Raw genomic sequence first — 57,671 nt, forward strand, 5'->3', positions numbered from 1 at the left:
CAGATACTGAAGTGCGCCGCGCGGCCACCGGCGCCCTTGGCCTGGCTTCGGACGCGCAAGTCTTGCCGGCGCTGCGCCAGGCCCTCCGGGATCCGGCCTGGGCGGTGCGCGAAGAAGCCGCCACTACCCTGGGCAAGGTCGGTCACGCCGCTGCCGGCCCGGCCCTGGTCGAGGCGCTGGCCGATGATTATTGGCAAGTGCGGTTGCGGGCGACCCGCAGCCTCGGGCGTTTGCGGTATGCCCCGGCGTTGGCGGCCTTGATCGAGACCTTGGGCCACCGCATCAGCAATCTGCGCAAGGAGGCGGCCCTGGCCCTGGGGGAGTTGAACGATCGCGGTGCGATCCCGGCGTTGCAGGCGGCCCGGGATGATGGCGACCCGGAGGTGCGCAAGGCCGTGCGTATTGCCTTGGGGCAGTTGCAATGAGCCCGTTGGCGATTGGCAATTGCCGGGACAAGGGACAATTGAGGCTCGACTGGCCCGATGGTCGTGAGCAACGGCTGGACCACGCTGAGCTGCGTCGCCGATGCCCATGCTCCCAGTGTCGGGCGTTTCGTCTGCGAGGGTTGGCGGTTCAGGTTGATCCGCGGGTTCGGGTGGTCGGGGTCAATGCCCAGGGGTATGGGGTGCAATTGGTGTTCAGTGATGGGCATGAGCGGGGGATTTTTCCTTGGGCTTATCTGGCGGGGTTGTAGTCTCTCTGTAGATTCCTTGTGGGAGCGAGCTTGCTCGCGAAGGCGGCGTTATGGCTGACCGGGATTTTGTTGATCGGGTACATATCCATTACTGCGGTAACGGCCACTTAGGGTTCCGCCCTGACGGCGGCTCACTTTTGAGAAGCCCGGGAGCCGGCCCAGTCAAAAGTAAGCAAAACGCTTCTGCCCCACCACTTGGCACCTCGCCTAGGCTCGGTGTGCCCTCACTCCGGCATTGCTCCGTGGGCCGCCGCGAAGGGCCATCCATGGCCCAGCGCGGCTATCCCGGCATCCATGCCGGGATGCCCACTCCACAATGCCTGCGTTCGGCCAGCGTGGTTAACGGGGCGCCCGAGATCAACGTCCACCCCGAGGCGGCCTGATAGCCGACCTGGTTCTCCTGGTCGTACACCCGTCAGATCTGTGGGAGCAAAGCTTGCTCGCGAGGCGGCCTTACAGCCAACCTATCTCTCCGGCCATACCCCGATCCAACTGTGGGAGCGAGCTTGCTCGCGATAGCGGTGGGTCAGCTTGCATGGATATCGAGTGTGCTGATGCTTTCGCGAGCAAGCTCGCTCCCACAGGAAAATGCTGTTCACTTGGAAAAGTGTTGATACCTGTGGCCAGAGAATGCTCCCGCTGCGCAGCGGCCCCGAGCTGTGAACTGACTGGCGGCGCTTGTCAGAAAAATCCTTAAAGAGTACAAATGTACTCCATGACGACTCTCACTCCCCGCCGTACCGCCATCCTGACTTTCATCCGCGAACGCATCGCCGATCAGGGCCAGCCTCCCAGCCTCGCTGAAATCAGCGAGGCGTTCGGTTTTGCCTCTCGCAGTGTGGCGCGCAAGCATGTGCTGGCGCTGACCGAAGCCGGTTTCATTGAGGTCAATCCGCACCAGGCCCGGGGCATTCGCTTGCTGAACCAGCCACCACGACCCGAGCTGCTGGACGTGCCGGTGTTGGGGCGAGTGGCTGCCGGGTTGCCGATCGGCGCCGATGCCGAGGTCCACAGTCGCCTGATGCTGGACCCGGCGATTTTTACCAAGGCGCCGGATTACCTGCTGCGGGTCCAGGGTGATTCGATGATCGAGGACGGCATTCTCGACGGTGACCTGGTGGGCGTGCAGCGCACACCCCAGGCCTCCAACGGCCAGATTGTCGTGGCGCGCCTGGATGGCGAGGTCACCATCAAGCGCTTCGAGCGCATTGGCGAGCGGGTGCGTTTGTTGCCGCGCAACCCGGCCTACCAGCCGATCATCGTCGAGGCCGACCAGGACCTGGCGATAGAAGGGGTGTTCTGTGGCTTGGTGAGGCAAGGCTGATGGGCGCTGTCGTTGCGCTGGACACGCTGTTCAACGGCGGCCAGGTCTGGAAGGGCCGGCCTGCGCCGCCAGCCGCCAGCCCGCAACCCACCGGTCATGCGGCATTGGACGCGGCGTTGCCCAGTGGTGGCTGGCCGGAGTCGGCGTTGACGGAACTGCTCATCGCCGCGCCGGGCGTGGGTGAGTTGCAACTGGTGTGGCCGACCCTGGCGCGGCTGGCGGCGGCGGGGGAGCGGATCGTGCTGGTGGCGCCACCGTTTGTGCCCTATCCCCAGGCCTGGCAGAACGCCGGCGTCGACCTGCGCCAGTTGTCGGTGATCCGCGCCGATGAGCGCGATGCCCTGTGGGCCACCGAACAATGCTTGCGTTCGGGCAGTTGTGGCGCGGTCCTGTGCTGGCCCCGCCAGGCGGATGACCGGGCCTTGCGCCGCTTGCAAGTGGCAGCGGAAACCGGCCAGACCCTGGCGTTCGCCTGGCGCTCGATCCAGGAGGCCATCAACCCGTCGCCGGCGGCGCTGCGCATCGCCATCGATACCCGGCCGGCGCAATTGCGCGTGCTCAAGTGCCGCGGCGGGTTGGCTCGTTCGGCGCCGATTGCCTTTGCCATGCTCGCCCCACAAACCGGGCATTGAGGTTGCGATGCGCTGGGTCTGTATTCTCTTCCCGCAATTGGCGCTGGACGCCGCACTGCGTCAGCGCCCCGATCCCGACCAGCCCCTGGCATTGCTGACTGGTCCGGCCCAGCGTCGGGTGCTGCAAGCGGTGAATGCGCCGGCACGAGCCCTGGGTTTGCGGCCTGGCCAGACCATGACCGCCGCCCAGGCCTTGAGCAAAGGCTTTGCCACCGCCGAATACGACGCGGCGCAAATCGAACACTGGCAACAGTTCCTGGCGGCCTGGGCCTACCGTTTCAGCTCCCAGGTCAGCGTGCATTACCCGCGCACGTTGCTGTTCGAGATCGAGTCGAGCCTGGGCCTGTTTGGCCCCTGGCCGGTGTTCGAGGCGCGCTTGCGGGCCGAGCTGACCGAGCTGGGCTTTCGTCATCGCATCGTCGCCGCTCCCAATCCGGTGGCGGCGCGGGTGTTGGCCAATGCCTATGATGCCCTGGTGGTGCCCGACGCCGAGACCTTGCAACAGTGCCTGGGAGACATGCCCGTGGAGCGGATCGGTCTGGAACCCGACGTCGCCACGGCGCTGTCGCGCATGGGCCTGCGCCGCCTGAGCCAGGTCCAGGCCTTGCCCCGGCAGACCCTGGCTCGGCGCTTCGAGGCCCAGGTGCTCAAGCACCTCGACGCGCTGACGGGCAGTCGCACCCTGGCGCTGTCGTTCTACCTGCCGCCAGACCGTTTCGATGTGCGCATCGAACTCAACTACGACGTTCAGTCCCATCAGGCGCTGCTGTTTCCGTTGCGCCGGCTGACCGGTGACTTGTCGGCCTTCCTGTGCGGACGCGACAGTGGCGTGCAGCGCTTCGACCTGCACCTGGAGCACGCCGGTTTGCCGGACACGCTGATCAAGGTCGGCTTGCTCAGCGCCGAACGGGATCCTGCGATGCTCTTCGAACTGGCCCGCGGTCGCTTGGAACAGGTGCAGGTCGCGGCCCCGGTGCGGGGTTTTCGCTTGTGTGCCGAGGACCTGCCGAGTTTCGTGCCCCAGCGCCTGGAGCTGTTCGACGAGCGCCCGCAACAGTCCCTGCCCTGGGAGCAACTGCGCGAACGGCTGCGGGCGCGGCTGGGAGATGACGCGGTGCAGGGCCTGGGGTTTCGCGATGACCATCGACCTGAATGCGCCTGGCAAATGACGCCGCAACCGCGGCCCCAGGCCTGTCCGGTACGCGCTGGCGTGCAACGTCCCGGCTGGCTGCTGAATGAGGCCCAGGTGCTGCAGGACAGCCAGGCGCGAATCCTCATGGGCCCGGAACGCATCGAGACCGGCTGGTGGGACGGCGCCGACGTACGCCGTGACTACTACCTGATCGAAACCCGCAGCGGACAACGTGGCTGGGCCTATCAACCGGTGGGCGAGGGCGGGCCGTTGTGGCTGCAGGGCTGGTTCGCATGAGCGTTGAGTATGCCGAGCTGCATTGCCTGTCGAACTTCAGCTTCCAGCGCGGCGCCTCCAGTGCCCTGGAGCTGTGTCGTCGGGCCAGGCAAGAGGGCTACCAGGCCCTGGCGATCACCGACGAATGCACCTTGGCCGGAATCGTCCGGGCCTGGCAGGCGGCCAAGGAACTGGAGCTGCAACTGATCGTCGGCAGCGAAATCCAGATCGAGAACGGCCCGAAACTGGTGTTGCTGGTGGAAGACCTGGAAGGCTATCAAGCCTTGTGCCGGCTGATCACCCGCGCCCGGCGTCGCAGCGAGAAGGGCCACTATCGCATCGTGCGAGAGGACTTCGACCAGCCCTTGCCGGGGCTGCTGGCGTTGTGGATAGCCGAGGGCAACGACGCTGAGGAACACGGGCGTTGGCTCCAGCCGATCTTTGCCGGGCGCCTGTGGCTGACGGTCCAGTTGCATTGCGCACAGGACGACCGCCGCCGGTTGGCAGACTCGTTGGCGCTGGCCGAGCGCTTGAATCTTCCCGCCGTGGCCAGTGGCGATGTGCACATGCACGTGCGCGGCCGTCGTGCCTTGCAGGACACCATGACCGCCATCCGCCACCACGTCACGGTGGCCGAGGCTGGCCAGCGCCTGCACCCCAACGGCGAGCGCCACTTGCGCAGCCGCAAGGCTCTGGCCGATCTCTACCCGCGGGCCTTGCTCGACGAAACCCTGAACATCGCCCGGCGTTGCACCTTCGATCTTGGCCAACTGCGTTACCAATACCCCCGCGAGCTGGTGCCCGAGGGGCATGATCCGGCGTCCTGGCTGCGGGAACTGACCGAGCGTGGCATGCGCGAGCGGTGGAAGGATGGCGTGACAGACAAAGTGCGGGCACAGATCGACAAGGAGCTGAGCCTGATCGCCGAGTTGGGTTATGACAGCTATTTCCTCACCGTACAGGACATCGTCAGCTTCGCCCGCAGCCGCCATATCCTTTGCCAGGGGCGTGGTTCGGCGGCCAACTCGGCGGTGTGCTACGCCTTGGGCATCACCGAAATCGATCCCAGCCTTACCAGCCTGTTGTTTGAACGCTTCCTGTCCCGGGAGCGCAATGAGCCGCCGGACATTGACGTCGACTTTGAACATGAGCGTCGCGAGGAAGTGCTGCAGTACGTGTTCCAGCGCTACGGTCGTCATCGTGCGGCATTGACGGCGGTGGTCAGCAGTTACCACGGCGCCGGGGCGGTGCGCGATGTGGCCAAGGCCCTGGGCCTGCCGCCGGACCAGATCAACGCCCTGGCCGATTGCTGTGGCCGCTGGAGCGACGAGGCGCCGCCAGTGGAGCGCTTGCGTGAAGGTGGCTTCGACCCGGACAGCCCGGTGTTGCGCCGGGTCCTGAGCCTGACCCAGCAATTGATCGGTTTTCCCCGGCATCTGTCCCAGCACCCGGGTGGCTTCGTGATTTCCGAGCAGCCCCTGGACACCCTGGTGCCGGTGGAAAACGCCGCCATGGCCGAACGCACCATCATCCAGTGGGACAAGGACGACCTGGACGCGGTCGGGTTGCTCAAGGTGGACATCCTGGCCCTGGGCATGCTCAGTGCGATTCGGCGCTGTTTCGACCTGATCGAGCGCTATCGGGGCCAGCGCTACGCCCTGGCGTCGCTGCCCAAGGATGATCGGGCGACCTACGAAATGATCAGCCGCGCCGACACCATCGGTGTGTTCCAGATCGAGTCCCGGGCGCAGATGTCGATGTTGCCTCGGCTGAGACCCAAGACCTTCTACGATTTGGTCATCGAAGTGGCGATCGTGCGGCCCGGGCCGATCCAGGGAGGGATGGTGCATCCGTACCTGCGCCGCAGAAACAAAGAAGAGGCGGTGACTTATCCCTCTGAAGCGTTGAAGGAAGTGCTCAACCGCACCCTGGGTGTTCCCCTGTTCCAGGAACAGGTCATGCAGATCGCCATCGTCGCGGCCGATTACACCCCGGGTGAAGCAGACCAATTGCGTCGCTCCATGGCGGCCTGGAAACGTCACGGTGGGTTGGAGCCCCATCGGGAACGCCTGGCGCAGGGGATGAAGAAAAACGGCTACACCGCTGAGTTTGCCGCGCAAATCTTCGAACAGATCAAAGGCTTCGGCAATTACGGTTTCCCGGAATCCCACGCCGCCAGTTTCGCTTTGCTGACCTACGCCAGCAGTTGGCTCAAATGCCACGAACCGGCGGCGTTCGCCTGTGCCCTGATCAACAGCTGGCCCATGGGGTTCTACAGCCCGGACCAGATCCTCCAGGATGCCCGCCGGCATCAACTGTCGATCCGCCCGGTGGACGTACGCGCCAGCGATTGGGATTGCAGCCTCGAGCCCATGGACGGTCGACAACCGGCGATCCGCATGGGGCTGTGCATGGTCAAGGGCTTTCGCGAAGAGGATGCCCGCCGTATCGAAGCGGCCCGCCGGCATCGGCCCTTCAGCGATGTGGCCGACTTGGGCGAGCGCGCGCAGCTCGATGCCCGGGCCCAGGCGCAATTGGCCGATGCGGGGGCCTTGCAGGGCTTGGCCGGTGATCGCCATCGTGCCCGCTGGGAAGTGGCTGGGGTGCAGAAGCAACTGGGCTTGTTCGCCGGTTTGCCCTGCCAGGAGGAACCGTCCGTGGCCCTGCCAAAACCTACGCTGGGGGAAAACCTGTTTGCCGATTACACCACGCTCGGCACGACACTGGGCCCTCATCCTCTGGCCCTGCTGCGTCCCGAACTGCGCGCCCGGCGCTGTCGCAGCTCACGGGAACTGCAAGAGGTGGAACATGGCCGCAATGTCAGCGTCGCCGGGCTGGTCACCGGTCGCCAGCGCCCGGGTACGGCCAGCGGTGTGACCTTCGTTACCCTGGAAGATGAATTCGGCAACCTCAACGTGGTGGTCTGGCGCGACTTGGCCGAGCGCCAGCGCAAGACCTTGGTGGGCTCGCAATTGCTCAAGGTCGACGGGCGCTGGGAAAGCGTCGGCGAGGTCCGCCACCTGATCGCCGGGCGCCTGAGCGACCTGACCGAGTTGTTGGCGGGCATCCAGGTGCATAGCCGTGATTTCCGCTAGACAACACTACCCTGTGGCGAGGGAGCTTGCTCCCGCTCGGCGGTATGTAGGAGCTGACGAGTGAAACGAGGCTGCGATCTTTCCCCAGCCACTTGAATCTCAAGCGAAAGATCAAGATCAAAAGATCGCAGGCTTCGCCAGCTCCTACAGAGCCCAGCGGGAGCAATCTCTGGCCACAGGAAGCATGTCCCTAGTCCAGACAGGTCGTCGTTCATGACCTCCCCATGAAACCAAACGCCAACCCAGCGCTCGAAGCTCTGATCGCAAGGGATTTGTGTATGCCGACTCCCAGCAGGCATTTTGAGGTTCAGAATCGACCATGCAGTTTCTATCCCAAAATCACGGGTGCCCTGGATGGGGCGGTGAAATGGCCGGGCGTATCCGGGCGTTCGATTGGAGCCGGACCGAGTTGGGCGCCATCGAGCACTGGTCCGCCAGCCTGCGCAGCGCCGTCCAGTTGTTGCTGGCTTCGCCCCTGCCGATGGTGATGTTGTGGGGCCGCCAGGGCTTCATGATCTACAACGATGCCTATGCCGAGTTTGCCGGTGGCCGCCATCCTTACCTGCTGGGGTGCGCAGTGGAGTTGGGTTGGCCGGAGGTCGCCGAATTCAATCGGCATGTGCTGGACGTCTGCCTGGCCGGCGGCACCTTGTCCTACCGCAGCAAAGAGTTGGTCCTGTTGCGCGATGGCAAGCCTGAAGATGTGTGGATGGACCTCTATTACAGCCCGGTGCCCGATGACGACCAGTCCCCGGCGGGCGTGCTGGCGATTGTGGTGGAAACCACCGAGCTCGTGTTGACCGAGCGTGCCCGGCAAGAGGCCGAACGCAGTTACCGAGCCGTCAATGAACGCATCCAGTTGGCCCTCTCGGCCGGACCATTGCTGGGATCGTTCGTCTGGGACATCCAGGCCGACACACTGTCGGGCGATGAGCGTTTCGCCCGTACCTTCAACTACCCGCCAGACTGTTCGTTGGACGCACTGCCCATCGAAATTGCCCGCCAGCGCATCCACGCCGATGACCTCGACGAGGTCAACCAGCGGGTCGAACTGACCGTGCGTACGGGCATCCCCTACAGCGCTGAATATCGGGTGCGCCGCATAGGCGGTGATTACCTGTGGGTGCTGGCCAGCGGTCGCTGCGAATTCGATGCCACGGGCAAGCCCCTGCGTTTTCCAGGTGTGCTGATTGACATCAATGAACGCAAGACAGCCGAAGCGTCGCTGCTCAAATTCACCCGCGACCTGGAACAGCGGGTCGCCGACGAGGTGCAGGCGCGGCTGGCGGCAGAAGAGCAGTTGCGTCAATCGCAAAAGCTCGAGGCCATTGGCGGTCTCACGGGTGGCGTGGCCCATGACTTCAACAACCTGCTGCAAGTGATTGCCGGCAATCTGCACTTGCTGGCCCGCCACGAGCGGGGCAACGTCAACGTGCAACGACGGGTGAGTGCCTCCATCGAAGCCGTGGAGCGAGGGGCCAAGTTGTCATCGCAACTGCTGGCTTTTGCCCGGCGCCAGCCATTGTCACCGGCGGTCTACAACCCACGACGCATCTACGATGGCATGGGTGAACTGCTGCAACGGGCCTTGGGCGAAACCATCCAGATTGAAGTGAGCCTGCCCCTGGAACCCTGGTGCATCCACGTTGATCGCAATCAACTGGAAAACGCCCTGTTGAACCTGGCGATCAATGCTCGCGATGCCATGGGCGGCGAGGGCATCATCCGCCTGATCGGGGAGAACATCGGGCTCGATGAAGCGTTCTGTGCCGGCAAGGGGATCTCGGCCGGCGACTATGTCCGGCTGTCGGTGATCGACTGCGGTGCCGGCATGCCGCCCGAGATCCTGAAGCAGGTGTTCGAACCATTTTTCACCACCAAGACCGATGGCCAGGGCACCGGGCTTGGATTGAGCATGGTGTTCGGGTTCGTCAAGCAGAGTGGCGGCCATATCGAGATCTCCAGCGACCTGGGCGAGGGCACGCGAGTACGGATGTATTTCCCTCGAAGCCTTGCGCCCGAAGCGGGCGAAACCGAGCAACACGACGTGCTTCAGTCTGGCCGGCAAGAGACGATCCTGGTGGTGGAGGACAACGACGAGGTGCGCAGCGCGTCGGTGGAACTGCTGGAACAGTCCGGCTATCGGACCCTCACGGCCGCCAACGGCGATGAGGCGATGAGGCTGCTACTGGAAGGCATCTCGGTCGACCTGATCTTCACCGACGTCGTCATGCCCGGCCTGATCAAGAGTTCCGACCTCGCCGCCTGGGCCAAGGTGCAGAGCCCGCCGGTCCCGGTGCTGTTCACCTCGGGGCACACCCGGGACATCATCTCCCGCAACCATCAGCTGAGCCCCGATACCCATTTGTTGAGCAAACCCTACGGCCCGGACGCGCTGACCCGGATGGTGAGGAGTGTGCTGGGCGGCTGATCGCGGCGCTGCAAACAAATGGAACCGACGCCGTCGCATCACCTTCGAATGTTCAAGACCGGTCATCCATCCGGCCCTGCCATGAACGAGGTGCCTATGAACGACGATCCCGCAAACACCCAACCACTACGCCCTGCCGGGACGGACCAGGCCCAGAGCGCCGCCACGGAGGTCGATCAGAAGAATCGTCATAGGGACAATGACAACACCTTCAGCCCCGGCTTCAAGCCTGAACCGGATCGGCCGAAATCTGGCGAGGATACTGACGCTGATATCGACACTGATGGTGGCTAGCCCATGACGGATGTGCGACACCGATTCATTGTGGGAGCGAGCTTGCTCGCGATGACTGTGGCAAATTCGATATCCCTGTGACTGGACCACCGCTATCGCGAGCAAGCTCGCTCCCACAGGGGGGCGCTTCGAAAAAACGGCGCTTCCCTGCCAAGGGAGGCGCCGTTTTTCCTTGAGTGAGCAGTGCCTCGCTCTACTTGCTTGGATGCGCAGCCTGAAGTTTCTTGGCGGCTTCCAGGTGATGTTGCAGATCTGGCAGCATCTTCTGGGCGAACGCCTTGAGTTCGGTATTGCCAGCCTTCTTGTCGTCGGTAACGGTTTCGGCTTCTTTCTTGAACAGGGCAATGGTTTCTTCGTGGGCCTTGACCTGGTTGTTGGCGTAGGCCGCATCAAAAGACTCATCGCGCACGTCGAGAATTTTCGCCTTGGCTTTTTTCATCAACGTGGTGTCGTCGGGTACCTCGATGTCATGTTTTTGCGCCAGGGCTTTCAGCTCTTCGTTGGCCTTGGTGTGGTCAGTGATCATCTTGTTGGCGAATTCCTTGATGTCCGCCGATTGGCTTTTTTCCAAGGCCAGTTTGCTGGTCTCGATCTCTGCAATCCCACCGGCCGCCGCGTTGTCGACAAAGTCGTTGGAAGTCGCGGCCCATGCCATGTCCATGCTGGTACTCAGGGCAACTGCCAGGCCGAGTTGACGCAGGGTAAATCTGTCCATAGGTAAGTCTCCATACAAGTTGAACGAGCGACTCTTGTCGTCTCTGCTCAATGGAGGGCGACGCACCGGCAAAGGTTTGATCGCCAAGCGATCCGGTACGACGAACGGTCACCGCTGGTCGGATTGGCGGTCGACAGAACCCTGTCGAGGAGGCCATCCTGATAATCGACGGGCGCCGCAAGGGCGTCTGCCACCGACCCATCGAAGGAGGTGTTCCATGCCGGTGTCCCACGATTTGTGCCAGGATCTCAAATGCACAAAAGACCACATCCAGCAAAAACGCAGCGAGAATCCAAGGCTCGACTCGTTACTTCAAAAATACTCCCAACTTGATGCCGAGGTGGTCGAAGCCGAGAAACCGTCCTCCGGCGCGTTGTCCGACGATGCTTTGGAGACGCTCAAGAAGAAGCGATTACTGGTCAAGGACGAGATCGTGGCCCACATGCAGAGATAATGCGAGGGGCTTTTGTGGCCAGAGATTGCTCCCGCTGGGCCGTAGGAGCTGTGTAGGAGCTGTGTAGGAGCTGTGTAGGAGCTGTCGAGTGCAACGAGGCTGCGATCTTTTCCCTGCCACTTGAATCTCAAGCGAAAGATCAAAAGATCAAAAGATCAAAAGATCGCAGGCTTCGCCAGCTCCTACAAAGTACAAAGCGGGAACAAGCTCTGGTCACGACGGCCCCTCATGCCTTGCCTCCCAACCTGTCAGGTCAATGGATCCCAGCGCTGCGACCAGTCGCTGCCGGTCTTGACGATCTCTCGCAACACCTCGAATGCCTGCTGCAACGCCGCTGAGTCCCGATCGCGGGAGTAGACCAGGTAGGTGGGGTAGTTGAATTCCGGTGCCTTGGGCACCCGTTCCAGGATGCCGCTGTCCAGGTAGCTCTGCACGACCCGGGTGCGGAAGTAGCCGCTGCCGCCGTTTTCCAGGATGTACTGCAGGGCCAGGGGGCCGAGGTTGAAGGTCACGGCGGCCTTGGCCTTGTCCGGTAGCGCGGTGTCGTGTTGGCGCCGGAAGTCAGCACTCCAGTCGATGTACACGTAGGGCTCGGGACGGGCGGCCAGGCGTACCAGGATGAGTTTCTCTTCCAGCAGCTGTTCTACCTGCAGGCGTGGCCAATATTCGGGCTGATACACCACCGCCGCGTCCAGCAGACCCAGCTCCAGCTGTTGTAGCAGTTTCTCGCCGTCGCGGATGTCCATGCGCAGGGCATGGCCGGGAATCTTCTGGCGCAGTCCGCCGGCCCAGGCAAGCATCAAGGGATTGCACAGGCTGACCTCGCCCCCCAGGTGCAAGACGTTGCGATAGCCCTCGGGCAGTGGCAGGTCCCGACGGGCTGCTTCCCAGGTCTGCACGAGCTGGTTGGCGTAGACCACAAATGCCTCGCCGTCGCTGGTCAATCGCGCGCCGGCACGGTTGCGTACGAACAGCGCGCAGCCAAGCTGGCTTTCGAGCTTCTGGACCCGGGCGGTGATCGCCGTCTGGGTCACGTGCAGCTTTTCGGCCGCAGCAGCGAGGCTGCCGTGGCGGACGATTTCCAGGAAGGTGCGAGCGAGGTCGATGTCCATGTTCAGGCCGATACGGGGAAGCGGGCATTGTAAGAGCTGCCGCGCCTCCCCGATACCTGCGAACCGCAGATGCCTTGTGGGAGCGAGCCTGCTCGCGATAGCGGCGGGGCAGCCAGCGAAGATACTTGAGGCAAAAACACGAATCCCGCCACGGGGGCGGGATTCGTTTGCAATCAAAGGCCCGCGAAGAACGCGAGCGCAGTCTCAGCCTGGGAACAGCTCGGACAGTTTCATGGCCAGCATCATGTCGCCTTCGGCGCGCAGCTTGCCGCCCATGAACGCTTGCATGCCGTCGGTTTCACCGCTGACGATGCCTTGCAGGGTTTCGCCGTCCATCACCAGGGTCACCTGGGCGTCCGGGTTTTCACCTTCCAGCAGTTCGCAGGTGCCTTCCTTGACGACCAGCGAGAAATTCTTGGTATCGTCGATGCGGAAACCGAATACCAGGTCCAGGCCGTCAGCGGCGGTTGGGTTGAACTTGGCTTTCATGGCTTGTACGGCGTCGGCTACGGAGGTCATGGTTTCGATCCTTATTTGGGTGGTACAGCAAGGGTCTACAGTAATCCGGACTCAGCGAAAGGTGATGAGGTCCGGGGCCTTCAGCAGTTGCAGGTGGGCATGGCTGTTGAAGGAAGCCAGGGCCACCTCGCGGCCCCTGAATTTCAGGTGGTTGAGCGAGGTGTTGACGATTTGCCAGTTCAGTTCGAAGGCCTGTCGGGCCGGTATCTGGGTGATCAGGTGGAGCAGGGCGGTGATGGTGCCGCCGGAGGTGAACACGGCGATTTTATGGGTGTTGTCGGCTTGCTCCAGGATGCGGTGCAGGCCCGCCTGGACCCGCTCGACAAAACCCAGCCAGCTTTCCAGGCCCGGCGGGTCATACTGGCCGCTGAGCCAGCGTTCGACGATCAGTGCGAAGATGCGCTGGAATTCGGCGCGGTTCTGCGCAGCGTTGCGCAGGATATGCAGCGCCTCGGGCTCCTGGGCAAGCATGTCCGGCAGCAGGGCGCGAATGACCGCGTCGGCATCGAACTCGTTGAACGCGGCGTCGATTTCCAGCCCGGGAACCGGCAACCCGGCGGCGGACATCTGGCCCAGCGCGCCGATGGCGGTATCCTGTTGGCGACGCAGGTCACCCGAGAGGCAGCGATCGAATACGACACCGAGCTGCGCCAGGTGGCCGCCGAGCACTTGCGCCTGGCGCACGCCATTGGGTGAAAGGACATCGTAGTCGTCCGCACCAAAGGAGGCCTGGCCATGTCGAATCAGATAGATACTGCCCACGTCCGCGTCATCCCGGTACGTTGAAGGTTTGGCGAGGTTATGGGGATGGCGGTGAGCTGTCAATGAAAAAACATACGCTTGTTTGAAATGCCCGTTGCAGCCTTGTCCTGCCTCGCTCGCGTTAAGGTAACCACTGGTTTCATGACTGGTCGCGACGCAGGCGCATGGGTATGCTGGGGCCGTTACGCGCCTGCGTTCAGTGGCGCATTGCATTTAAGGAGTTGCTGTGGAGTTTTTCATCGAGTACGCCGGTTTCCTGGCCAAGACCGTGACGCTGGTGATCGCCATCCTGGTGGTGTTGGTCAGTTTTGCTGCGTTGCGCAGTAAGGGGCGGCGCAAGTCGACCGGTCAGTTGCAGGTGAGCAAACTCAACGATTTCTACAAGGGGCTGCGTGAGCGCCTGGAACAGACGCTGCTGGACAAGGATCAGCTCAAGGCGCTGCGCAAGGCCGAAGGCAAGGCTGAAAAGGCCGGGAAGAAAAACAAGGACAAGCCGGCGGCCAAGCCCCGGGTGTTCGTGCTGGATTTCGACGGTGACATCAAGGCCTCGGCCACCGAGAGCCTGCGTCATGAAATCACTGCGCTGCTGACCCTGGCGACGCCGAAGGATGAAGTGGTGCTGCGCCTGGAAAGTGGCGGCGGCATGGTCCACAGCTACGGCCTGGCCTCGTCGCAACTGGCGCGAATCCGTCAGGCCGGCGTGCCGTTGACGGTCTGCATCGACAAGGTCGCGGCCAGTGGTGGCTACATGATGGCGTGCATCGGTGAGAAGATCATCAGCGCTCCCTTCGCGATCCTGGGTTCCATCGGCGTCGTCGCGCAATTGCCCAACGTCAACCGGCTGCTGAAGAAACACGACATCGATTTCGAAGTGTTGACGGCCGGGGAATACAAACGCACGTTGACGGTTTTCGGCGAAAATACCGAGAAGGGCCGGGAAAAATTCCAGGAAGACCTGGACATTACCCATGAGCTGTTCAAGAACTTCGTGTCCAACTACCGTCCGCAACTGGCCATCGAGGAAGTGGCGACCGGTGAGGTCTGGTTGGGTGTCGCGGCGCAGGGCAAGGGCTTGGTGGACGAGCTGAAAACCAGCGATGAATACCTGGCCGAACGCGCCAAGGGTGCCGAGCTGTACCACCTGCACTACGCCGAACGCAAAAGCCTGCAGGAACGCATCGGCATGGCGGCCAGCGGTTCGGTGGATCGCGTGCTGCTCAGTTGGTGGAGCCGCCTGACCCAGCAGCGGTTCTGGTAACTCGGGGGCGGCTCCTCGGTACTGCGTCTAACCGCCAATCCCCCTGTGGGAGCGAGCTTGCTCGCGATGACGGCGGTAGATCCGATATCGAGGCAAGCTGATCCACCGCTATCGCGAGCAAGCCCGCTCCCACAGTGGTTCGGGGGTGGGCTGGAAGTTCGGACTCACCGCCATTCCCTTGTGGGAGCGAGCTTGCTCGCGATGACGGCTGCACACCCCCATTGATGCAAGCTGTCCCTCCGCTATCGCGAGCAAGCTCGCTCCCACAGAGGTTTCGGTGGGGTTGCGAGATTTTTTGCAAATAATGCCCAATAAAAAAGCCCTGAACCGGTATCCCCGGATCAGGGCTTTTTCATGGGGCTGTCTCAGCGACGACGGAACAGCGGCAGCGGTTCGTCAGTGGCAGCCTGGTAGGTCACCGAGAAGTCCTTGAGGCTTTCGAGGGCTTCGTAGGGGTCTTTGTCGGCACGCAAGGCGAAGGCGTCGAAGCCGCAGCGGCGCATGTAGAACAGCTGGTCGCGCAGCACGTCGCCAATTGCCCGCAATTCACCCTTGAAACCATAGCGGTCACGCAGCAGGCGAGCGTTGGAGTAGCTGCGCCCGTCGGTGAAGGCCGGGAAGTTCAAGGCGATGACCTGCAACTGGTTGGCGTCCTCGCCGATTTCCTCGGCTTCCTCGTCAGCGTCCAGCCACACACCCAGGCCGCCGTCGCGGGCCTTGAGGGCGTGGGCATGATCGCGCCACAGGGCCAGAGGCACGATCAGGTCGTCACAGTTGGAGATGCCGTCGAAGGTCGCGTCCTTGGGCAGCAGGTGCCAGGTTTCGTCGATGACCTCGTTGTTCTTAATGATTCGCTGCATAGACGCGTTCCTTGAAGAGGTCGATGCCAATACGTTGGTAAGTGTCGATGAAGCGCTCGTCTTCGGTACGTTGTTCGATGTACACGTCGATCAGCTTCTCGATCACGTCAGGCATGTCGTCCTGGGCAAACGACGGGCCGAGGATCTTGCCCAGGCTGGCGTCGCGGCTACCGCTGCCGCCCAGGGAGACCTGGTAGAACTCTTCGCCTTTCTTGTCCACGCCCAGGATGCCGATGTGGCCGACGTGGTGGTGACCACAGGCGTTCATGCAGCCGGAAATGTTCAGGTCCAGCTCGCCGATGTCGAACAGGTAGTCCAGGTCGTCGAAACGACGCTGGATCGATTCGGCGATAGGGATCGACTTGGCGTTGGCCAGCGAGCAGAAATCGCCGCCCGGGCAGCAGATCATGTCGGTCAGCAGGCCGATGTTCGGGGTGGCGAAGCCTTGCTCGCGCAGCTCGCCCCACAGGGTGAACAACTGGCTCTGTTCAACGTCTGCCAGGATGATGTTCTGCTCGTGGGAGGTGCGCAGCTGGCCGAAGCTGTAGCGCTCGGCCAGGTCGGCCACGGCGTCCAGTTGCTTGTCGGTGATGTCGCCGGGCGCGACGCCGGTCGGCTTCAGGGACAGGGTCACCGCGACATAACCCGGCTTCTTGTGGGCCAGGGTATTGCGGGTGCGCCAGCGGGCGAAGCCCGGGTGTTCTTTGTCGAGGGCTGCCAGCTCGGCGTCCTGATTGCCCAGCGCCTTGTACTGCGGGTCGACAAAGTGCTTGGCGACGCGATGCACTTCGGCTTCGGTCAGGGTGGTCTGGCCGCCACGCAGGTGAGCCATCTCGGCTTCGACCTTCTCGGCGAACACTTCAGGCGTCAGGGCCTTGACCAGGATCTTGATCCGCGCCTTGTATTTGTTGTCGCGACGGCCGTAGCGGTTGTATACCCGCAGGATGGCGTCGAGGTAGCTCAGCAGGTCCTGCCACGGCAGGAACTCGTTGATGAACGCGCCGACCACCGGGGTACGCCCCAGGCCACCGCCCACCAGCACACGGAAGCCCAGCTCGCCGGCCGCGTTGTAGACCGTCTCCAGGCCGATGTCGTGGACTTCGATGGCCGCACGGTCCGAGGTCGAGCCGTTGATGGCAATCTTGAACTTGCGCGGCAGGTAGGCGAATTCCGGGTGGAAAGTCGTCCACTGGCGGACGATCTCGCACCACGGGCGCGGGTCGATCAACTCGTCGGCCGCGACACCGGCGAACTGGTCGGTGGTGACGTTGCGCAGGCAGTTGCCGCTGGTCTGGATCGCGTGCATCTGCACGGTGGCCAGTTCGGCGAGAATCTCGGGCACATCTTCCAGGGCTGGCCAGTTGTACTGGACGTTCTGCCGGGTACTGATGTGGGCGTAGCCCTTGTCGTAGTCGCGGGCAATTTTCGCCAGCTTGCGCACCTGGCGCGAGGTCAGTTGGCCATAAGGCACAGCCACGCGCAGCATCGGGGCGAAGCGCTGGACATACAAGCCATTCTGCAAGCGCAGAGGGCGGAATTCTTCTTCGCTCAGCTCGCCTGCCAGATAGCGTCGGGTCTGATCACGGAACTGCTTGACGCGGTCCTCGATGATCCGCTGATCGTACTCGTCATATACGTACATATAAGTCTCGGTCTCAGGCTTGGGCCGATCAGAAACAGCTGCATGTTGGCTCGCTGGAATCGGGTTCTGCCTCGGCAATTCTGCGCGCACGGCCGCGCACTCCTAGAGGAGCCGGTGCAAGATACCTGTTTTGAGTTATGCGCAAAAGTGATGTTTGAGTATATGTAAAGAACCAAATCGACTAATGAGATTGATTATTGCCTAACCCACATTTGTCGTGCGGGCAATCATCGTCTTAACTGTGGTCGAGTCCCTATGCAATCACCTACAAAACCGACAAGAGGCGATGCAATGAGCAATCCGACCAAAGCAAGGAAAAGCGACAGTTCTGTTGATGCCTGGGCCATTTTGTTCCTGATTATCCTGGTGGTGGGCACCGCAGTGTTCTGGGTCAGTCATCAATAGGTTCGAGCCGTTGCCGGCCACATGAAGGTCTCGCGTTCATGTGCCTGTTCGCCACCCGGGTCGTTATACTGGGTGGCGTATTACTTGGGGCGGGCGGGATGTCGAAGTTTATCTGCAGGCTAGTGGGGCTGTTATGCCTGTCATTCTGGACGCAGGCCCAAGCCGCCCAGGTGGTTTCTTCTTCCGAGGCGTTGCCTGGCAGTTCGACTGCTCCTTCGGTCGTGTTCCTGAACCCGGGCCACTCCACCGAACCCTTCTGGGTCAGCTACACCGAATTCATGCAAGCGGCGGCAAGCAAGCTGGGCCTGCGGCTGCGCGTGGAGTATGCCGGGCGCGATCCCCAACTGATGATTCGCCTGGCGCGCGAGGCCGTCACGGCGAAGGACCGTCCGGACTACCTGGTGTTGGTCAACGATCAATATGTCGCCCCGCGGATCCTGCAATTGGCGCAGGGCAGTGGGGTCAAGCTGTTCCTGGTGAACAACACGTTGACTAGCGATCAGACTCGCCTGCTGACAGAGAACGGCGCCCCACCTCCCGAGTTGCTCGGCAGCCTGGTGCCCAATGATGAGCGCAGCGGTTACCTGATGCTCAAGGAACTGTTGCGCCAATACGGACCGCTGGCACCTGGGCAGACGCTCGATCTGCTGGCTTTTTCCGGGAAGAAACTCACCCCTTCGGCGCAACTGCGCGAGAAGGGCCTGCTCCGGGCGCTGGCCGAGCACCCGCAAGTGCATCTGCGCCAGTTGGTCTATGGCGAGTGGAGTCGCGAACGGGCTCATGAGCAGGCGAGCCAGTTGGTCAAGCGCTATCCGCAGACCGCGCTGGTCTGGTCGGCCAACGATGAAATGGCCCTGGGTGCCATGCAGGCGTTCGAGGAGGCGGGTCGCCAGCCAGGCAAGGATGTGTTGTTCAGCGCCATGAACAGCTCCAGGGCGGCGCTCCAGGCCCGTATCGACGGGCGCTTGAGCGTGCTGTTCACCGGGCACTTCAGCTTGGGAGGGTGGGCCATGGTGCTGCTCCATGATCACGCCCGAGGCGTCGACCTCGCGCGTCATGGCGGTTACAACCAGCAGATCGACCTGATGCAATCGCTCGATCCGGCCCGCGCCCGCGCGTGGTTGAACATGGACCCCGCCAAGGACTATCGCCTGGACTTCAAGCGCTTCAGCCTGGTGTCTCACCCGGATGGCGAGCGCTATGCCTTTTCGCTCGATGCCCTGGGGCGGCGCTAGAGCGACTCAGATCGAGATGGGCGGTATGGCTGTTTCGTTTCGAAAGAGGCCCGGTTCCATTTTTGCAGATTCGTTCTATATGCCCGCAAAGTACAACACCAGATTGACGATCCCATACAACGTCAACCCGAAAATCACCGTAAACAGGATGCCGAGGATGATGAAGTGGCTCGGCTTGCCATGGGTGAAGTCGCGGGCGCGGTTTTTTCCGCTTTGCACGCCGAAGGCCGCCGCTCCCACGCTGTGGAGCATTTGCCAGAGGGTGGGCGCCTTATTTTCGCTTGGTTCGTCCATGATGCTCTCCATACACAAGGTCGTATGTGGAGAGCATAGTCAATCTCTGCCGGCTTAAATCCCTCATTACACAGTTTCCCATCGACCTATAACTATGTACCGCCCATGCGGTTCGCTAAACGGGCCTGCTGTCGCTTCATTCAAAGGAGCGATGTATGTCACCCAATTCCACACAGTCCCCGGAAAAAATACAGCCAGAGCCACCGGCCACGGAGAGTCTGCACGCGGACTTCCTGGAAGCCGCGATGCCGGCATGGCTCATCGAGGCTTCGACGCAACGCAGGCAGGCGATGAAGCAAGTCGGAACGCAGATGCCGGCCTGGTACGCGAACGCTTCGCCAGAGCAGCGCAAGGTCGTGGATGCCTGTTTTAAGGAAAGTCTTGCGGCACAGAATCAACTGGATAAGACCCTGTCGTCGTTCCTGGACATCGACACGTTTGCCAGGCCGCTCTTGATCCAGGCCTTGAAGGATCGGTTCCAGGTAGAGGTGGATGTCGACAAAACCTTGCTACGCCTTACACGGCCATGGGAAACAACCGTGATCAAGGTGGAAATTTCTTCGTTCGAATTGTTCAAGTTACCCTTGCTGCAGGTTGCGCTGCACAACTTCGAAAGCTGGGAGTGCGAGCACGGCGCCTACCATGAAACATCAGAATTCATGGTGGAGAAGGACGCACCCGGCACTTACGCGCCCGTGGCGTTGAATGTGTCGGTCGGTCAATTCCTCACCCTGTGCCGCACCTTGGACATCGGTGCGAAGTACCAAGCCTACCTCAAGTCATTTTTCTACCCGGCTGACGCTGCGACCGAAACGACGCTTCGCCAGCACTTCATTGCCAGCCAGAAAGCCGCGATGAGGGCCGCAGCCGAGCAGGCGCTATTGACAGGGGATATCGAACCCAGGGATCACGCGATGATTCTCTCGGTCATCAAGGGTGAAAATAACCCCTGGATGGGCGAAAAGCCGGTCTGGTTCGAAGACATGTCCCTGATGAAGCAAAGATTGGTGGGCTGTGTCGCGTTCTCGATCTGTGAGCTACATCGCTACAGCGACGAAATGATTCTTTATGTTCCCCATGATCCTGAACATCCAATGAAGCGCTACGACGGCGACCAACTGGAAACACGCTTCAGGCAATTGCTTACCACCCCCGAAACCACGCCGTTGGAATACACCGGTCCTACACCCTACCAGCGCTTTTTCAGTCAGTTCGTGCCCTACGATAAACGACCTTATTTCTTCAGCCAGTTTGTCCAGGAGGCAGCCGGCTTCCCAAGCATCCAATTGCCTGCGCCATGGTTGGGCATTTTTGAACCTTTCATGCCCTCTTCGCTGATGGTGCACCTCCCGGGAGTCCCTCCCGATCCCTTAAAGGCAAAGCGAGAACCAAATCCCTACATCGCCCCTTCGACGTTGCCGCAGAAAGGCCGATCGTTGTGGGACGATAACTTGGATCCGTGGCACTACCTCTATGAGCGACACCGTGAAAAAGTGCTGGCCGATGCGCGCAGTCATGCGGTGCCCACGAGTGACGTCGACGCCAAGGCAAGGCAGGAAAAACTGGCCAACCTGCTACAAATGGGGCTGTCTGCGGTGAACATGTTGTCGATGTTCGTTCCGGTGTTGGGCGAGGTCATGATGGTCGTCATGGCGGGACAGCTTTTATATGAAACCCTTGAAGGTGCAGTCGAGTGGGGCGAGGGCGACAAACGGGCAGCCAAGGCTCACTTGATCGACGTCGCAGAAAACCTGGCGTTGATGGGCGCGATGGCCGGTGTGGGGGCCGGGGTCAGCAAGCTGGCCGCCATCAAGCCTGAACCCGTGATCGAGTGCCTTGAGCCTGTGACGTTGCCTAATGGCGAAACACGCTTGTGGAAGCCGGAACTGAGCAGCTATGAAAGCGCTGTAACACTCACCGATACGAGCACTCCGAACGCGCTGGGGCAATACGAAGTCGATGGGAAAACCCATATTCGTCTAGGGGGAAAGGTGTATGAGCAGTTTTTCGACGCATCGATCCATAAATGGCGAATCAAGCATCCAACGGACGAGGCGGCGTATCAACCTATCCTCCTGCATAACGGCAACGGAGCCTGGCGGCATTCGCTGGAGCGCCCGATGACGTGGGATCGCCTGACGCTGCTCAGGCGCATGGGCCATGAGACCGCGGCGTTTTCGGATGAGATGCTGCTCAGGCTCGCCGATGTCAGCGGCGTCAGCGATAACGCGCTACGCAAAATGCACATGGACCGAACGATGCCCCCTCCCGAGCTGAGGGATGCGATGCGGCTGTTCAAGGCGGATGCCGAGGCCGCGCAGGTGATTGATCAGTTGCAAGCTGCAGCAAATCTGGGAGGGTTAACCCGGCAGCAAGTTTTTGAAAGGATCTACAAGGGCACGGAACCTGTGGACGGTCGTATCAGGATTTTGCAGCGTGAGTGCCCAGGCCTTAGCGAGGCTGCCGCCCAGGAGGTCATCGCCCACGGTAGCGCTGCGGATCTCACCCGTCTTGACGCAAGGCGCCGCGCGCCGTTGAGCATGCTCGAAGAGGCTCGCTGGTATGCACGACAAGGACGTCAGGTTCGGGCGTATGGGGGATTGCACAGCGACAATATCGTTTCGGCCGACAGCCGGCGCTTGGCATTGCATGCCCTGGAAAGACTGCCGGGCTGGCCCGTTACGCTGCGCCTGGAAGTGCGCGAGGGAAGCGACACGGGTGCGTTGCTCGAAAGCATCGGCGACAAGAATGCGCCTGAAAAAAAATACCTTATTAAAAACGGACCTGGCTATCAGGCCTTCAATGAGCTGGGTGACGAACCGGGTGGCATGCCCCGGCGGGGTGGCGACTTCTACCGTTCGATCCTGCATGTTCTGCCCGCTGAGGCGCGTTCCGCCCTGGGGCTGCCGGAGGGGAACGGCCCCGAGCTGCAACGCATGATCATCGATTACGCCTACCTGCATCGTGGGGACATGACCCAGCTCCTTGAAACCCCCGCCAAGCGCTTCAAACCACCGGTTCGCGTGAGCGCGACGCTCAAGGGGTATTACGCGAGCGGCCGGGGTAGGGGAATGCATCCTTCCATTGAGGCGCGGGTGGAGGCACTTTACCCCAGCGAGCCACAAGCCGAAGCGTTCATCAGGCAGCAACGGGGAAAGACAGAACGGCAGATCTATTTGGAACTGCAAACGCGCCAGCGCGAGTGGGAGTCGCTCGACGGCACGCTTGAACAATGGCTGGGCGAGACGCTCGGGAGCCCGGCCGATGCTCACAAAAATAGGTTTGCGCAGGCGCTCAGGGACGGTTGGCGCAATCGCCCGTTAGCGGAAGAATCCCCCGAAGGCGCGCGGCTGGTGCTTTCCTGTGAGGGGTCGCTGCCCCCCATAGCCACCCATTTTGCGCATGTACGGGAATTGTCGGTGATTGGCGGCGGCATGACAGACGCCAATGCGGATGCCTTCCTGGCACTTTTCCCTGGGGTCACGAAATTGGAGATTGGCCTCAGGGAATCCGGATTCCTCGATCTGTCCTTCGGGCACCCACCGTTGACCACCTTGCCGCACGCGGTGAGCCAGATGCCAGGACTCACCGACTTGCGGTTTTCCACCGCTGCTGTCTCGCTGGCCGAGAGTTTTCCACAAAGGCTCTCTTCCCTGACTTCACTGGAGGTGCTGCACATCGATTGCTCAGGTTTCGATCAGACCGCCATGCACAACCTTGACCTGACACCATTGAGCCGTTTGCGTACGTTGAAAATCGAGGCGCCTCAAGCGTTATCGCAATGGCCTGAATACGTGCAGCGTCTTCCCCGGCTCGAACGCCTGGAGCTGTCGCGCACATCGATACGTACGCTGCCGGATGCAATATTCGAAGGGCACGAAAAGTTGTGGGCCGGGCTATCGCTGAATTGGTCAGCGCTGACTCCGCAAGCGTTCGCGCGCGCCTACCGGTACGTCAGCGAATACTCGGGAGCGTTCGGCCATTTGGTGGACGTGGATCAAATGGTGGACGGCTACTGTCGCGGGCAATTGCGCTTGCTGGTCGGGGAGGCCGAGTCTGTCGGGCGCCTGCCCGTGAAATTTGACAGTGCCTCCAATACTCCTCAGGAACGATTTGCTGCGGTAGAAGCACTCAGGGCTGAACACGATGGAATCTTTGCGCAGTTTTTTTTCGAGCCGACGGGGGCGGAAGATTTGTCATATGCCTTGCTTTCGCCAGTGTGGTGGGAGGGCGGAGGTCTGTTGTTTCGAGCGTTGCGAGACAGCTGGCGCGGCGCTGTACGCCAACGCCTGGGTTTGCCGACCGCAGGGGGCTCCTTGTTTGAGCTGCCGGTTTCCGGGTCTGCTCTTCCCGGTAAGCAGTTTGCGGCGCTCCCAGCGTTGCCGCCCGCAAGCTTCTCCCACGTAGAAACGCTGCGCTTGGGATCGTTGGATGTTTCCCCCCGGCAGGCGCGCAACTTTTTCAGGGCATTCAGCGGTACGCGAACATTGGAAATAAGCGGCAACGGCTTCACCGAGCTGCCTTTCGACGCCGAAGACTTGCCGGCCCTGACGCAACTCGATATGCGCAACAACAACCTGCTCGTCACGCCCACTGTTCAGGCGCAGTTCAATGGGTTGACGATGCTTGAGCAACTGAATCTGGAAAACAACCCGCTCGAGACGCTTGATGTCAGTGCCTTGACCCGGCTCAAGGCACTGGGCCTCAAAGCCACCCAGTTGCGGGCTTGGCCAACCGGTGCCGAGAACCTGACGCAGCTTTCCTGGCTTGACTTGCGGGATAACCAACTGCAGTCGTTCCCGCCAACAGTGCTGTCCAATGATGCGCTCATACTGAAAGCCAACTTGACCGGTAACCCCTTCAGCCCTGAAGGCGAGGCAGCCTTGAGTGCGGCACATCAGCGAATCGAGGATGCAAGAGGACTCCTTCAGGGGACACTGGCTCGGCTTGCCAAAGAACCCGTACCGTCGCAGTTCCCCCCGGCAGAAACCAGCGAAACAATAGATCGACTTCTTTTACCTCTTCCTGAGGAATCGGCGGTGGCCGAGGGAAGTGCCGGGCTTGAGCTACGCCTGCAGCGGCTGGATCCGGCCCTGACTCAGGAGCAGGCGGCCCGGCAGCTCGGGCAGTGGCGTGAAAACGGGATGACCGACAAGCAAATCGACGATCAAATCAGCCAGTGGCATCAAGCGTGTGTCTCGCTGACTCGTCGGTTGAACGACTGGCTGTTTATCCGAGAACGACGTACAGCCAGAACCGTCGTGTCTGCGCAAAGCCGCGCACTTGCTGCAACGAGAATTCGCGAGGTGTGGCAAGAAGGGTTGATGCGCCATGACGGCGCAGGGCAAACACTGAGTCTGCATGGCCTGCAAGTGGGGGACTTGCCTGAGCGGGTTGCACAGTTTCCTGGCGTGACGATGCTGGAACTTTCGGGTGTCTTGTTAACTGAACAAGGGTCCAACGATTTCCTGGGGGCTTTTCCTCATTTGAACCGATTGGATTTGGCCGGCAATGATCTGGACGCCGTACCGAGCGTTGTCTTGCAAATGGCACAGTTGGAGCACTTGAACCTTAGTCACAATAACTTGCCGGCTACGGGCGTTTATCCGTTATTGATTAATGGTCGCCTGCGTTCGCTTAACCTTTCCCTTAATAGACTGGTCACGTTCGATCCTCCGGATTTTGGCCAGATCGAAGTGCTGGATCTTAGCTACAACGAGATAGAAAACTGGCCCAGCCAGCTATTGAACGCGCAAGAGCTGGGTGTGCTGAACTTGAGCGGCAACGAGTTTACTGATCTTCCGGCGGGGTTGCTGGATGGCAGCCACCAGAGGCTCGTGGGCGGAATGGATTTGAGTGATAATGAAGACCTGTCGCTCAACACATTTTATGAACTCAGGGATTACCTTGAGTCAGGCAATCGCGAAGAGGTTTCAGGATTTTCCCGAGAAGAAATTGATAGCCTGATCGCTATGTCAGAGGCGCCGCAAGGCGATATCTCGGATTTCAATGACGACTCCGATGGTGGCGCAGGCGCTAATGGCCGTCACGATCCGCATGCCTCTGTCGCTGCGGTCGAACCTCTTCTTGATCCGACGGGCGACGCATCGGCCGAGGCGCTGAGTCCATGGCTGGTGGGCTCAAACAGTGAACAAGTCACGGTCCGGAGCCGGATCTGGGCGCAGTTGGCCGAAGAAAACGATCACGAGCGGTTCTTCCAGTTGCTTGCGCTGTTGCCTGATACGTTCGATTTCAGGTTTGACCGGGCAGAACTGACGCGACGGGTATGGAATGTCATGGACGCTGCCAGCGAAAACAGCGTATTGCGTCAGTTGCTGTTTCAAAACGCCGAAACCCACGGTACTTGCATCGATGGCCGCATCTTGACCTTTAGCGAGTTGGAAGTTCGTGTGTTTGTCTTTCAGGCCTTGCGTGACATTCCGCTGGACCGTCCCCTGCTCAGGGGCCAGGCGTTGCTGCGCTTGTCGCGGCAGTTGTTCCGGCTGGAGAGGGTCGAAACGTTGGCTGAAGCGGCTGGCCAGGGCAGGGATAGGGCGGAAGTGCGCTTGCGTTATCGCATTGGCCTGACGAGCGGATGGGGCGACGGCATCGATTTGCCGGGGCAGCCTACGCACATGGCGTTCGGCGCGCCGATCACTGGAGAACTGGCGGCGCGCACCCGCACCTCGATTCTTGAGGCAGAGCGCAGCGATGCGCTATTGGTAAGCATGGCGTCGCGTGACTACTGGACGACCTACCTGCAGGAGCGGCATCCAGAACAAATGCGCAACATCGCGGATGCTGTCGCCAATAGGCGTCATGAGCTCCTGGACGCACTGGAGGATCGCCGGGCTGATGGCGGAATCGATACGCAGCAGTACAACCTGGAACTCAATGCGTTGGGCAGAACAGTCGATGCCCTGCGCACGGAGAAGCTGGTCGAGTTGACGCGAAGCGAGTTGAACGACTTGCGAAGCACCGTTGGTGAAACGGAGCAATCCGGTAACCGGTCACCCCAACCTGGACCGTCACGCCGCAACTGATCCGCAGTTGCGGAGCTGAAGGCCGATCTGTCGATACCGGTGCCGTCGATGGGTCGGTTTGCTGATGTTAATAGGCTTGTTCGCTGCTCTAGCTACTGTCATATCTGACAGTAGTCGTCCCGCTTTAATGGGATCAGTCTTATGGTTCCTGTCTTTGCTAGGAAATACGCCATGAATACTGGAAATCCATTCTCTACGGCTGGGCGCTCCCGCCTGACAGCGCTGGCGTTGGTACTTGCGCTGCCCGCACTGGTCAGCGCCGCAACCGATACCCCAGAAGATTCGCCCCACGCGACGTCTGCCAGCGTATATGCCGATGCGATCGGCAGCGCACATTTTGAGCGTTCAGCGATCAAGGTTGAGCAGGGGTACACGGTAGAAAGCGGTAATTTATATACTCGCGACGGTGATACTGGCTCATTGGTGGTGGTCAGGTCGCCTGACGGTTCCGTGACTGCAATAGTCAATTCTCCTGACAAGCGTGGTTTGTTGACGGTCAATGCCCAAGGCAAAAGCAAGTTTACTGAGGAGCCAGTTGTCGACGCCCAGGAAAATGATGTGGTTGAATCCAATGAGCCGATGGGCGTCGATTCGACCATAGCAGCGGAGCATCGGTATGTGGACGCGCTTTTCGCTTATGCAGCCTACACGCTGGGGAAACTGGAATCTGATGCGGTAGGCTATGCGCTGGCGCAAACTGAAACCGTCAATCTTAGTTTGCGCAACTCACGGATATCCGATGTGTCGTTGCGACTGGCGGCGGTTGCTGTCTTCGGCGATAGCAATAAAGTCCTCGATACGTCGAGTGAAGGACTCGACAATTGGGAAAGTCTCTTGGTTCCTTACAGATCCATGTTCAAAACTGATATCAACGCGGCCATTACCGGCGGAAATAACGCTGGCAGGGGCAATAGGCCAGGGTATACCAGCGCCAATGCCTGGTGGTCACCCACGACGTTCGCCCATGAGATGGGTCACAACGCAGGGGGCAGACATTGTTTTGATCAAGATGGAGTCAATTTTAATTTCGGTCACGACAATGGCAAGACCAAAACCAATCTGTGCTACGGAAGTCGGGCTTTTTATTATTCGACACCTGATGTTCTCGATGCTCATGGTTTGCCACTAGGCAATGCTCAAACCGCCAATATGGCTCGTGTATGGCGAGAAAATACCGCGCGATTGACGGGTTACAATCCAGAGTTGCCGGGCCTGCGCGTGCTGCTTGTCAGTCCATCTGGTGCACAATCCGAAGCATCTACCACTTTGGTTATTCCAGCTGGGGGAATTCACGTAGGTGTGGTTGCCCTGAGTCGGGATATAGGCCCTACTGAGTTGATCACCGAGTCAGCAGCGCGGGAAACAATGCTCACTGTGCCGTTATACAACGCTGCCTACAACCAAGTTCCTGTAAAGCTTCGCGCATCACGCCGAAGAGGGAACTGCACAACGGCCATGAACGTGGCGGTGTCATGTTCTCCCTACGATAAATTGGATTTTAATATAGAGTACAAAGCTAGTGATAATCCGGCTTTGCCGGTCGGATATTACAATGGGCTTCTGAAGCTTAAAGCTAAAAGCCCTGATTCAAACTGGAGTATGCCCATTAATATTGTTATTTCGGCACGAAAATGAATACGGCTTAGGGCAAGTCTGTATTCAGGGCGCTCCTGGATATGCTCTCCACCACAGATTGTATGAAGAGCACAAACAGCCGCCATTGACTTAGTTGTCATAACCCAAATTCGGCGCTAACCAACGCTCAGTCACACTCAAGTCCTGGCCCTTGCGTGCGGTGTAGCTCTGGACCTGGTCCTTGTCGATCTTGCCCACGGCGAAGTATTGCGCCTGGGGATGGGCGAAATACCAGCCGCTGACCGCTGCCGCCGGGAACATGGCGTAGTGTTCGGTGAGGAACACGCCGCTGCGTCCCGCTTTCATTTCACTGGCCTCGGGATCGAGCAGGCGGAACAGGGTGGCTTTCTCGGTGTGATCCGGGCAGGCCGGGTAGCCGGGGGCAGGGCGGATGCCGGTGTACTGCTCCTTGATCAGCGCCTCGTTGTCCAGGCTCTCGTCCTTGGCGTAACCCCAATGTTCCTTGCGCACCTGCTGGTGCAGCCATTCGGCGCAGGCTTCGGCCAAGCGGTCGGCCAGGGCCTTGACCATGATCGAGTTGTAGTCGTCGCCGGCCTCCTGGTAGGCCTTGGCGACTTCTTCGGCGCCGATGCCGGCGGTAGTAATGAAGCCGCCGACGTAGTCGGTGACGCCGCTGTCCTTCGGCGCGACGAAGTCGGCCAGGGAGAAGTTCGGCTTGCCGTCGGTCTTGATGATCTGCTGGCGCAGGTGATGCAGGCGGGCCAGGGGCTTGCCATCGTCGCCATAGACTTCCAAGTCGTCGTCATGCACTTGGTTGGCCGGCCAGAAGCCGAACACGGCGCGGGCGCTGATGAGTTTCTCGTCGATCAGCTTGCGCAGCATCGCCCGGGCATCGGCATACAGTGCGGTGGCCGCTTCGCCAACCACTTCGTCGGTGAGAATGCGCGGGTATTTGCCGGCCAGGTCCCAGGAGATGAAGAACGGTGTCCAGTCGATGTACTCGGCCAGCACGTTCAAGTCGATGTCGTCCAGCACCCGTGCGCCGGTGAAAGTCGGTTTGACCGGCTGGTAGCTGCTCCAGTCGAACTGCGGCTTCTTGGCCACGGCGGCGGGGTAGCTCAGGCGTTCGGTGCGGGCGCTGCGGTTGGAAGTACGCTCGCGCACTTCGATGTAGTCCAAGCGGGTTTTCTCGACGAACGCCGGCTTGAGTTCCTTGGACAGCAACTGGGTCGCCACGCCCACGGCACGGGAGGCATCGGTGACGTAGATCACCGCGTCGTTGCTGTACTTGGGCTCGATTTTTACCGCCGTGTGGGCCTTGGAGGTGGTGGCCCCGCCAATCATCAGCGGCAGGTGGAAGTCCTGGCGCTGCATCTCCCGCGCCACATGCACCATCTCATCCAGGGACGGGGTGATCAGGCCGGACAGGCCGATGATGTCGCACTTCTGCTCCTTGGCCACCTGCAGGATCTTCTCCGCCGGCACCATCACGCCCAGGTCGACGATGTCATAGCCGTTGCAACCGAGCACCACGCCGACGATGTTCTTGCCGATGTCATGCACGTCGCCCTTGACCGTCGCCATCAGGATCTTGCCCTTGGCCTCCGGCTTGTCGCCTTTTTCCGCCTCGATGAACGGGATCAGGTGGGCCACGGCCTGCTTCATCACGCGGGCGGACTTGACCACCTGGGGCAGGAACATTTTGCCGGCGCCAAACAGGTCGCCGACGATGTTCATGCCGGCCATCAGCGGGCCTTCGATGACCTCGATCGGCCGGGCGAACGACAGTCGCGACTCCTCGGTGTCTTCAACGATGTGGGTGGTGATGCCCTTGACCAGCGCATGCTCCAGGCGCTTGTTCACTTCCCAGCCGCGCCACTCCTCGGTTTCCGCTTCCTTGACACTGCCGTCGCCCTTGTACTTGTCGGCGATGGCGAGCAGGGCGTCGGTGCCTTCGGGGGTGCGGTTGAGGATCACGTCTTCCACGGCGTCGCGCAGTTCCACCGGGATCTGGTCGTAGATCTCCAGTTGGCCGGCGTTGACGATGCCCATGGTCAGGCCCGCGCGGATCGCATAGAGCAGGAACACCGAGTGGATCGCCTCGCGCACCGGGTTGTTGCCGCGGAACGAGAAGGACACGTTGGAGACCCCGCCCGAGGTCAGCGCGTAGGGCAGTTCGTCGCGGATGTAGGCGCAAGCGTTGATGAAATCCACGGCATAGTTGTTGTGCTCTTCGATACCGGTGGCGACGGCGAAGATGTTCGGGTCGAAGATGATGTCTTCCGGCGGGAAGCCGACTTCATTGACCAGGATGTCATAGGAGCGTTTGCAGATTTCCTTCTTGCGCGCCTCGGTGTCGGCCTGGCCGGCTTCGTCGAAGGCCATCACCACCACAGCGGCGCCGTAGCGCTTGCACAGCTTGGCGTGATGGATGAACTGCTCGACTCCTTCCTTCATGCTGATGGAGTTGACGATGCCCTTGCCCTGGATGCACTTGAGGCCGGCTTCGATCACTTCCCACTTGGAGGAGTCGATCATGATCGGCACGCGGGAGATGTCCGGTTCGCCGGCAATCAGGTTGAGAAAGGTCACCATGGCCTTCTTCGAATCGAGCATGCCCTCGTCCATGTTGATGTCGATTACCTGGGCGCCGGCCTCGACCTGTTGCAGGGCCACTTCCAGGGCTTCGGTGTAGTTGTCTTCGCGGATTAGCCGGGCGAACTTGGCGGAACCGGTGATGTTGGTCCGCTCGCCGACGTTGACGAACAGCGAACTGCGATCGATGGTGAACGGTTCCAGGCCCGACAGGCGGCAGGCCCGTGGGATCTCCGGGATTGGCCGCGGCGCGTAGCCAGCCACGGCCTTGGCGATGGCTTCGATGTGCGCCGGGGTGGTGCCGCAGCAGCCGCCGACAATGTTCAGGAAACCGCTCTGGGCGAACTCTTCGATGACCCTGGCCGTATCGACCGGCAGTTCGTCGTATTCGCCGAATTCGTTGGGCAGGCCGGCGTTGGGGTGGGCCGATACGTGGGTGCTGGCCTTGTTCGACAGCTCTTCCAGGTACGGGCGCAATTCGCTGGCGCCGAGGGCGCAGTTCAGGCCCACGGAGATCGGCTTGGCGTGGGCCACCGAGTTCCAGAAGGCTTCGGTGGTCTGGCCCGAGAGGGTGCGGCCGGAGGCGTCGGTGATGGTGCCGGAAATCATGATCGGCAGTTCGACGCCCAGTTCTTCGTAAACGCCTTGCACGGCAAAGATCGCCGCCTTGGCGTTCAGCGTGTCGAAAATGGTTTCGATCAGGATCAGGTCGGCGCCGCCTTCGATCAGGCCCTTGGTGGCCTCGGTGTAGTTTTCCACCAGTTCGTCGAAGGTCACGTTGCGGTAGCCGGGGTTGTTCACATCCGGCGACAGCGAGCAGGTGCGGCTGGTCGGGCCGAGCACGCCGGCGACGAAGCGCGGCTTGTCCGGGGTTTCCAGGGTCTTGGCGTCGGCCACTTTACGGGCCAGGCGCGCGCCTTCCAGGTTCAGCTCGTAGGCCAGGCTCTGCATGCCATAGTCGGCCTGGGACACCTGGGTGGCGTTGAAGGTGTTGGTCTCCAGGATGTCGGCGCCGGCATCCAGGTAGGCTTTTTCAATGGCACCGATCACGTCGGGGCGGCTGAGCACCAGCAAATCGTTGTTGCCCTTGACGTCGCTCGGCCAGTCGGCGAAGCGCTTGCCGCGGTAGTCCTGTTCTTCCAGCTTGTAGCTCTGGATCATCGTGCCCATGCCGCCGTCGAGGATCAGGATGCGTTCCTTGAGGGCTTGCTGGAGAAGATAAAGGCGAGCGCTGCGATCAGACATAGGACTACCTGGAAAAAAAGACCATTACGAAGGCCGGGATGATAGCAAACCTGTGCAGGATTTGATCATGATGGGCTTTTGCATGAATATCGCTCATGTTTGCAAGGCGATGCTGGCCCGGTAGAATTGCCGGACTATCTCTTAGGGACCCGAGACATGCCGTACCGCGTCTTATTCGGCAGTCTGTTGCTGCTGTTGTGTTTTACCGCAGCCGCCGGGAGTCCCGCTCCCACGATCTCCTACACTCGCGACATCCAGCCGATCTTCACGGAAAAATGCGTGGCCTGTCATGCCTGCTACGACTCCGCCTGCCAGTTGAACCTGGGCAGCGGCGAAGGCGCGGCACGGGGCGCGAGCAAACTGTCGGTGTACGACGGCGAGCGGCGCCAGGCGGCCGATCCGACCCGCTTGTTCTATGACGCCTCCGGCCAGCGCGCCTGGCAGCGCAAGGGCTTTTATTCAGTGCTCGACGCCCAAGGCAGCCAGGCTGCCCTGATGGCGCGCATGCTGGAGTTGGGCCACCGCACACCGTTGCAGCCCAACGCCAAGCTGCCGGAAGAGATCGTGCTGGGCCTCAATCGTGAAAACAGCTGCGCGATGCCGGATCAATTCAACGAATACGCAGGCGCCCATCCCAAGGAGGGCATGCCCCTGGCCGTCACCGGCCTGACCGATCAGCAATACCAGACCCTGCAACGCTGGCTGGCCGCAGGCGCCCCTATCGATCAGCAGGCCCTGGCACCGAGTGCCGCCGAAGCCTTGCAGGTGGTGCAATGGGAAAACCTGCTCAATGCCCCTGGCGCCCGGGAAAGCCTGGTGGGCCGCTGGTTGTTCGAGCATTGGTTCCTGGCGCACATCTATTTCAAGGACGGCGAGCCGGGGCATTTCTTCCAGTGGGTCCGTTCGCGCACGCCCAGCGGCCAGCCGATCGACCTGATCAATACCCGCCGTCCGAATGATGACCCCGGCACCCGCGTCTATTACCGGCTCTGGCCGGTGCAAGGGGTGATCGTGCACAAGACTCACATCACCTACGGCTTGAGCGCGGCGAAGATGGGGCGCATCAAGAGCCTGTTCTACAGCGGCAAATGGCAGGTTTCCGCGTTGCCGGGCTACGGTCCGGAGCGCCGGGCCAACCCGTTTTCCACCTTTGAAGCGATCCCGGCCCAGGCTCGCTACCAGTTCATGCTCGATAACGCCGAGTATTTCGTGCGCACCTTCATTCGCGGGCCGGTGTGCCGGGGCCAGATTGCCACGGACGTGATCCGCGACAATTTCTGGGCGCTGTTCCAGGCCCCCGAACATGACCTGTACATCACAGACCCGAACTACCGCGGCCAGGCCACGCCGCTGCTCGCGATGCCGGGGCAGAACGACGATGTGGGCAGCGTCGTCAGCCTGTGGCTCGACTACCGGGACAAGCGCAACGAGTACGAAGCCTTGCGCCGCGACGTCTATGCCGATGCGCCGGCGCCGAGTTGGTCGACGCTGTGGGCCGGGAATGACAATGCGTTGCTGAGCATTTTCCGGCACTTCGACAGTGCCTCGGTCAACAAGGGCCTGATCGGTGAAGTGCCGCAGACGATGTGGCTGTTCGACTTCCCGTTGCTGGAGCGCACCTATTACCAATTGGCGGTGAACTTCGATGTATTCGGCAACGTGTCCCACCAGGCCCAGACCCGGCTGTATTTCGACCTGATCCGCAACGGTGCGGAGCAGAACTTCCTGCGCCTGATGCCGGCCGACTCCCGGGAAGGCTACCTTGACGACTGGTACCAGGCCGGCGGCAAATTCAAGATGTGGCTCGATTACGAGGCTATCGACGATGACAAGCCGACCGCCCTCAAGCTTGACGAACGCGACCCCAAGGGCGATTTCACCCAGCAACTGCTGGCCCGGTACGGCGAGCTGAATGCCCGCCCCGATCCGATCAATCGCTGCGACGGGGCCTATTGCTCGCGCCCGAACATCGACCCGGCGCTGCAAAACGCCGAACAGGCCCTCAGTCGGCTGGTGTCGCGCCCGGCGGCGGGGCTCAAGGTGATCGACCAACTGCCGGAAGCGACCCTGCTGCGCGTCGAAACCGCCAGTGGTCAGCGTGAGGTCTACAGCCTGCTGCGCAACCGAGCCCACAGCAACGTGGCGTTCCTGCTGGGCGAGGAGGCACGCTACCAGCCGGGGCTGGACACACTGACGGTCTACCCGGGCGTGCTCAGCAGCTATCCGAACTTCATGTTCAACATTCCGGCCGGGCAAGTGCCGGCGTTCGTCGAAGCCATGCAAGGCGCCCAGGATGGGCCGGCGTTCGAGCGAATTGTCGAGCGCTGGGGCATTCGTCGCAGTCACCCGCAGTTCTGGTACTACTTCCATGACCTGAGCCAGTACATCCAGGAGACGGAGCCCGTGGAAAGCGGTGTGTTGGACATGAATCGCTACCAGAACCTCTGATCGACAGCTCCGGCGGCAAACTCCGTGCCGCCGGGCGCTTTCCTGACAAAAATACTGGGACTTTGTCCGGCGCGATGATTGGCGTAAACTGCCGGCAAGCCTGCGAGGAGTTTCCATGACCGCCATTACCATTACCGATGCCGCCCACGATTACCTGGCCGACCTGCTGTCCAAGCAGAACACGCCTGGTATCGGGATCCGCATCTTCATCACCCAGCCCGGCACCCAGTACGCCGAGACGTGCATTGCCTACTGCAAGCCGGGGGAAGAAAAACCCGAAGACACCGCGCTGGGGCTCAAGAGCTTCACCGCGTACATCGACTCGTTCAGCGAAGCATTCCTGGACGATGCGGTGGTCGACTACGCCACCGACCGCATGGGCGGCCAACTGACCATCAAGGCGCCAAACGCCAAGGTGCCGATGGTCAATGCCGACAGCCCGGTCAACGAGCGCATCAATTACTACCTGCAAACCGAAATCAACCCGGGGCTGGCCAGCCACGGCGGCCAGGTTTCGCTGATCGACGTGGTGGAAGACGGCATCGCCGTGCTCCAGTTCGGCGGCGGCTGCCAGGGCTGCGGCCAGGCTGACGTCACCTTGAAGGAAGGCATCGAGCGCACCTTGCTCGAGCGCATTCCGGAGCTCAAGGGCGTACGCGACGTGACCGACCACACGCAGAAAGAAAACGCCTACTACTGATAGGCGTGCGCTGCGAGCAAAAACTGTAGCGAGGGAGCTTGCTCCCGCTCGATTGCGAAGCAATCGCCAGGTAATCGATGCATTTCCGTGATGGTGCATGGGTTGCCTGGGGACCGCTTCGCGGTCCAGCGGGAGCAAGCTCCCTCGCCACAAAAGCTTCAGCGATCAGCTCGTAATCTTTGGTAGCCCGCCGCCCCCTGTGGGAGCGAGCTTGCTCGCGAAGGCGTCGGCACATTCAGCATCATCGTCAGCTGACCCAGCGCTATCGCGAGCAGGCTCACTCCCACATTTGATCTGCGGTGACTGTCACTTTTCCTATCGCTCCCACAGGGGGGGCAGGCTGGTTCTTGCTGAGCCTCAGGGCCTGTAGAGATGCGCATGCCCGGCGCGGTACAGCGAAGATTCGCTGAACACATCGTTGCCCAGCACATGTCCCACCAGAATCAGCGCCGTGCGGCGAAAGCCCTTGGCGTGCACCTTTGCTGCGATATCGTCCAGCGTCCCCGTCACCCAATCCTGGTCTGGCCAGGTCGCCCGGTGGATCACGGCAATCGGGCAATCGGCGCCATAGTGGGGCCGTAGTTCGTCGACGATTTTTTCCAGATGATTGACCCCCAGGTGAATCGCCATGGTCGCCCCGTGCTGCGCCAGGCTGCCCAGTTCTTCCCCGGCGGGCATCGGGCTTTTATCGGCGTAGCGGGTGAGGATCAGGCTTTGGGATATGTCCGGCAAGGTCAGTTCGGTGCCCAGCAGGGCGGCACAGGCTGAGGTCGCGGTCACACCCGGGATGATTTCGAAAGGGATGCCCAGTTCCCGCAGGCAGCGAATCTGCTCGCCAATGGCGCCGTACAGGCTTGGGTCGCCGGAGTGCACCCGGGCCACGTCCTGGCCCTTGAGATGGGCGCTCTTGATCAATTCGATGATCTGTTCCAGATGCAGCTCCGCGCTGTTGATCACCTGTTCGGCACAGTGGCCTTCAAGGACGGCGGTTGGTACCAGGGAACCGGCGTAGATGATCACCGCGCAGTGGCGGATCAGTCGCTGGCCTTTGACCGTAATGAGGTCCGGGTCGCCGGGGCCGGCGCCGATGAAGTAAACGGTCATGACCGGCTCCTGTGAAAGGTGGGTGAGCGTCGCCCAGATGAAGATCGTTCATGATCCTGGGCGGCGATTATCGGGATTTACGCCACGACCGCCAATGCCAACGTGCTCTTGGGGCCTTTTTGGCGAGTAATCAGCAGCGTCGCGGGCGTTGTGCCCAACTGCTCGGCCAAGGCCAGGGCGGCGCTTTCGGCGATGCCGTAGCAACCGGTGCGCTGGAAGGCGATCTCGGAGCGGTGACTAAGCCGCTGCTCATAGCCGGCCAACTGTTCGACGCTGAAGCAGGTCAGCGGCAGGGCCAGTTGCCCGGCCAGCTCCAGCAGCCCGGGCTCGTCACACTTGAGGTCGATACTGGCCAGGGCCCGTACCCGATGAAGTTCGATGCCGTGGGCCAGCAGCGTCTCGTCGAGCAAGGCCCGCAGCGTGCTGGCCGGGCAACCACGCTGGCAGCCCAGGCCGATCACCAGGATCGGCTCGGCGCTCATGCGTCGTGGTGGGCTTGGCCGTCACGGCGAAACAGCCAGGCGCTGATCAGGCCCAGGGCCAGCCAGAACGCGACGTTGGTCAGCTGCGAGGCGATCTTGAACTGGCTCTCAAGCGCTTCGGGCGCCAGCATCGAGTGGACTTCGGGCTGCGGTGCGCCGATGACGTGGGGCACCAGCAACGTCGCTACGCCCAGTACCTTGAGCAGCCAATGCCGGCCGAAGGCGATCAAGGCAATGCCCACCGCTGTGGACGCCGCGGTGCCGATCCACCACATCTGCCGTTGGGCCAGGTCGGCCGCGGCGGTGCCAGGCAGTTCCGGCGGCAGGCCAAGTGTCGGCGCCAAGACGAAAGTGGCATAGCCGGCCAGGCCCCAGAGCAGGCCTTGGGATGTGCGAGTCGGTGCGCGCAAGGTGTACAGGCCCGCCAGCATCAGGGCAAAACCCACGGCGACTACCAGGTTGCCGCCAGTGGTGGATAGCACCCGCTGCCAACCGTCTTCCGGCTCCCAGGCCTCGGCATCATGGGTATGAGCCGCCCCGTCGGCGTGTTCATGGACCTCGGTCGCCGGGGCCTTCTCGAAGGTTTCCGCCTGGAGAATCAGCGGCGATACCCAGAAACTTTGCAGCAGGGTCAGCAGCAGGGCGGCCAGCAAGCCGCTGAAACCAGCGGTCTGCGCGATACGCTTGATCATGTCGTCAGTTCTCAGTGGCACGGGAAAGCGGCGCTGTGACGGGTATCGTGAGCGGCGTTGTGCACCGCTTCGATGTGGGAGAAACCGGCGAAATAGACCAGCCCTGCGCCCAGGATCGAAGCAAGGATCGCGGCGCTCAGGCGTTGGCTCAGGGTGGTGGTGCTGCTGGCGGTGCGGGCGGTGCTGCTGATGGTCGACATGGCGCTTCCCTCTGTTCTTGTTCAGTGGGCATTCGAGCGCGATGAGACCCCGGGCGAAAGCCCGCCAAGGTTCGAACAGCGCCCGCCCACCGCGGGTTTGTTGATGCATGAGTCATGGGCCGGTCTCCGGGCTCGCGAGGGGCGGGGCTTGCGCCTGGCCTGCAAGCGTCACCTTCCCATGCGCCCTTTTTGTAGCAGGGCCTGCACAGTGGTTCAGACGCTTCGCTCGCTTACCGTTGCGGGGGCAGCACCGGACTGACGTGGCCTTGAAGTAAAGCACACGATTCACCGGTTTCCCGTTTCACCCTGTGAAGGGCACCCGTAACTAGGCGCACAGGAGAGCATGGGCGGGGCTGGGCCGTCAATTGGCATGGGGTTTCAGGCTGACACTGAGTTGCGCCCTTCGCGAGCAGGCTCGCTCCCACAATGAATCTCGCCGATCACAGAACTCATGTTCAACAAAGATCAACTGTGGGAGCGAGCTTGCTCGCGATGACGGCAGCCCATGCACCGCAGAACGCTCTGGAGATTGACCCGCCCCCGCACCCTGCGTAGCCTTGCGCCTTCGAGGTTCTTCGGCACGTGCCGGAGCTAAGAAGGGAACGCGGTCCAAGCCGCGGCTGCCCCCGCAACTGTGAACGGTGCTGTTTCTGCAAGGCCACTGTGCATGCCCTTATTAAACGGGCGCACGGGAAGGCGCAGCAAATGCCAGTCGAAAGATTGGCCCGCCGTCAGCCAGGAGACCTGCCTCGAGACAGATTCTCACTACAACCGGGCGGGGTGATCCGGTGGCGAAATCTTCCGCGCACGCCTGTGCCAGCGGTTGTCGTCCCGTTTGCCCGCCACCTTGCCAAAGGGCATCCGATGAAAACACTGGCCAAACTCCCCGTCACCATCGTCACCGGTTTCCTCGGCTCGGGTAAAACCACCTTGCTGCGGCACATGCTCGACAACGCCCAGGGCCGCCGTATCGCCGTGATCGTCAACGAATTCGGCGAGCTGGGCATCGACGGCGAGATCCTCAAGCAGTGTTCCATCGGCTGCACCGAAGAAGAAGCCAACGGCCGCGTCTATGAACTGGCCAACGGCTGCCTGTGCTGCACGGTGCAGGAAGAGTTCTTCCCGGTGATGCGCGAACTGGTGGCCCGGCGTGGCGACCTCGACCACATCCTCATCGAAACCTCCGGTCTGGCCCTGCCCAAGCCGCTGGTCCAGGCCTTCCAATGGCCGGAAATCCGCAGCGCCTGCACCGTCGATGCGGTGATCACCGTGGTCGACAGCCCGGCCGTGGCCGCCGGTACCTTTGCCGCGTTTCCCGACCAGGTCGATGCCCAGCGCAAACTTGACCCGAACCTGGACCACGAATCGCCGCTGCACGAACTGTTCGCCGACCAACTGGCGAGCGCCGACCTGGTGATCCTCAACAAGGCTGACCTGATCAGCCCTGAAGACCTGGCCAAGGTTCGCCTGGAAGTCGCCGAAGAGCTGCCACCGGCGGTCAAGGTCATCGAAGCCAGCAGCGGTCGCCTGCCGCTGGACGTATTGATCGGCCTGGGCGCCGGTTCCGAAGAACACATCGACGGCCGCCACAGCCATCACGATCATCACCACGATGGCGACGATGATGACCACGATCATGACGCCTTCGATTCCATTTCCATCGAACTGCCCCAGGCTGACGAAAGCCTGCTGCTCGACGCGCTGACGCAACTGGTGGTCCAGCACGGCGTACTGCGAGTCAAGGGTTTTGCGGCGATCCCGAACAAGCCGATGCGCCTGTTGATCCAGGGCGTCGGCACGCGTTTCGACAAGCATTTCGACCGCCAGTGGGGCGCGGAGGAAGCGCGGGTCACCCGTCTGGTGCTGATCGGCCAGGCGCTTGATGCCGCGCTGCTCGAAGCGCAATTGCGCGCCGCCCTCGGCGCCTAAGCCATGCACCTGCTCAGGACCCAGCCCGGCGGTTTCGTGTCGGATGACAACATCGCCGACCTGGGGCAAACCCCCGCCGAACTGGTGATCCTGTGCAGCGGCGACTCCAGCCTGGCGCTGTTGGCCGAAGCGGCGAAGCAGTTGCCGGGCGATTATCCGCAGTTTCGCCTCGCCAACCCGATGCAGGTGCAGAACCACGCCTCGGTGGATCTGTATGTCGAAGACGTGCTGCAACACGCCAAGGTCATCCTGTTGTCGCTGCACGGCGGCATCGGCTATTGGCGCTACGGCATCGAGCGCCTGATGGAACTGGCCGGGCGCGGGGTGAAGCTGATCCTGGTGCCGGGGGATGATCGTCCGGACCCGGAACTCAGTGACCTGAGCAACGTGCCCTGCGAAGACCGCGACCGGCTCTGGCAGTTCTTGCGCCAGGGCGGGCTGGGCAATGCCCTGGACCTGTTTTACAACCTCGGCAGCCAATGGTTCGGCCGCGATTATCCGTGGGCCGAGCCGCAGGCCTTGCCACGCACGGCCATCTATCACCCGGCGAAAACCAGCGCCAACCTCGACGATTGGCAAGCCGACTGGAGCGCCGGGCAACCGGTGGCGGCGGTGCTGTTTTATCGCTCCCACCTGCAAGCGGCGAACACCGCGTTCATCGACGTGTTCTGCCAGCGCCTGCAAGCGGCGGGGCTCAATCCGCTGCCGATTGCCGTGGCAAGCCTCAAGGAGCCTGGTTGTCTCGCACTTGTAGAGGACTGGCTGGACGAGGTGCAGGCGGGCGTGATCCTCAATACCACCGGCTTCGCTCAATCCAGCCCCGAAGCTCCGCACTTGCGACCGTTTCGCCGCAACATCCCGGTGATCCAGGCGATCTGCGCCCAGGACAACGAACCCGGCTGGCGTGCCAGCGAGCAGGGCCTGGGACCGCGAGACCTGGCGATGCACATTGCCTTGCCGGAACTGGACGGACGGATCATCAGCCGCCCGATCAGTTTCAAGGACCTGGCCTGGCGCAGCGAGCGCAGCCAGAGCGACGTGGTCTGCTACCGGGCCGCGCCCGAGCGCATGGATTTTGTCGCCGAGCTGGCCCGACGCTGGACCACCCTGGCGCGTTTACCCAATGCCCAGAAGCGTGTGGCGCTAATCCTCGCTAACTACCCGACCCGCGACGGTCGCATCGGCAATGGCGTCGGCCTGGACACCCCTGCAGCGGCGCTGAATATCTTGCGGGCCCTGCAGGTCGAAGGTTATCCATTGCCGGCTGAACTGCCGGCGAGCGGCACTGCGTTGATCCAGCAATTGCTCGGCGGGGTCAGTAACGACCTGGACAGCCTCGACTTGCGTCCCTGCCACCAGAGCCTGGCCCTTGCCGAGTACCAGGCCTTGTTCGACGCACTGCCCGAAGCCAATCGCCAAGCGGTGCTGGCGCGCTGGGGCTCGCCCGAGCAAGACCCGATGTTCCGCGACGGGCGCCTGATGGTCGCCGGCCTGCGCCTGGGCCTGACCTTTGTCGGCATCCAGCCGGCGCGGGGTTACCAGGTCGATCCGAGCGCGGTGTACCACGACCCGGACCTGGTGCCGCCCCACGGTTACCTGGCGTTTTATTTCTGGTTGCGCCACACCTACGGCGTCCATGGGGTGATCCACGTCGGCAAGCACGGCAACCTCGAATGGCTGCCGGGCAAGGGCGTCGGGCTGTCGGAAAACTGCTGGCCGGACGTGCTGTTGGGGCCGCTGCCGAATATCTATCCGTTCATCGTCAACGACCCGGGTGAGGGCGCCCAAGCCAAGCGTCGCACCCAGGCGGTGATCATCGACCACTTGATGCCGCCGCTGACCCGGGCCGAAACCTATGGGCCGCTGCGTAACCTCGAGCTGCTGGCGGACGAGTACTACGAGGCGCAATTGCTCGATCCGCGCCGTGCCCGGGAGCTGCAACGGGACATCCTCAACCTGGTGCGCGAAACGCACATCGACCGCGAACTGCAACTCGATGCCGGGCTCGACAGCGACGCCGACGCGGCGATCTGGCTGCCACGCCTGGACACTTACCTGTGCGACTTGAAGGAGTCGCAGATCCGTGACGGCCTGCATATTTTTGGTGAGTCGCCCAGCGGACGGCTGCGCATCGACACCTTGCTGGCGTTGCTGCGCATTCCCCGGGGCGACGGCAAGGGCGCGCAGTCGAGCCTGTTGCGGGCGCTGGCCAAGGCGTTCGGGCTGGGTTTCGACCCGCTGGATTGTGCCTTGGCCGAGCCCTGGACTGGTGAGTGTCCCGAGGCGTTGCGACGGGTCAGCACCGAGCCTTGGCGCACCGCCGGCGATACCCGCGAGCGCCTGGAGCTGTTCGCTGTGCAGTTGATCGAGCAGGCGCTGGACGGTGCGGTGGAGCAGCTCGACGCGCCAGGCTGGGAGCTGGTGGGCAGCATCATTGAAAACCTGCGATCCGTCGTGGCCCCGCGCCTGGACGCTTGCGGCCCGGCGGAAATGCGCGGCCTGCTCGATGCCTTGAGCGGGCGCTTCGTGCCGGCCGGCCCCAGCGGCGCACCGAGCCGCGGGCGCCTCGATGTGTTGCCCACCGGGCGCAACTTCTTCTCGGTGGACGTGCGCAACCTGCCCACCACCACGGCGTGGCGCATCGGTTTCCAATCGGCGAACCTGATCCTTGAGCGGCATTTGCAGGATCACGGCGACCACCTGCGCCAGCTCGGCCTGTCGGTGTGGGGCACGGCCACCATGCGCACCGGTGGCGATGACATCGCCCAGGCCATGGCGTTGATGGGCGTACGTCCGGTGTGGGCCACCGGCAGCCAACGGGTCGATGACTTCGAGATCCTGCCGTTGAGCCTGCTGGACCGGCCTCGGGTCGATGTCACGCTGCGCGTGTCCGGCTTCTTCCGTGACGCCTTTGCCAACCTGATTCGCTTGTTCGATGCTGCCGTGCAGGCCGTCGCCGCCCTCGATGAGCCGGACGACCTGAATCCCTTGGCGGCCAAGGTGCGCAGTGAGCGCGAAGCCTTGCTGGCATCGGGTCTTGAGCCGGACGCCGCGGCGCGCCAGGCCGGCTGGCGGATCTTCGGCGCCAAGCCCGGTGCCTATGGCGCGGGCGTGCAGGGCGCGATTGACGGGCGCTTGTGGCAGAGCCGCGAGGATCTGGCCGAGGTGTACCTGAACTGGGGCGGTTACGCCTACGGCGCCAGCGATGAAGGCACGGCCGCCCGGGAGCAATTCTCCCGGCGCTTGAGCCAGGTTCAGGCGGTGTTGCAGAACCAGGACAACCGCGAGCACGACCTGCTCGATTCCAACGATTACTACCAGTTCCAGGGCGGCATGCTGGCGGCGGTCGAGACCCTCAGTGGTGATGCGGCGGCCAGTTACCATGGCGATCACAGCCAGCCAGACTTGCCCAGGATCCGCACCCTGAAAGAAGAGCTCAACCGCGTCATCCGTTCCCGCGCAGCGAATCCGAAGTGGATCGACGGCGTGAAGCGTCACGGCTATAAAGGCGCGTTCGAACTGGCGGCGACGGTGGACAACCTGTTTGCCTTCGACGCCACCACCCGGTTGATCGACGATCACCAGTACGCCTTGCTGGCCGATGCCTACCTGCTCGACCCGGATACCCGGGATTTCGTCCGCCAGCACAACCCCGACGCCCTGCGGGACATGACCGAGCGCATGCTCGAAGCGCAGCAGCGGGGGATGTGGCAGGATCCAGGCGAGTATCGCGAGGCGTTGGAAAATTTGTTGTTGGACATCGAAGAAGATGGCTGACATGCCTTTGTGGCGAGGGAGCTTGCTCCCGCTCGGCTGCGCTGTAGGAGCTGCCGAAGGCTGCGATCTTTTGATCTTTCGCTTGAGACTCAAGTGTCTGGGGAAAGATCGCAGCCTCGTTGCACTCGACAGCTCCTACACAGCCCAGCGGGAGCAAGCTCCCTCGCCACATGGGACTATCGAACATGCATGAGACATTCAACATGACCGAAACCCCGCATTTCCCGCTCTGCGCCGTGGTCGGTGCCGATGCTCTGAAACTGGCCCTGTGCCTGGCCGCGATCGATCCGAAAATCGGCGGTGTGCTGATCGAAGGGCCGCGGGGCATGGCCAAGTCCACGTTGGCCCGGGGGTTGGCGGACCTGCTGGCCAGCGGTCAGTTCGTCACCTTGCCCCTCGGTGCTACCGAAGAGCGGCTGGTGGGCACCCTGGACCTGGACGCAGCGCTGGGGGAAGGGCGCGCGCAGTTTTCTCCCGGCGTGTTGGCCAAGGCTGACGGTGGCGTGCTGTACGTCGACGAAGTGAACCTGCTGCCCGATCACCTGGTGGACTTGCTGCTCGATGTGGCCGCCAGCGGCACTAACCTCATCGAGCGCGACGGCATTTCCCATCGGCATCCGGCGCGCTTTGTGCTGATCGGCACCATGAACCCGGAGGAGGGGGAGCTGCGCCCGCAGTTGCTCGACCGGTTTGGCTTGAACGTCGCCCTCGACGGTCACACTGCACCGACTGAACGCGGTCAGATCATCCGGCGGCGGCTGGATTTCGACAGCGATCCGCTGGCGTTCTGCGTGGCGTGGGAGACGGCCCAGCAGCAGTTGCGTGACCGTTGCCAACAGGCGCGCGACCGCTTGGCCGGGATCGCCCTGGATGACGCGGCGCTGGCGCAGATCACCGAGCGCTGTTTTGCCGCCGGGGTCGATGGCTTGCGCGCCGACCTGGTCTGGCTGCGGGCGGCCCGGGCCCATGCCGCCTGGCGCGGGGCTGCTGCAATTGCCGATGAAGACATCGATGCGGTCGCCGAGTTTGCCTTGCGGCACCGGCGGCGTGGGCATTCGGCACCGGCACCGGCACCGTCCCAGGCGCCGACCGGCGCGGAAAAAACCACTGAACCCAACGAAGGCCAGGGCCAGTGGGGCGATCTGCCGGCCCGGGCATTGCCGACCGGTGCCCGGCGTGACGTGCCGAGCTGGCCAAAAAAGCCCTAGGCATTCGCCCTCGTTCGCCAGCGGGGGCGAATGCCAGACCCCGTGCAGGACGGCTCGACCAGGGCCGCCAGGGCCGCAGCAAAGCGGCGGCCTGCGGTGCGGTGAACTGGCCGGGGACCTTGCTCAATGGCCGGCCACGTCTGTACGAAGACTTGCGCTTTCACAGTCGCCAGCGTTCGCCCCATGAGTTGTGGCTGGTCATCGTCGATGCGTCGGCCTCGACCCGTCGTCATCGCGCCTTGAGTGACGGCAAGGGCCTGCTGGCGCAACTGTTCGACGACGCCTACCGACAACGCGCCCGCCTGGCGCTGTTGACGGCCAGCGGCACGCTCCCTCATTGGCAGGTGCAAGGTCTCAAGGCCTCGGCCGGCCTGCGCGACTGGCTCGATGGGCTGGGTGCCGGTGGCGGAACGCCGTTGCTGGCGGCGCTGAACGAGGCCGGGCGCTGGCTGGTGGCGCGACGCAAGCGCTACCCGGCGGAGCAGCAACGGGTCTTGGTGATGACCGACGGACGAGTCAAGGAGGGGCTTTCACTGCCGCTCCTCGATTGTCCATGCCTGTTGATCGACATCGAGAGAGGCCCGATCCGCCTGGGCCGGGCCCGGCAGTTGGCGGGACAGTTGCAGGCGGAGTATCGGCATATCGATGAAACCACTTGAAATGCTCTTTGGCTGTGAAGGCCTCATCGCGAGCAAGCTCGCTCCCACATTTGCTTTCGTTGTGCACACATAACTGATGAACACCACGGCCCCCCTGTGGGAGCGAGCTTGCTCGCGATCAGCATCACCTCGACCCCTGATCTGACCACCTGACCCGCATCACTGCACTATGCTCAGGCAGCCCCCTCACAGGAGTGAACCATGCGCGTACTCGTCACCAACGCCCAGGACGATTTTCGGGTCAAGGCCTATGCCGGCACCAACGGCGTGCTGCTCGCCATGGACCTGGCGGAATCCCGGCGCAAAGGGCTGCTGGGCTTTGCCATCGAGAAGCAGCAGGGTGAGAAGCCCTGGCTGTTCCTGTTCAACAGCCTGACCTTCCCCGACAAGGCCCACACCTTTCCCCAGTTCCACGCCACCCCCAGCGACAAGGCCCCCTTGCAGAAATTTCGCTGGGCCGACTACGCGGTCAACCCTGGCGTGACGATCCACTACCGCGTGCACCTGGCCTACGGCAGCCCCGATGCACCGCAGTTGGGCGAATCCCTGGCCGTCACCGTCACCAGCGACGACGGGCAGCCGGCCAACCAGCGGGTGATTTTCAACCGTGCCGTGGCCGCCAGCCAGGCGTTCCAGCGCAAGTTTCCTGAAGTGGACGCGCTGATCGGCGCCAACAAGCACCTGTCCATCGATGACTGGCCCGACGCCCCGCGTCGCTGGCTGGAGAATGGCCTGCTGGGACGCCTGACCGGTTTTATCGATCGGGCGCTGGATGCCAACTGGGCGCTGGATGTCGCCATCTATGAATACGAACTGCCGGTGATCGTCGACGCGGTGACCGCCGCTCATGCTCGCGGCGCCCAGGTGCGCGTGCTGTATCACGCCGAGCCAGGCGACGACACCACGGCGCGCAACGAAGCCAGCCTGGAGAAAATGCCAGCAGCCAACAAGCGCGGACGAGTCACCCATAACATTTTCCACGACAAGTTCATTGTGCTGAGCAAGGTGGACGGCAACGGTTCCTTGCAACCGGAGGCGGTGCTGTGTGGCAGCACCAACTTCACCGCCAACGGTGTCTACCGCCAGGCCAACGTCGTTCATGTACTGGACGACCCTCGGGTGAGCGGCAGCTACTTCCAGGTGTTCGAGCAAATCTGGGCCGAGCCCCAGGACGTCGATGCCACTCGCCAGTGGCTGACCGACAACAATGCCATGGCTCCACAAGAAGCGTTGTTCGCCGGGTTCTCGCCGCGCACCGGGGAGGGCGATCTGGATCGCTTCGTCGACATCATCAAGGGCGCGCGAAAGGACCTGTTGTTCGTCACCGCATTCGTCTTGCCCGAGCGCATTCTCGACGCCGTGCTCGGCCAGCCCAATGACGACGTGTTGCGCTACGGCCTGCAAAACACCAAGAGCCGCATCACCGGCTTCCACGCCGACCGCACCGCCGAATTCGCCGCCACCGCGCTGCTCAACACTGGCCTGGAAGGTTGGCTCAAGGAAAACATGAAAGGCCAGAAGGGCAATCTGCTGGTGCACACCAAAGCCATCGTCACCGACTTCACCAGCGATACGCCGACCATCATCAGCGGCAGCCACAACCTGAGCGCCGCGGCCAGCAGCGGCAACGACGAGAATTACCTGATCATCCAGGGCAACACCGACCTGGCCGACCGCTACGGGCTGGAGTTGCTGCGTTTCTATGAACATTACCGCTTTCGCTACTTCGCAAAAAAACTCGCCCTCAAACAGGTCAAGCCACTGGCGGTGGATGACAGCTGGAGCGATGACTATTACCGCGAGGGGGATTTGCGGATGTTATCCAGGGTGAGGTTTTGCGGGCGCTGAGCAGTGGTAAGAGATGTTTTAGAGTGCTACTTTTAGCGCCATTAAGAGTGCTTAAGGACTCATCTCATGACACATATCGTGCTTTCTCAGGTTGTAGCCAGCATTTCCGAGCTTAAGAAAAATCCGATGGGCACTGTCGCTGCCGGGGGAGGATTATCGGTAGCGATCCTCAACCGCAACGAGCCGGCTTTTTATTGCGTCCCCGCTCGGGAATATGAAGCCATGATGGATCGGCTTGAGGACATGGAGTTGGTCGCTCTCTGCCGCGAGCGTGAAAATGATCCAACGATCAAGGTTTCTCTTGATGACCTATGAGTTGGAGTTTTCCGATAAAGCATGGAAGGAATGGCAAAAGCTGGGAGCAACACTCAAGGAGCAATTCAAGAAAAAGCTTGAGGAGCGACTGGTAAATCCGCATGTCCAGGCAGACCGACTGCACGGGTTGGGCAATGCCTATAAAATCAAGTTGCGTAACGCCGGCTATCGATTGGTTTATCGGGTAGTAGATGACTTGCTGGTTGTTACGGTGATCGCAGTAGGTAAACGCGAGCGCGGCCAAGTGTATGACGAGGCTGCCAAGCGGTAAAATAGCCATGTTTCCCCGTCAGCGGGATGTTATCCAGGGTGAGGTTTTGCGGGCGTTAGGTGCCGTAGATTATCCGGTGCTAGCATAGGGCCATCTATCAGCCTGGAAGCTGTCATGAATCTCTGTCACGGAACGTCTGCTTTACTTCGCATCTGCGTCGCGACCCTGTTGTTGGCGCTGTGTACTTCAGCCCTCGCCGCCAACCAACCGTGTTCCGGGCGCAAGGGCGGGATTGCCGGGTGTGACGGCGATACCTTCTTGTGCAACGACGGCTCCATCAGTGCTTCGAAGCGGTCCTGTTCCGCTGTGTTGGGCCTCCGGAACGAGGCCCGGCCGCAGTCGTTGCTCAAGTCCGCTGACGGTTGCCAGTGCGGCAGTGGCAATTACTGCGTCGGGCCTCGGGGTGGGGTCTATTGCCTCACACCTGGCGGCAGCAAGAGCTACAAGCGCAAATAGCCCAGGGACGCCGCCGAACCCTTGTGGGAGCGAGCTTGCTCGCGATAGCGTCAGGTCAGTCGCCATCGATATTGACTGATGTACCGCCATCGCGAGCAAGCTCGCTCCCACAGGGTATCCATTTACACATTCCACAGTGGCTCCGTTTCGGTGCGCCGAGTACCCGGCTTGGGGCCTTGTTACCCGTGCGTCGTGGCCAACGGTAGCAATAGTGTTCGCACGCAGATGCCACTGTCCTGGCGTCTGTTTTTCCCATATCCCTGATTTCCTTAACTTTCCATTTTCCTCACCTACGAGCTGCAAGCCTGTGGCACACTTTCTGCTGTCTATTCCGTTGTTACATACCGTGTTCCGGTATAGCGGAATAAACTCACTCTGGAGTGCTTGCCATGCAACGCCGACCTTCCTTGTTCAAAGCGTGTGTTTTTCTCTTCGCGGCCACGACGGCTGCCATGGGGGTCGCTCAGGCGGCCGACAGCAAGCTCGACAGCGTGCTGCAGCGGGGGAAATTGATCGTGGGCACGGGCAGTACCAATGCCCCGTGGCACTTCCAGGGAGCGGATGGCAAGTTGCAGGGCTTTGATATCGATATTGCGCGGATGGTCGCCAAGGGTCTGTTCAACGACCCGGAGAAAGTCGAGTTCGTGGTGCAGTCTTCCGATGCGCGCATTCCCAACCTGTTGACCGACAAGGTCGACATGAGCTGCCAGTTCATCACCGTCACCGCCAGCCGCGCCCAGCAAGTGGCGTTCACCCTGCCGTACTACCGCGAAGGCGTGGGCCTGCTGCTGCCGGCCAACAGCAAGTACAAGGAAATCGAAGACCTCAAGGCCGCCGGCGACGGCGTCACCGTGGCGGTGCTGCAGAACGTCTACGCCGAGGAGCTGGTGCACCAGGCGCTGCCCAAGGCCAAGGTCGACCAGTACGACAGCGTCGACCTGATGTACCAGGCGGTGAACTCCGGCCGCGCCGATGCCGCCGCCACCGACCAGTCCTCGGTCAAATACCTGATGGTGCAGAACCCTGGCCGCTACCGCAGCCCGACCTACGCCTGGAGCCCGCAAACCTACGCCTGTGCGGTCAAGCGCGGCGACCAGGACTGGCTGAACTTCGTCAACACCACCTTGCATGAAGCGATGACCGGCGTGGAATTCCCCACCTATGCGGCGTCCTTCAAGCAGTGGTTCGGTGTCGAGCTGCCGTCGCCGGCGATCGGTTTCCCCGTTGAATTCAAATGACCCTGTGAGCCCGGGGCGTCACTTGCGGGCGCTCCGTCGAAGGTACTGCCGACCATGAATTATCAGTTGAACTTTGCCGCCGTCTGGCGCGATTTCGACACCCTGCTGGCGGGGCTGGGCCTGGGGCTTTCCCTGGCGCTGGTGTCGATCGCCATCGGTTGCGTGATCGGCCTGGCGATGGCGTTCGCGCTGCTGAGCAAACACCGGGTCTTGCGAGTGCTGGCGTCGGTGTATGTCACGGTGATCCGCAATACGCCGATCCTGGTGTTGATCCTGCTGATCTACTTCGCCTTGCCGAGCCTGGGCATCCGCCTGGACAAGCTGCCGTCGTTCGTCATCACCCTCTCGCTGTACGCCGGGGCCTACCTGACCGAAGTGTTTCGCGGCGGACTGTTGAGCATTCACAAGGGACAGCGTGAAGCCGGGCTGGCCATCGGCCTGGGCGAGTGGCAGGTGAAGGCCTACGTCACCGTGCCGGTGATGCTGCGCAACGTGTTGCCGGCCTTGTCGAACAACTTCATTTCGCTGTTCAAGGACACTTCCCTGGCGGCGGCGATTGCCGTGCCGGAGCTGACCTATTACGCCCGCAAGATCAACGTGGAGAGCTACCGGGTGATCGAAACCTGGCTGGTGACCACGGCCCTGTATGTCGCGGCCTGTTACCTCATTGCCATGCTGCTGCGGTATTTCGAGCAGCGCCTGGCGATCCGCCGTTAGGAGTTCCCATGTACGAATCACCCAGTTGGTTGCATGAGTTATGGGTCGCCCGCGACACCCTGTGGGCCGGCTTCCTGACCAGTGTGCAGTGTTCGCTGCTGGCGATTGTGTTGGGTACCTTGATCGGCCTGGTCGCCGGCCTGGTGCTGACCTATGGCCGGACCTGGATGCGCGCGCCGTTTCGCTTCTACGTCGACCTGATTCGCGGCACGCCGGTGTTCGTGCTGGTGCTGGCCTGCTTCTACATGGCCCCGGCCCTGGGCTGGCAGATCGGCGCGTTCCAGGCCGGGGTCCTGGGGCTGACGCTGTTTTGTGGCTCCCACGTCGCCGAGATCGTGCGCGGGGCCTTGCAGGCATTGCCCCGCGGGCAGATGGAAGCGAGCCAGGCCATCGGCCTGACCTTTTTTCAAGCGCTGGGTTATGTGCTGTTGCCCCAGGCCTTGCGGCAGATCTTGCCGACCTGGGTCAATTCCTCCACCGAGATCGTCAAGGCCTCGACCCTGCTGTCGGTGATCGGCGTCGCCGAACTGCTGCTCAGCACCCAGCAGATCATCGCCCGGACCTTCATGACCCTGGAGTTTTACCTGTTCGCCGGGTTTCTCTTTTTCATCATCAATTACGCCATCGAATTGCTCGGGCGACACATTGAAAAGCGGGTGGCCTTGCCATGACTGACGTTTCGAATCTCTCCAATACGGAGCTCTCCAACACCCAGCCGCTGCTGGACATTCGCGGCCTGCGCAAACAATACGGCCCGTTGGAAGTGCTCAAGGGTGTGGACCTGAGCATGCAGCGCGGCAACGTGGTCACGTTGATCGGCTCCAGCGGTTCGGGCAAGACCACGCTGCTGCGCTGCGTCAACATGCTGGAAGAATTCCAGGGCGGGCAGATCATGCTTGACGGCGAGTCCATCGGTTACGACGACATCGACGGCAAGCGTGTGCGCCACGCCGAGAAAGTCATCGCCCGGCACCGGGCCATGACCGGCATGGCCTTCCAGCAATTCAACCTGTTCCCGCATTTGACCGCGTTGCAGAACGTCACCCTGGGCCTGCTCAAAGTGAAAAAACTGCCCAAGGACGAGGCGGTGGCCCTGGCCGAGAAATGGCTGGAGCGGGTGGGCTTGTTGGAGCGGCGCGATCACTTTCCTGGCCAATTGTCCGGCGGCCAACAGCAGCGCGTGGCGATTGCCCGGGCGATTGCCATGAACCCCAGCCTGATGTTGTTCGACGAAGTGACTTCGGCCCTGGACCCGGAACTGGTCGGCGAAGTGCTGAACGTGATCAAGGGCCTGGCCGAAGACGGCATGACCATGCTGCTGGTGACCCACGAAATGCGCTTCGCCTTCGAGGTCTCCGACAAGATTGTGTTCATGAACCAGGGCCGCATCGAAGAACAGGGGCCGCCGAAGGAATTGTTCGAACGGCCACAGTCGCCACGCCTGGCGGAATTTCTCAAGAACACGCGTTTTTAATTTTCCATTCAATAAGGAGATAACCCATGAGCATTACGCGCTACGGCACCGGCAGCACCGCAGGTGGCGGTCAGCCTCGGCCATTCGCCCGCGCCGTGGAAGCCGATGGCTGGCTGCACGTGTCCGGCCAGGTGCCGGCGGTGAACGGCGAGATCATTGTCGGCGGGATCGTCGAGCAGACCCACCAGACCATGAAGAACCTGGTCGCCATTCTCGAAGAGGCCGGATATGGCCTGGAAGATGTGGTGCGCTGCGGCGTGTGGCTGGAAGACCCGCGGGATTTCTGGAGTTTCAACAAGGTCTTCGGCGAGTACTTCAGCCCGGAACACGCCCCGGCCAGGGCCTGCGTGCAGGCGAGCATGATGGTCGATTGCAAGGTCGAGATCGACTGCGTCGCCTACAAGAAAAAAGGCTGAACAAGATATTCTGGCGAATTCGCTTCTGTGGCGAGGGAGCTTGCTCCCGCTGGCCTGTGCAGCAGGCCCATCTTTTTGCGACTGCTGCGCAGCCGAGCGGGAGCAAGCTCCCTCGCCACAATAAAGATACATGCGACTATGAGTGAAACTTCAGGAACCAAAGACATGACCGAAGACACCATCAAACGCCGGGCCCGGGGATTGGATCGGGCGTTCGATATCCTCGACTTCCTCAAGGAAATCGGCCAGCCGCTGCGCCCGAACGATATTGCCAGCGGCATCGGCAGCCCCAAGTCCACGGTCTATGAACTGGTGGCGTCGCTGCTGGAGCGGCGCATCCTCGAGCCGGTGGGCAAGGACGGCCATGTCTACCTGGGCCGCCAGTTGTACTTTCTCGGGCAGGCGCACCTGCGGCATTTCGACCTGAGCCGCGAGGCTGACCATGCCTTGCAGGAGATCGTGCGCCAGACCCGGGAAACGGCGCAGATGTGCCTGCTCAACGGGCGCAAATACACCGTCGCGCTGATGAAGGAAGGCGAGCGGCATTTTCGCATTTCCTCGGACATCGGGGAAAACGCGCCGATCCCGTGGACGGCGTCCGGGCGCCTGCTGCTGGCGCATCTGAGTGACCAGCAGATCGTCGACCTGATCGACCCTGACGACTTCATTTTGCCGGACGGCGAGCGCCTGCCCCTGGAGCAATTCCTCAAGGAAATCCGCCAGGCCGGCCTCGATGGGTTTTTCTCCTTCGACAGTGTCGCCGACACCTTCACCCACTGCTTCGCCGCACCGGTCAAAGACCCGAATGGCGTGGCCATCGCCACCCTGTGCATCGTCGCCCCACGGGCCGACGCCAAGAACAATTACGCCGACTACCGCCGGGTGCTGATCGAAAGCGCCAACCACCTGGCCCGTCGTATCAATGAATAGACAGCAACGGCACTAGCGGCCGTGTGCGAGGAGTTCGAACATGCCTTCCGCCATCCTTAATGCCGGCGTCGAGAAGGGCGCCGCCACCGTCGGTGCCCACCTGCTACGGGACGTCAGCCTGCCGGCGCTGGTACTGCATCGCGCGGCGCTGGAGCACAACATCCGCTGGATGCAAGATTTCGTCACCCGCAGCGGTGCCGAGCTGGCGCCCCACGGCAAGACCAGCATGACCCCCGCGCTGTTTCGCCGGCAACTGGAGGCCGGCGCCTGGGGCCTGACCCTCGCCAGCGCCGCGCAGACCCGTGCCGCTTACGCCCATGGCGTGCGCCGGGTGTTGATGGCCAACCAATTGGTGGGCACGCCGAACATGGCGCTGATTGCCGATTTGCTCGCCGACCCGGCGTTCGAATTCCACTGCCTGGTCGATCATCCGGACAACGTCGCTGACCTGGGCGCTTACTTCGCCTCTAGCGGCGTACGGCTCAATGTGATGATCGAGTACGGCGTGGTCGGCGGGCGGTGTGGCTGCCGGACCGAAGCCGAGGTGTTGGCCCTGGCCGAGGCGATCCAGGCGCAACCGGCGTTGGCGTTGACCGGCATCGAAGGCTACGAAGGGGTGATCCACGGTGACCACGCCATCAGTGGCATTCGTGCGTTCGCGGCGTCCCTGGTGCGGTTGGCGGTGCAGTTGCAGGACAACGGCGCGTTTGCCATCGACAAACCGTTCATCACCGCCTCGGGGTCGGCCTGGTACGACCTGATCGCCGAATCCTTCGAAGCCCAGAATGCCCACGGACGGTTCCTCAGCGTGCTGCGCCCTGGCAGCTACGTGGCCCATGACCATGGCATCTACAAAGAGGCGCAGTGCTGCGTGCTGGAGCGTCGCAGCGACCTGCATGAAGGCCTGCGCCCGGCGCTGGAAGTCTGGGCCCATGTGCAATCGCTGCCGGATCCGGGCTTCGCGGTGATCGCCCTGGGCAAGCGCGACGTGGCGTACGACGCTGGCTTGCCGGTGCCCCTCAAGCGCTACCAGCCCGGATCCGACTCACTGGCGGGTGACGATGTGAGTGCCTGCAAGGTGACGGCGGTGATGGACCAGCATGCGTTCATGACGGTAGCGGCGGGGGTTGAGTTGCGGGTCGGGGACATCATCTCGTTCGGTACTTCACATCCGTGCCTGACGTTCGACAAGTGGCGGGTGGGGTGCCTGGTGGATGAGCAGTTGCGGGTGGTGGAGAGCATGGAGACTTGTTTCTAGCCTTTGAACCGAGTTGCGGCTATCGCGGGCAAGCCTTGCTCCCACATTGATCGACTGTGAACACAAAATGGGTGTTTACCCAAGATCCCCTGTGGGAGCAAGGCTTGCTCGCGATAGCAGCCTGCCAGACACCACCAAATCCAGGATCATCCATGAGCAACCCCAAACCCCGCATCGCCCTGATCGGCGAATGCATGATCGAACTGCAACAACGCGCCGACGGCAGCCTGCTGCAAAGCTTCGGTGGCGACACCCTGAACACGGCGGTGTACCTGTCCCGCGCCTTGGGCGACAGGGGCGCGGTGGATTATGTCACCGCCTTGGGCGACGACAGTTTCAGCGATGCCATGTGTGAAAACTGGGCCGCCGAGAACATCGGGCTGCAACGGGTCCAGCGCTTGCCTGGACGCCTGCCGGGTTTGTATTGCATCCAGACTGACGCGGCGGGGGAGCGGCGATTCCTGTACTGGCGCAACGAGGCGGCGGTGCGCGATTGTTTTACCACCCCGGCCGCCGGGCCGATCCTGGCCGCGTTACTGGATTACGATGTGCTGTATTTCAGCGGCGTGACCCTGGCGGTGCTCGGCGAGCAGGGGCGTGGCAAACTCATCGAAACCCTGGTCGAAGCGCGTCGGCGCGGGGCGCTGGTGGTGTTCGACAATAACTTCCGGCCCCGGCTCTGGGCCTCGATCGAAGCGGCGCGGGCGGCGTATCGCAGCGTCTTGCCCTATGTGGAGCTGGCGCTGCTGACCGTTGAGGACGAGCAGGCATTGTTCGGTCATGCCGACAGTGAGGCGGTGTTCGCCGCCTATGCGCAGCTCGGCACGCCCGAGGTGGTGCTCAAGCGCGGTGCCGAGGCCTGCCTGATTCGTTGCGACGGCCAGCCTTATGAAGTCCCTGCCCTGCGGGTCGAGCACGTTGTGGACACCACGGCGGCGGGGGATTCCTTCAGCGCCGCGTACCTGGCGAGTCGTTTGCTGGGCGGTAGCCCGGCGGAGGCGGCCGAGGCGGGGCACCTGTTGGCGAGCCGGGTGATCCAGGTGCCGGGGGCGTTGATGCCCAAGGACTGATTACCCGCAAGCCAGAGGTGTCCTGTGGCAAGGGGGGCTGTTGTGGCGAGGGAGCTTGCTCCCGCTGGCCTGCGAAGCAGGCCCATTTTTGCGACTGCTGCGCAGCCGAGCGGGAGCAAGCTCCCTCGCCACAAGGGCGGGTTGTCAGGGCAATATCACTTCAATCCCGGTAGAACACCTGCACCAAGTGATACCCGAACTTGCTCTTGATCGGCCCATGCACCACCCGCAGCGGTTTCTTGAAAATCACCGCATCGATCACGCCGACCATCTGCCCCGGCCTGACTTCACCCAAATCGCCGCCGCGTTTGCCCGAAGGGCAGGTGGAGTATTTCTTGGCCAGCACGTCGAAAGCTTCGCCCTTGGCGATGCGTTGCTTGAGCTGTTCGGCTTCTTCGGCGGTTTTCACCAGGATATGGCGGGCTTGGGCTTTCATTGCTGCGGTGACCTGAACGGTGCGACGGGGCGGCGATTATGCCTCAAGTCAGTTGCCATGGTTGATCATCGTCCGAATCTTGTGGGCCAGCAGATCGAGGGTGAAGGGCTTGGCGACCATGTCCATGCCCTGGTCGAGGAATCCCTGGCGTTCGGCGGCTTTCTGCGCGTAGCCGGTCATGAACAGCACTTTCAACCCCGGGCGGTGCTGGCGGGCGATTTCCGCCAGTTGCCGGCCATTCATGCCCGGTAGCCCGACATCGGTCACCAGCAGGTCGATGCGCTGGTCCGATTCCAGCACGGGAAGCGCGGTCACGGCGTCCCGGGCTTCGAGAGCGGTGTAGCCCAAGGCCTGCAACAGGTCGAGCACCAGCATGCGCACGGCGGGTTCATCCTCCACCAGCAACACGGTCTCCCCGGCGATGGCCGGCGGTACGACGACCGTCTCGGGCGTCTCGGGTGGTTGGGTCGGCGAAACGTGCAAGCGCGGCAGGTACAACTGCACCCGCGTGCCTTGGCCCGGCACACTGTCGAGGTTGAGGTGCCCACCCGACTGCTGGGCAAAGCCGTAGATCATCGACAAGCCCAGGCCGGTGCCCTGGCCGATGGGCTTGGTGGTGAAGAACGGATCGAAAGCCTTGGCCAGCACGGCGGGGGTCATGCCGCTGCCGTTGTCGCTGACGGCGATCATCACGTAATCCCCGGCCTTGACCGGCTCCAGGGTGTTGATGTCCGTAGCGTCGAGATAGACATTGGCGGTTTCGACGATCAGTTCGCCGCCCTCGGGCATGGCATCGCGGGCGTTGATCACCAGGTTGAGCAGGGCGTTTTCCAACTGGCTGGCGTCGGTGTTGACCGGCCACAGTTCGCTGGCCAGTTGCAGCCGCAGCCCGATGTGATCGCCAGTGGTGCGGCTCAGCAGGTCTTCGAGCGAGTGCACCAGCTCGTTGGCGTCCAGCGGTTTGCGGTCCAGGGACTGGCGTCGGGAAAAAGCCAGCAGCCGATGGGTCAGGGCCGCGGCGCGGTTGGCCGAGGACACCGCCGCTTCGGTGAAGCGCCCGATCTCGTCAGTGCGGCCAGCGGCGATGTAGCGTTGCATCAGGTCGAGGCTGCCGAGGATGCCGGTGAGCATATTGTTGAAGTCATGGGCAATGCCGCCCGTGAGCTGGCCCACAGCTTCCATTTTCTGCGCATGGCGCAGGGCTTCCTCGGCGCGCTCGCGTTCGAACATCTCGCTTTGCAGCCGGTGATTGGCTTCGGCCAGTTGCTGGGTACGGGCAATGACGCGTTCTTCCAGTGTTTCGTTGAGGTTGCGCAGGGCCTCCTCGGTTTTCCGGCTCTCGGTTTCGTCGATCACGAAGATGTAGAAACCGTTCACCGCACCGTCCGCCCCATGGCGAGGCAGGTAGTTGATCAGCGAATGGCGCGGGCGCCCGTCGCGATGGTCCATCTGCACGGTGAAGCTGCACGGCTTGCCGGCCAGGGCATCGGCGATCTGTTGGGCGCGGGCGGCATAGGCCTCTTCACCGAGCACTTCGCGGATGGTCTTGCCGTAGAGCTCCTGCGGGGTCAGGCCGTACCAGTCCAGGTAAGCGCTATTGTTCAGCCGGAAACGCTCTTCGCGGTCCACGTAGCTGATGAGGATCGGCATCGCATTGATGATCAGCTGCAGCTCGGTCTGGCTCTGGCGCAGGGCTTGCTCGGTGCGCTTGCGTTCGGTCAGGTCCAGCGCCGCGCCAAGAAAACGCTTGGGCCGGCCGTGGCGATCCTTGTAGCAACGGCCGCGCACGTATACCCAGCGCAACTCATCGTCGGGCTGCAGCAGTCGGTACTCCTCGGCGTATTCGGTGCCGTGGGTGATGCAGTGCTTGATGCTGCGGGCAACCATCGCCCGGTCCTCGGGGTGCACGCCTTCGAGGTAGGCACTGATGGGCAACTGGCGGGACAGGCTGGGGTCGACGCCATGCAACAGGGCGAAGTGCGCATCGGCAATAAAGCGGTCTTCGCTGATGTCCCAGTCCCAGGTGCCCAGCGCGTCGGCGGCGGCCAGGGCCAGTTGCAGGCGCTCTTCGCTTTCATGTTGGGCCTTGAGGCTGGCCTCGGAGCGGCGTTCGAACTCCATGGCCAGGCGGCGTCGTTCGCTGGTCTCGATGGCGGTGACCAGGATGCCGGCGACGCTGCCGCTTTCGTCACGCACCGGGCTGTAGGTCAGGTCCAGCCAGACATCACAGAGACGGCCGGCGAAGGGCACGCGCCATTGCTGGTCGCGGCAGGAGTGTGTCTGGCCTTGCAACACACGGTGATAAATCCCTTCGGTCGTACTCTTGAGTTCGGGCCATGCTGTATGGGTCGGTCGGCCGAATGCCCGGGGGTGCTTGTCACCGGCCAGTCGGCCGAAGGCGTCGTTGTAGAGATGGGACAGCTGCGGTCC

The 57,671-nt window shown here is 62.1% G+C and carries 46 protein-coding genes and 2 riboswitches (2 of these 48 running past the window's edge); of the genes, 32 read left to right on the forward strand and 14 right to left on the reverse strand.

The window, feature by feature from the left end:
- From QMK47_RS11450 to QMK47_RS11490, 9 genes are all read left to right on the forward strand, one after another.
- Positions 1–425, forward strand: the 3' end of a protein-coding gene (locus tag QMK47_RS11450) for a HEAT repeat domain-containing protein (protein WP_258690810.1). The gene continues 538 nt to the left of window position 1, outside the view; the window shows 425 of its 963 coding nt (coding positions 539–963); its start codon lies off the left edge, out of view; its stop codon occupies positions 423–425.
- Entirely contained in the window at positions 422–694 is a 273-nt protein-coding gene (locus QMK47_RS11455; RefSeq protein ID WP_253473363.1) for a DUF971 domain-containing protein, read from the forward strand. The genes QMK47_RS11450 and QMK47_RS11455 overlap by 4 nt, the downstream gene beginning before the upstream one ends.
- Positions 695–936: 242 nt before the next feature.
- Positions 937–1,077, forward strand: coding sequence for a hypothetical protein (locus tag QMK47_RS11460; protein ID WP_320390576.1), 141 nt, complete (start codon positions 937–939; stop codon positions 1,075–1,077).
- 323 nt (positions 1,078–1,400) lie between these two features.
- Entirely contained in the window at positions 1,401–2,018 is a 618-nt protein-coding gene (gene lexA, locus QMK47_RS11465; RefSeq protein ID WP_018606049.1) for a transcriptional repressor LexA, read from the forward strand.
- Positions 2,018–2,650, forward strand: a complete 633-nt coding sequence (gene imuA, locus QMK47_RS11470) for a translesion DNA synthesis-associated protein ImuA (RefSeq protein ID WP_258690811.1) — start codon at positions 2,018–2,020, stop codon at positions 2,648–2,650. The genes lexA and imuA overlap by 1 nt, the downstream gene beginning before the upstream one ends.
- 7 nt (positions 2,651–2,657) lie before the next feature.
- Positions 2,658–4,079, forward strand: a complete 1,422-nt coding sequence (locus QMK47_RS11475) for a DNA polymerase Y family protein (protein WP_320390210.1) — start codon at positions 2,658–2,660, stop codon at positions 4,077–4,079.
- Entirely contained in the window at positions 4,055–7,153 is a 3,099-nt protein-coding gene (locus tag QMK47_RS11480; protein ID WP_413817773.1) for an error-prone DNA polymerase, read from the forward strand. Before QMK47_RS11475 ends, QMK47_RS11480 begins: the two co-directional genes overlap by 25 nt.
- A 319-nt stretch (positions 7,154–7,472) precedes the next feature.
- Positions 7,473–9,584 carry an ATP-binding protein gene (locus QMK47_RS11485; protein ID WP_320390212.1) on the forward strand — a complete coding sequence of 704 codons (2,112 nt, stop codon included), beginning with the start codon at positions 7,473–7,475 and terminating at the stop codon, positions 9,582–9,584.
- A gap of 81 nt (positions 9,585–9,665) precedes the next feature.
- Complete coding sequence (locus tag QMK47_RS11490) at positions 9,666–9,878, forward strand: hypothetical protein (RefSeq protein WP_390178984.1); 213 nt, start codon at positions 9,666–9,668, stop codon at positions 9,876–9,878.
- Between the two features lie 193 nt (positions 9,879–10,071).
- Here QMK47_RS11490 and QMK47_RS11495 read toward each other — a convergent pair whose 3' ends face one another.
- Positions 10,072–10,593 (reverse strand): DUF4142 domain-containing protein, encoded by a 522-nt coding sequence (locus tag QMK47_RS11495; protein WP_214509081.1) that lies wholly within the window; start codon positions 10,591–10,593, stop codon positions 10,072–10,074.
- Positions 10,594–10,810: 217 nt separating this feature from the next.
- Here QMK47_RS11495 and QMK47_RS11500 point away from each other — a divergent pair, with 217 nt between their 5' ends.
- Positions 10,811–11,047 carry a YdcH family protein gene (locus QMK47_RS11500; RefSeq protein ID WP_018604789.1) on the forward strand — a complete coding sequence of 79 codons (237 nt, stop codon included), beginning with the start codon at positions 10,811–10,813 and terminating at the stop codon, positions 11,045–11,047.
- A gap of 248 nt (positions 11,048–11,295) precedes the next feature.
- Here QMK47_RS11500 and QMK47_RS11505 read toward each other — a convergent pair whose 3' ends face one another.
- The 3 genes from QMK47_RS11505 to QMK47_RS11515 form a co-directional block, all read right to left on the reverse strand.
- Positions 11,296–12,159, reverse strand: a complete 864-nt coding sequence (locus QMK47_RS11505; protein WP_018604787.1) for a LysR family transcriptional regulator — start codon at positions 12,157–12,159, stop codon at positions 11,296–11,298.
- A gap of 204 nt (positions 12,160–12,363) precedes the next feature.
- Complete coding sequence (locus QMK47_RS11510; RefSeq protein ID WP_258690815.1) at positions 12,364–12,678, reverse strand: SCP2 sterol-binding domain-containing protein; 315 nt, start codon at positions 12,676–12,678, stop codon at positions 12,364–12,366.
- A 51-nt stretch (positions 12,679–12,729) separates the two neighbouring features.
- Positions 12,730–13,440: a histidine phosphatase family protein gene (locus tag QMK47_RS11515; RefSeq protein WP_320390213.1), complete on the reverse strand. Its 711-nt coding sequence runs from the start codon at positions 13,438–13,440 to the stop codon at positions 12,730–12,732.
- 226 nt (positions 13,441–13,666) lie between these two features.
- On the opposite strand from QMK47_RS11515, the gene sohB reads away from it, so the two are divergent.
- The gene (sohB, locus tag QMK47_RS11520; RefSeq protein ID WP_320390214.1) at positions 13,667–14,698 is read left to right on the forward strand and encodes a protease SohB; all 1,032 of its coding nucleotides are present in this window, start codon (positions 13,667–13,669) and stop codon (positions 14,696–14,698) included.
- 365 nt (positions 14,699–15,063) lie between these two features.
- On the opposite strand, the gene QMK47_RS11525 is transcribed toward sohB, so the two are convergent.
- Positions 15,064–15,558 (reverse strand): DUF934 domain-containing protein, encoded by a 495-nt coding sequence (locus tag QMK47_RS11525; RefSeq protein WP_018604779.1) that lies wholly within the window; start codon positions 15,556–15,558, stop codon positions 15,064–15,066.
- Positions 15,542–17,200 carry a nitrite/sulfite reductase gene (locus QMK47_RS11530; RefSeq protein WP_214509085.1) on the reverse strand — a complete coding sequence of 553 codons (1,659 nt, stop codon included), beginning with the start codon at positions 17,198–17,200 and terminating at the stop codon, positions 15,542–15,544. The genes QMK47_RS11525 and QMK47_RS11530 overlap by 17 nt, the downstream gene beginning before the upstream one ends.
- Positions 17,201–17,703: 503 nt before the next feature.
- On the opposite strand from QMK47_RS11530, the gene QMK47_RS11535 reads away from it, so the two are divergent.
- Positions 17,704–18,840 carry an ABC transporter substrate-binding protein gene (locus tag QMK47_RS11535; RefSeq protein ID WP_320390215.1) on the forward strand — a complete coding sequence of 379 codons (1,137 nt, stop codon included), beginning with the start codon at positions 17,704–17,706 and terminating at the stop codon, positions 18,838–18,840.
- 75 nt (positions 18,841–18,915) lie between these two features.
- Here QMK47_RS11535 and QMK47_RS11540 read toward each other — a convergent pair whose 3' ends face one another.
- The gene (locus QMK47_RS11540; protein ID WP_253473397.1) at positions 18,916–19,134 is read right to left on the reverse strand and encodes a DUF2970 domain-containing protein; all 219 of its coding nucleotides are present in this window, start codon (positions 19,132–19,134) and stop codon (positions 18,916–18,918) included.
- Positions 19,135–19,289: 155 nt separating this feature from the next.
- On the opposite strand from QMK47_RS11540, the gene QMK47_RS11545 reads away from it, so the two are divergent.
- Positions 19,290–26,177 carry an NEL-type E3 ubiquitin ligase domain-containing protein gene (locus tag QMK47_RS11545; protein WP_320390216.1) on the forward strand — a complete coding sequence of 2,296 codons (6,888 nt, stop codon included), beginning with the start codon at positions 19,290–19,292 and terminating at the stop codon, positions 26,175–26,177.
- A 171-nt stretch (positions 26,178–26,348) separates the two neighbouring features.
- Complete coding sequence (locus QMK47_RS11550; RefSeq protein WP_253473403.1) at positions 26,349–27,812, forward strand: hypothetical protein; 1,464 nt, start codon at positions 26,349–26,351, stop codon at positions 27,810–27,812.
- A 90-nt stretch (positions 27,813–27,902) separates the two neighbouring features.
- Here QMK47_RS11550 and metH read toward each other — a convergent pair whose 3' ends face one another.
- Positions 27,903–31,613, reverse strand: a complete 3,711-nt coding sequence (metH, locus tag QMK47_RS11555) for a methionine synthase (RefSeq protein ID WP_320390217.1) — start codon at positions 31,611–31,613, stop codon at positions 27,903–27,905.
- 156 nt (positions 31,614–31,769) lie between these two features.
- Between metH and QMK47_RS11560 the strand changes: the two genes are divergently transcribed.
- Together QMK47_RS11560 and nfuA are read left to right on the forward strand one after the other, a co-directional pair.
- Positions 31,770–34,061, forward strand: coding sequence for a fatty acid cis/trans isomerase (locus tag QMK47_RS11560; protein WP_258690822.1), 2,292 nt, complete (start codon positions 31,770–31,772; stop codon positions 34,059–34,061).
- A 115-nt stretch (positions 34,062–34,176) separates the two neighbouring features.
- Positions 34,177–34,761: a Fe-S biogenesis protein NfuA gene (gene nfuA / locus QMK47_RS11565; protein ID WP_003182850.1), complete on the forward strand. Its 585-nt coding sequence runs from the start codon at positions 34,177–34,179 to the stop codon at positions 34,759–34,761.
- 357 nt (positions 34,762–35,118) lie between these two features.
- On the opposite strand, the gene cobM is transcribed toward nfuA, so the two are convergent.
- From cobM to QMK47_RS11585, 4 genes are all read right to left on the reverse strand, one after another.
- Positions 35,119–35,865, reverse strand: coding sequence for a precorrin-4 C(11)-methyltransferase (cobM, locus tag QMK47_RS11570; protein WP_214509091.1), 747 nt, complete (start codon positions 35,863–35,865; stop codon positions 35,119–35,121).
- A gap of 77 nt (positions 35,866–35,942) precedes the next feature.
- On the reverse strand, positions 35,943–36,347 hold the full coding sequence (locus QMK47_RS11575; RefSeq protein WP_320390218.1) for a cobalamin biosynthesis protein: 405 nt from the start codon (positions 36,345–36,347) through the stop codon (positions 35,943–35,945).
- On the reverse strand, positions 36,344–37,039 hold the full coding sequence (locus tag QMK47_RS11580; RefSeq protein ID WP_024616632.1) for a CbtA family protein: 696 nt from the start codon (positions 37,037–37,039) through the stop codon (positions 36,344–36,346). Before QMK47_RS11580 ends, QMK47_RS11575 begins: the two co-directional genes overlap by 4 nt.
- Before the next feature lie 11 nt (positions 37,040–37,050).
- Positions 37,051–37,239 (reverse strand): CbtB domain-containing protein, encoded by a 189-nt coding sequence (locus tag QMK47_RS11585; protein WP_014338677.1) that lies wholly within the window; start codon positions 37,237–37,239, stop codon positions 37,051–37,053.
- 99 nt (positions 37,240–37,338) lie between these two features.
- A riboswitch (cobalamin riboswitch) is annotated at positions 37,339–37,577 on the reverse strand.
- 213 nt (positions 37,578–37,790) lie between these two features.
- Positions 37,791–38,006, forward strand: a riboswitch (cobalamin riboswitch).
- A 97-nt stretch (positions 38,007–38,103) separates the two neighbouring features.
- On the opposite strand from QMK47_RS11585, the gene cobW reads away from it, so the two are divergent.
- The 16 genes from cobW (at position 38,104) to QMK47_RS11665 (ending at position 54,805) form a co-directional block, all read left to right on the forward strand.
- Positions 38,104–39,168, forward strand: coding sequence for a cobalamin biosynthesis protein CobW (gene cobW / locus QMK47_RS11590; protein ID WP_003200209.1), 1,065 nt, complete (start codon positions 38,104–38,106; stop codon positions 39,166–39,168).
- Positions 39,169–39,171: 3 nt separating this feature from the next.
- Entirely contained in the window at positions 39,172–42,945 is a 3,774-nt protein-coding gene (gene cobN / locus QMK47_RS11595) for a cobaltochelatase subunit CobN (RefSeq protein WP_253473419.1), read from the forward strand.
- Between the two features lie 203 nt (positions 42,946–43,148).
- Positions 43,149–44,153, forward strand: a complete 1,005-nt coding sequence (locus tag QMK47_RS11600; RefSeq protein ID WP_320390519.1) for an ATP-binding protein — start codon at positions 43,149–43,151, stop codon at positions 44,151–44,153.
- A 101-nt stretch (positions 44,154–44,254) separates the two neighbouring features.
- On the forward strand, positions 44,255–44,812 hold the full coding sequence (locus QMK47_RS11605; protein WP_320390219.1) for a vWA domain-containing protein: 558 nt from the start codon (positions 44,255–44,257) through the stop codon (positions 44,810–44,812).
- 201 nt (positions 44,813–45,013) lie between these two features.
- Positions 45,014–46,660 (forward strand): phospholipase D-like domain-containing protein, encoded by a 1,647-nt coding sequence (locus QMK47_RS11610; RefSeq protein WP_258690827.1) that lies wholly within the window; start codon positions 45,014–45,016, stop codon positions 46,658–46,660.
- A gap of 66 nt (positions 46,661–46,726) precedes the next feature.
- A complete protein-coding gene (locus QMK47_RS11615; RefSeq protein ID WP_024616638.1) occupies positions 46,727–46,975 on the forward strand; it encodes a type II toxin-antitoxin system Phd/YefM family antitoxin in 249 nt (82 codons plus the stop codon).
- A complete protein-coding gene (locus tag QMK47_RS11620; protein WP_186650661.1) occupies positions 46,965–47,246 on the forward strand; it encodes a type II toxin-antitoxin system RelE family toxin in 282 nt (93 codons plus the stop codon). Before QMK47_RS11615 ends, QMK47_RS11620 begins: the two co-directional genes overlap by 11 nt.
- Before the next feature lie 114 nt (positions 47,247–47,360).
- The gene (locus tag QMK47_RS11625; protein WP_253473429.1) at positions 47,361–47,702 is read left to right on the forward strand and encodes a hypothetical protein; all 342 of its coding nucleotides are present in this window, start codon (positions 47,361–47,363) and stop codon (positions 47,700–47,702) included.
- A 389-nt stretch (positions 47,703–48,091) separates the two neighbouring features.
- Positions 48,092–48,940 (forward strand): transporter substrate-binding domain-containing protein, encoded by an 849-nt coding sequence (locus QMK47_RS11630; protein ID WP_214509096.1) that lies wholly within the window; start codon positions 48,092–48,094, stop codon positions 48,938–48,940.
- Positions 48,941–48,994: 54 nt separating this feature from the next.
- On the forward strand, positions 48,995–49,657 hold the full coding sequence (locus QMK47_RS11635) for an amino acid ABC transporter permease (RefSeq protein WP_014338685.1): 663 nt from the start codon (positions 48,995–48,997) through the stop codon (positions 49,655–49,657).
- 8 nt (positions 49,658–49,665) lie between these two features.
- Positions 49,666–50,328 carry an amino acid ABC transporter permease gene (locus tag QMK47_RS11640; protein WP_014338686.1) on the forward strand — a complete coding sequence of 221 codons (663 nt, stop codon included), beginning with the start codon at positions 49,666–49,668 and terminating at the stop codon, positions 50,326–50,328.
- Positions 50,325–51,131 carry an amino acid ABC transporter ATP-binding protein gene (locus tag QMK47_RS11645; RefSeq protein ID WP_253473435.1) on the forward strand — a complete coding sequence of 269 codons (807 nt, stop codon included), beginning with the start codon at positions 50,325–50,327 and terminating at the stop codon, positions 51,129–51,131. Before QMK47_RS11640 ends, QMK47_RS11645 begins: the two co-directional genes overlap by 4 nt.
- 26 nt (positions 51,132–51,157) lie before the next feature.
- Complete coding sequence (locus QMK47_RS11650; RefSeq protein WP_024616640.1) at positions 51,158–51,547, forward strand: RidA family protein; 390 nt, start codon at positions 51,158–51,160, stop codon at positions 51,545–51,547.
- 165 nt (positions 51,548–51,712) lie between these two features.
- Positions 51,713–52,477, forward strand: a complete 765-nt coding sequence (locus tag QMK47_RS11655; RefSeq protein ID WP_253473437.1) for an IclR family transcriptional regulator — start codon at positions 51,713–51,715, stop codon at positions 52,475–52,477.
- Between the two features lie 40 nt (positions 52,478–52,517).
- Complete coding sequence (locus QMK47_RS11660) at positions 52,518–53,735, forward strand: amino acid deaminase (protein WP_320390220.1); 1,218 nt, start codon at positions 52,518–52,520, stop codon at positions 53,733–53,735.
- Positions 53,736–53,887: 152 nt separating this feature from the next.
- Positions 53,888–54,805, forward strand: coding sequence for a sugar kinase (locus QMK47_RS11665; protein WP_320390221.1), 918 nt, complete (start codon positions 53,888–53,890; stop codon positions 54,803–54,805).
- 160 nt (positions 54,806–54,965) lie between these two features.
- Here QMK47_RS11665 and QMK47_RS11670 read toward each other — a convergent pair whose 3' ends face one another.
- Entirely contained in the window at positions 54,966–55,241 is a 276-nt protein-coding gene (locus QMK47_RS11670) for a peptidylprolyl isomerase (RefSeq protein ID WP_003182808.1), read from the reverse strand.
- A gap of 48 nt (positions 55,242–55,289) precedes the next feature.
- Positions 55,290–57,671, reverse strand: partial view of a PAS domain-containing sensor histidine kinase gene (locus tag QMK47_RS11675; RefSeq protein WP_320390222.1) — the 3' portion only. The gene runs 156 nt beyond the window's last position; only the last 2,382 of its 2,538 coding nucleotides appear in the window; its start codon lies beyond the right edge, outside the window; it ends in the stop codon at positions 55,290–55,292.

It is taken from the genome of Pseudomonas sp. P9_35 (genome assembly GCF_034008205.1).
Lineage (GTDB): Bacteria > Pseudomonadota > Gammaproteobacteria > Pseudomonadales > Pseudomonadaceae > Aquipseudomonas > Aquipseudomonas kilonensis.

What these genes read in the sequence shown, in the direction of transcription:
- QMK47_RS11455 (WP_253473363.1), top strand. Translation starts at nt 422, where the DNA reads ATGAGCCCGTTGGCGATTGGCAATTGCCGGGACAAGGGACAATTGAGG.
- lexA (WP_018606049.1), top strand. Translation starts at nt 1,401, where the DNA reads ATGTACTCCATGACGACTCTCACTCCCCGCCGTACCGCCATCCTGACT.
- imuA (WP_258690811.1), top strand. Translation starts at nt 2,018, where the DNA reads ATGGGCGCTGTCGTTGCGCTGGACACGCTGTTCAACGGCGGCCAGGTC.
- QMK47_RS11475 (WP_320390210.1), top strand. Translation starts at nt 2,658, where the DNA reads ATGCGCTGGGTCTGTATTCTCTTCCCGCAATTGGCGCTGGACGCCGCA.
- QMK47_RS11485 (WP_320390212.1), top strand. Translation starts at nt 7,473, where the DNA reads ATGCAGTTTCTATCCCAAAATCACGGGTGCCCTGGATGGGGCGGTGAA.
- QMK47_RS11490 (WP_390178984.1), top strand. Translation starts at nt 9,666, where the DNA reads ATGAACGAGGTGCCTATGAACGACGATCCCGCAAACACCCAACCACTA.
- QMK47_RS11495 (WP_214509081.1), bottom strand. Translation starts at nt 10,593, where the DNA reads ATGGACAGATTTACCCTGCGTCAACTCGGCCTGGCAGTTGCCCTGAGT.
- QMK47_RS11500 (WP_018604789.1), top strand. Translation starts at nt 10,811, where the DNA reads ATGCCGGTGTCCCACGATTTGTGCCAGGATCTCAAATGCACAAAAGAC.
- QMK47_RS11505 (WP_018604787.1), bottom strand. Translation starts at nt 12,159, where the DNA reads ATGGACATCGACCTCGCTCGCACCTTCCTGGAAATCGTCCGCCACGGC.
- QMK47_RS11510 (WP_258690815.1), bottom strand. Translation starts at nt 12,678, where the DNA reads ATGACCTCCGTAGCCGACGCCGTACAAGCCATGAAAGCCAAGTTCAAC.
- QMK47_RS11525 (WP_018604779.1), bottom strand. Translation starts at nt 15,558, where the DNA reads ATGCAGCGAATCATTAAGAACAACGAGGTCATCGACGAAACCTGGCAC.
- QMK47_RS11530 (WP_214509085.1), bottom strand. Translation starts at nt 17,200, where the DNA reads ATGTACGTATATGACGAGTACGATCAGCGGATCATCGAGGACCGCGTC.
- QMK47_RS11535 (WP_320390215.1), top strand. Translation starts at nt 17,704, where the DNA reads ATGTCGAAGTTTATCTGCAGGCTAGTGGGGCTGTTATGCCTGTCATTC.
- QMK47_RS11540 (WP_253473397.1), bottom strand. Translation starts at nt 19,134, where the DNA reads ATGGACGAACCAAGCGAAAATAAGGCGCCCACCCTCTGGCAAATGCTC.
- QMK47_RS11545 (WP_320390216.1), top strand. Translation starts at nt 19,290, where the DNA reads ATGTCACCCAATTCCACACAGTCCCCGGAAAAAATACAGCCAGAGCCA.
- QMK47_RS11550 (WP_253473403.1), top strand. Translation starts at nt 26,349, where the DNA reads ATGAATACTGGAAATCCATTCTCTACGGCTGGGCGCTCCCGCCTGACA.
- metH (WP_320390217.1), bottom strand. Translation starts at nt 31,613, where the DNA reads ATGTCTGATCGCAGCGCTCGCCTTTATCTTCTCCAGCAAGCCCTCAAG.
- QMK47_RS11560 (WP_258690822.1), top strand. Translation starts at nt 31,770, where the DNA reads ATGCCGTACCGCGTCTTATTCGGCAGTCTGTTGCTGCTGTTGTGTTTT.
- nfuA (WP_003182850.1), top strand. Translation starts at nt 34,177, where the DNA reads ATGACCGCCATTACCATTACCGATGCCGCCCACGATTACCTGGCCGAC.
- cobM (WP_214509091.1), bottom strand. Translation starts at nt 35,865, where the DNA reads ATGACCGTTTACTTCATCGGCGCCGGCCCCGGCGACCCGGACCTCATT.
- QMK47_RS11575 (WP_320390218.1), bottom strand. Translation starts at nt 36,347, where the DNA reads ATGAGCGCCGAGCCGATCCTGGTGATCGGCCTGGGCTGCCAGCGTGGT.
- QMK47_RS11580 (WP_024616632.1), bottom strand. Translation starts at nt 37,039, where the DNA reads ATGATCAAGCGTATCGCGCAGACCGCTGGTTTCAGCGGCTTGCTGGCC.
- QMK47_RS11585 (WP_014338677.1), bottom strand. Translation starts at nt 37,239, where the DNA reads ATGTCGACCATCAGCAGCACCGCCCGCACCGCCAGCAGCACCACCACC.
- cobW (WP_003200209.1), top strand. Translation starts at nt 38,104, where the DNA reads ATGAAAACACTGGCCAAACTCCCCGTCACCATCGTCACCGGTTTCCTC.
- cobN (WP_253473419.1), top strand. Translation starts at nt 39,172, where the DNA reads ATGCACCTGCTCAGGACCCAGCCCGGCGGTTTCGTGTCGGATGACAAC.
- QMK47_RS11600 (WP_320390519.1), top strand. Translation starts at nt 43,149, where the DNA reads ATGACCGAAACCCCGCATTTCCCGCTCTGCGCCGTGGTCGGTGCCGAT.
- QMK47_RS11610 (WP_258690827.1), top strand. Translation starts at nt 45,014, where the DNA reads ATGCGCGTACTCGTCACCAACGCCCAGGACGATTTTCGGGTCAAGGCC.
- QMK47_RS11615 (WP_024616638.1), top strand. Translation starts at nt 46,727, where the DNA reads ATGACACATATCGTGCTTTCTCAGGTTGTAGCCAGCATTTCCGAGCTT.
- QMK47_RS11620 (WP_186650661.1), top strand. Translation starts at nt 46,965, where the DNA reads ATGACCTATGAGTTGGAGTTTTCCGATAAAGCATGGAAGGAATGGCAA.
- QMK47_RS11625 (WP_253473429.1), top strand. Translation starts at nt 47,361, where the DNA reads ATGAATCTCTGTCACGGAACGTCTGCTTTACTTCGCATCTGCGTCGCG.
- QMK47_RS11630 (WP_214509096.1), top strand. Translation starts at nt 48,092, where the DNA reads ATGCAACGCCGACCTTCCTTGTTCAAAGCGTGTGTTTTTCTCTTCGCG.
- QMK47_RS11635 (WP_014338685.1), top strand. Translation starts at nt 48,995, where the DNA reads ATGAATTATCAGTTGAACTTTGCCGCCGTCTGGCGCGATTTCGACACC.
- QMK47_RS11640 (WP_014338686.1), top strand. Translation starts at nt 49,666, where the DNA reads ATGTACGAATCACCCAGTTGGTTGCATGAGTTATGGGTCGCCCGCGAC.
- QMK47_RS11645 (WP_253473435.1), top strand. Translation starts at nt 50,325, where the DNA reads ATGACTGACGTTTCGAATCTCTCCAATACGGAGCTCTCCAACACCCAG.
- QMK47_RS11650 (WP_024616640.1), top strand. Translation starts at nt 51,158, where the DNA reads ATGAGCATTACGCGCTACGGCACCGGCAGCACCGCAGGTGGCGGTCAG.
- QMK47_RS11655 (WP_253473437.1), top strand. Translation starts at nt 51,713, where the DNA reads ATGACCGAAGACACCATCAAACGCCGGGCCCGGGGATTGGATCGGGCG.
- QMK47_RS11660 (WP_320390220.1), top strand. Translation starts at nt 52,518, where the DNA reads ATGCCTTCCGCCATCCTTAATGCCGGCGTCGAGAAGGGCGCCGCCACC.
- QMK47_RS11665 (WP_320390221.1), top strand. Translation starts at nt 53,888, where the DNA reads ATGAGCAACCCCAAACCCCGCATCGCCCTGATCGGCGAATGCATGATC.
- QMK47_RS11670 (WP_003182808.1), bottom strand. Translation starts at nt 55,241, where the DNA reads ATGAAAGCCCAAGCCCGCCATATCCTGGTGAAAACCGCCGAAGAAGCC.